The organism is Polaribacter irgensii 23-P (assembly GCF_000153225.1).
Classification (GTDB): Bacteria; Bacteroidota; Bacteroidia; order Flavobacteriales; family Flavobacteriaceae; genus Polaribacter; species Polaribacter irgensii.
The window spans coordinates 2310611-2368281 of the sequence record NZ_CH724148.1 but is presented as its reverse complement, the minus strand read 5'-3'; the positions used below and the strand labels follow the sequence as shown (position 1 = coordinate 2368281).

The following is a 57671-nucleotide window of genomic DNA, read 5'->3' as shown; positions in this document are numbered from 1 at the left end:
CTTCTGTGTGTGTGTAAAACAGTAAACAAATAAAATAGTTAGGATAATTTTTACTTTTAAATTAAAACTTATAAGCGTTAAGTATTTATATACCATAGTATTATTGGGTAATAAACAATAATTTTTTTGATTAATTATCAATTCAAAAATATAATAAAATAGACTAGTAAGTTCTTTTTTTCTGATTGGCTTCCCTCTTGTGATTTACTAATATGTTACGAATTACATATTGAAATTAATCTTTATGACAAATTATCCTAAAACTTTTAAATTATTTTTTCACACAACAACACTTTAAAATATTTTGGTAATTCGGAATATATATTAAACGTTTTTTTACCAGCTTATTTGTAATTAAATTAGAGATTTTTCATAAATTTTAAGAACACTTTTTTATGAAGATTAAGATCTAAGTTTGGAGAAAGTGAAGCACGAACAATATAATCTTTGTCGCCTTCCTTGGTAGTTCCTTGGGTTGAAGTTGCCGGAATGGTCCAATAACAACCTTTAATTTGACCATAACTCACACAAAACTTACTTTCATCTGGAATTTCTTGAATCATTAAGTTGATGAGTTTATAATTTAGCACTCTCTTGTGTGCTTCTTTTTCAACTTCTGTAGTTCCTTTTGTAGGAAGATCTAACGAAAATACAGACGGTGTAAATCCTGCAGCGGCCAAAGCTGTCGAAACAAAATTAATTTTAGCAGTAGGCAAAGCTTCGTGAATGAAGTTTACAAATTCACGCGTATTTTCATACGCAGCTGTTATTCTTTGATTCATTGAAGGCAATTGTTCGGCCAATATTTGCATTTGAAGTATCGTCCCTTCATTATCACAAAGTTTGAGATGTGTAGCTATCTTCTCCATCAATGTTTCTGCTTTTTCGTTTCCTACGCAGTATCCGGCAGTACATTTTCCTCCACTTGGAAATTTAGATCCACTCGCATATGAAATAGCGCGAATGGTCTCAAGTATTTGACCAGTTCCTAAAAAGAGGACATTCGGACAAAAAGTTTGGTCTAAAATAAAAACAGGATCTATAGCCGTTTCACCAGACGCGGTGTTCCGTACTTTATTTAATACAGCCTTTAATGCGAGCAGCTCTGGGACTTCTACTCTCGGATTTGTTGGAATTTCAGCAATGATATAAGGCACGCCATCCTCATTTGCAATTTTATCTAAAACAATGTCGACACTTTTTACCATATCATCTGCACCATCCACAGGTAAATCTACTATTTCTACATTCTTAGTAGCAGCAGCGACCCTTCTTGCTTGGTCATTGGTCCCGCCGTAACAGTTGGGAGGAACAATAATTTTGATGCTTTTACCAGGATGTTTTTCCAGTGCATCGTCTATAAGTCCCATCATAATTGCGTACTGAATAGACAGTCCGCTAGAACCCACTAAAGGAGTCGTTTCTACTCCCGTAATATTTGTAATCGAATTGAGAACACTCTCTTTTATAACGGTGTTCAGCGGTTGAATCTCCAATGGGGTAGAGGCGATTATTGCTTGCAATGCAATGCATGCATTTGCAGGAGTCATGGCAATAGATTCCCTTCTTCTTACATGCTGTATGTCTTTAATATAGTGCTCATTTCCAGCGCCATTTATGAGCAATATACTTCCTAAGTTGGTGTGCATATTCACAAAAAAATCAACGGGTAAGCTTGGGTCAAAAACACCTATTTTATCTTGTTGAGAAATGAAAATACTACTGCCTTCAAATGGAGTAATTTCAGTGTTGCTTTTAATGTGCTTTAATTCAAATTGATAGCCATATACTTTTTTGAGTACTTCAACATCAAAAAATGTTGGAAGTTCTCCACTGTATATGATTTGAGTGTTTTTATTTTCTAATAGATTCTTTCTTAAAATAGCTAAAACAGGCATTGTTTTCGAAGAAAAACTAATAACGTTTTCCGATTTTGTGCTGTTTAATTTGCCGATTGACCACTCTAAGACGCAGGATAAGGGATGTCCTAAACGGATATAGTCGTATGCAGTTGGCAACTCATTTAATGCTGTAACGTTAGAATTTTGCTGCTGAAATAAAACTTCAAACTGATCTAAAAACTCAGTTTTTGCCAGCTTCTCATCATAAATATCTAAGCGGTGCGTTGTAAGATTCAACCAATCTATTGGCATGCTTTTGAGAATCTCTTTAATATATTTTAGTATCGTGGTATCTTGCATAAGTTTACTTTTATAGGGAGTTCAAAGGTACAATAATTAGATTTTTTTAAAGTATTCTCGTTGGATTTGTTCCGCTTTCGTGCATTCCTTGCGGCTAGCTGTGTTTGGTATTTAAGATCTGTATTTAAATGCGCGACGTATACTTATCTTAGGAACTTTAAAAACAATCTAAGGGTCTCCTTTTTTTGTGGCAAATAAAAACTATTTGGAAGGTCTTTTTATTATTCATATTGCGGAATCGACTATTCTCTATTCCTTTCATATTGTTCGCTTGCTTCTAGACGCTTTGACCTCATAAAAAGCAAACTGGAATCTTTCCCTAAGGTTTGAGATTAATTTTCTAATGCAAAGAGTATTTTTTCTTCAATCCGTTGACTTCTTATTTCTGAGGAAATATACAGGTGTTTGATTTCCGTTGCTGCAGACCTGCATGTCTTTATCGCACTGGATTCGATTGGTTTAACATCTTTAAAAACGAAAACAGCATATCTTAATTTAAAATAGCAATGCATTTAGCCGGTAAATGCCCAATCCCATTTTTTTTACGAGAATTAAATTTAAGCCTATTACTAGGTATTTAAATTCGTAATTCTTTGAATCTATTCTTTTGATTTCAAGCATTATTTTTTCATTTTTGTTTTGACGTTTTTTTAAAAATGAGTGACTCTTTGTGTTTTGTTTTAAGTCGTTCACAACAGCTTCATTCTTCTAATTCTTTAGCGCCATGTTGTATTGCTGTCGCGATCCAATGTTCTGAAATTCCTCTGGTATCTGCTCCCAATCCTCTCGACAAGTGCAACGCAATGGCAAACATTAAAACAGCGGCTTCATGAAGCTCTTGTAGCGTTTGTATATTCTCAAATTGTTCTTTTGCTTTGATCAATAACAGATCGTTGTGTTTTTGAATAAAAACTTCTGGATTTTCAAAGGTATTGTTAATTTTTGGTATCATCAGGCAGTCCATCCATTCTTGTCCGATTCTGACTGCTAACATTTCGGGAGATTCGATGCCTAATATGCGCCACAGGCCTATTGTTTTTGTGTCTCCTGAAGCAGCTAATCCGGAATCTAAAAGAAGTTCAAAAGCGATGTCAGCGATGTTTTGCATGACAGTTAAATAGTGGTCTTGTGACTTTTCGAAGGGCGCAGCAGCTTGGCCTTTAAGATAATCACCAACACTGAGCTTGGGCAGTTCTAAAACTTCAGCACAATCAGTTAGGCAAGGAAATATTTCCCCTTCGAACATATACGTTGCTTTTTCAAATTGGATTTGCCTCCCTAAGGGGTACAAGCGACAAGCTGATGGGCGCCCGAGGTGCACGCTGCAGCCGCTACTTTCGTCGTATTGACTGCACGCTTTTTGCCCTTTTTTATCTGCTGCTCCGTCAAAACGCAATTGTATGCCTCCAAATTCGCAGTAAAGATCACGAAAGACTTTTGCCGTTATTTTTTTTTCTCGACCCAATCGCATGAGTTCCCAGGGATTTAGCAGCACCGCTTTACCAAAACAGCAGGTTCCAGAGCGGGAACAGGTAAGGGGTAAAATACTTTCTGCACTAAGTTTTGTTATTTGCATTTTTTATAGTTTGTTGTTTTGGTATGCATCCTTTTATGAAAGCGAGATCACTAATTCTTTTGGCTTTTCAAGCTATCTCTAATTTTAGAAACTTTATCAGCGCTACTCTTTCTTTTTTGTAAACTAATTATTTTGTGATACGCTCTTGAACATGATTTTTTTTAGATAAGTGCACAAAGATATGGTTTCTTATCTACCGCCATTTTTTAGATAGTATAATCAAGTTTTGAATTTAAAAATGAAATACGAATGCACCTTTACTGTTTATAATTTCACCAATAGGGTTAAAAGATTAGGATGTATTAGTTGCTGTTAAATGTTTTGTTTCTTTCACATCTCTAATTTTAGAACTTATTTTTTTTAGCAAAAGTCAGCTATTTTAAATGCTGCACTTATTCTTGAGAACACGAATGCGGGTGCGGAAAGGAGTGGGGTTTAAATTACTCAAAAACGAATAATTAATTTTAGTAGTACATCTGCTTCTTTTGCTGTACTTAAAAGAGCGGTGTCTTTTTTACTGCAGAGGAATACCAATTAAAGAATGTTAATTGCTCAAGAGGAGTTTCGAAAGTAGTTTACAATTGGTTTAATCAAGTTTCGTTTTTATTTTAGTTCTCCTTTTTGTTTCAAGAATGAGAATATTTTTTTGTCCACTTCAGAAATAATTTCAAGGTCGTTATAATCTAACCATCTTATCTCTTCAATTTCATTATTTGCTTTTAAATTGCCAGAATATTTCGCTCTGTAGCAGGTCATAAGTACATGTATTCCTTCTGTTGATCCGTCAGATTGAGCAGAAAAAGTTCCAACATATGTTGCAGTGTTAGGCACTATGTCTACGCTCAGCTCTTCAGATATTTCCCGGATTAGCGTTCGTTCGTCACTTTCTCCAAGTTCACGTTTTCCTCCAGGGATATAATATTTATTTTTTCCTTTGGATTTTGTGCTTAAGATTTTCCCTTCTTTGATTTCAATAAATGCTATTTTATCAATCTCTTTCATGTTTTTTATAGGACATGCTCACGTTTATGAGCACTTTTTTAGGATGCTTGTTTTTCCTGTTGTTTCGGAGTTCGATTTATAAGAATACTGTAAAATACAAAAACCGAATAGACAATGGATGCATGCTTTTTCCAGTGCATCATAATTTGAAAAGTGGTTTTTCAAGTAAATATCAGTTTGTACTTGAGTACATTAATTAAGGGTTACAAAAATCACAATACATGGGTTCTTCAAATATTTTTTTATGTGGATATAATTCTTCTTTTTCGAAATGGCATTTTTGACAACTATATATATAACACAAGGTGGAATTTGTGGGGGCACCACACAAACTACATTCCAAACCCTTTTTTGCACCGGTAACTCCAAAACCAGGAATATTGCATTGTGGGCAGTGTGTGTTTATTTTAGTGGCTAACTTTTTAGTCGCATTTTTGATTACGGCCATTCTGCTCGGGTTGAACATGGCTCTCATATCCGTTTCTACATATACCATGTTGAATTTCTTAAGCATTACATTGAATGCTTTTTTTAATTCTTCTAAGCTTGCAATACCCTTAATAATATGTTGATTATTTGTTTTTGATGGACGCAGTATTATTCCGTGCGAAGGGAATTTTATAGCGTCGGCAAAGTTTAAAAGTTCTTGCTCGTTTAGAATGTCACCTCCGTTAAAATTAGTTGCTGTGCTGAGTTCTCTTACAATAATCTCCAAGTTATTTTTTGCATCAATAAAGATTAAAAATTCATCGTCAGCGCTTGCAAAAAAGAGGGAGGGATGGGGACCAAAAGATCCTTCGCTTGCGATTCCTAAATCACAGTTACTCGCTTCCATTGCCATTAAACATTTTTTTCTTACGGCGGCTATTGGGTCTAGCTCTCTTTCAATTTCTCCTGTAAAAGTTCCAAGAATATCTGTATCAAAACCTTTTTTCACAAAACAAACAACGCCTAACTCCTGCTCTAAAATAGGTGCAATCACCTTTTCTTTTTCGTGTTTTGTAGCAATTACTAAGTTTCTACCTTTAAACATAACGCGCTAATGTATGGTGTCTTCTGAATTAAAATCGATGGCCAGTCCTTTTTTCTCTTCATTCCAGTGGCCAGCGTCGAAGACTAAATTCCCGTTTACGAAGGTTTGTTTTATTTCTGTTTGAAAAAGTGTTCCTTCCAAGGGAGACCAACCACATTTGTATAAAAGATTCTCTTTGGTTACAGTCCATGTACTGTTCAAGTCCACCAAAGTTAAATCTGCGTAGTATCCTTCTCTGATGAATCCTCTACTGACCATTCCGTAGAGAATGGCAGGATTGTGACACATTTTTTCAATTATTTTTTCTAGTGAGATAAGACCCTGTTTGTAAAACTCTAACATGCAATTGAGTGAATGTTGCACCATGGGAGCTCCTGACATTGATTGAAAGTAGGGTTGTTCCTTTTCCTCTAAAGTGTGCGGTGCGTGGTCTGTAGTGATCAGATCTATTCTGTCGTCAAGTAAGGCCTTTAATAAGCCCGCTTTGTCTTGTTCTGTTTTTATGGCAGGATTCCATTTAATTCGCATGCCTAATCGTTCATAGTCTTTGTCTGAGAACCACAGGTGATGTACTGATACTTCCGTAGTTATTTTTTTTTCTTGCAGTGGAATATCATTTCGGAATAAGTGTGTTTCGGCAGCTGTTGTTAAATGCAAAATATGCAGTCGAGCGTCGTGTTTTTTGGCAATTTCAATTGCACGCTTCGTGGCCTGATAACAGCCTTCAGTACTTCTAATCATTGGATGGAACTTTGCGGGAATCGCATCGCCATATTTTTCTCTAAAGGCTTCCTCGTTTTTTTCAACGATCTCCTCTTTTTCAGAATGAATAGCAATAATAGATTTACAGTTTGAAAATAGTTTTTCCATTTTTTCTGGACTGTCAGCTAGCAAGTTTCCTTTTTTGGTAAAGTACAATCCGTCGTCGGAAACTCCAATAAATTTGCTTGTATCCATGGCGATAACTGCGTCAATATTGTCTCCATTCACACCAAGAAAAAACGAATAGTTGGCTAAAGATTTTTTGGAAGCAATTTCATACTTTTCTTTCAGGCTCTCAACAGTTAGTATATTGGGGACGGTATTCGGCATGTCAATGAAAGAAGTAGTACCTCCTGCAATAGCAGCTTTACTTTCGGTATATAGATCTCCTTTGTGTGTAAGTCCTGGATCTCTAAAATGCACTTGTCCGTCAATAATCCCTGGGAATAGATGTTTGCCTTTACCATCAATTACTTTGTAATTTGATTCAGTGGCAATAGTTCCTATTTTCGCAATGCGTCCGTCCGCTAAAAGTACGTCTGCAGTAAAGGATTTCCCTTCATTGACAATCGTTGCGTTTTTTATTAAAATTTTTTCGTTCATGGTTTCCTTTTCTATCGATATTCGCGAGCTCTCGAATTGCTGTGAGCAGTATTTTTTTAAATTAGTTACCGGTTTTCAGAGAACAATTTACTAAATAAAACCCTAAATAAAAAGGCTGTGAGCATTTTAGTGCATGGTTAAAATTAGCGGTAAAATATATTCATGTTACGCAGTATTGGTCTCTCCTAGTTTTTTGAAAATTTAGTTTTTCCTTTGGATAAATCTCATTTTTAAATTTATTATTAACGTAGTTTTTCTTGCAGTTACAATTCCTTTTTGATGTTAAAACAGTTTCCTGCTCTTTTGCAATGTGCTCAAATTTTTTTAGATGAACTGGTAATAACAAATGATGTATTTAATTTATATTTTGATTTTGCTTGAGCTTTTTTACATTTTGATCTGCGCTTTGGACAATGCTCAGGTCATAATTTATTCTCGATGGAGCGCATGCACAGGTTTTATTACCAATACCCTTTTTATTATTTTTTGTAGCAAGCAATAAACGAGATTCTATCAGTGCTGTTATGGCGCTTTAGATAACGATGCAAGGTGCTAAACTGCGCTCTGAAACTGGAAGGATGCATAATTCCGAAAGTGAAACCTTACAATAGAACTTGAACTAAAATAGAAAAACCGCGTGTGTAGATCATCCACACTCTATATTTTATAAATTACTTCTTCCATGATTTCTACAAATACAGCTGTAAATATCATGGCTATTTTTAGCAGCTCTTTTTTAATATATCTTTGTTCAGCAACAGACTTGAAAGATCGAATCCAATAGGTACTCAAATTTTTAATTTTTAAAATTTCATCTGTAAAGTAGCACGCAGCTCAATTTTTGTTAAAATTCACATATTCTTTAAAGTTTTGGTTTCGCATAATAGGAAAGTAGGTTGCTTGCAAACTCCTTAAAGCAAGTCAAATAATAGCGAATTTCTTTTCTGATGATGCTTCATAGTCGCATTTAAACATCTTAAAAATGACAAAGGCGACTTCTTTCAGCAGGGTTGTTTGCTTTGATAAAATAGTCCCTTTTTTGATTTTTTCTTATGAATTATGTAGCCTTCGAATACCTCCATCTCTTCTTTGGCAAGCACGAATCTTGACTCTAAATAGCCCTTTATTTTTCTAATTAATGGGAGTGTCTTTATTTCTTGTTTTCAATACTTAAAAAATTAATTTAGTAGTTGAAAAGATCAGGAAGGTACATGGGACCGAGCTTTACGAGAGCACTCTTTACTGGTCATTAAGAATACACAGGCATAGAGAATGTTTTTTGTATTTGTCTTTTATTTATATTTGATTCCTATTAACTTTAAATACAACTCTTATGAAAAATAACATTTTAAATTCAGTCTTACTATTTTTTATTACCGCTTTTATGTATTCTCAAAGTGCTGCATCAAATTTTAATGTGGGTGATGTTTTTTTAATTGGTACAGTTAAGTATAATAAGTACAAGTATATTAATTTTCCAAGAGCGAATTTTATCATAAAAAAAGGAGGTATTGCCAACTATAAAAATATTAGAGGTGAAAAAGTTGTGATAATTGCGATCGAAGAGAAAAATAATGGAAAACATGTGGCAACCATAAAACTGAGCAAACCGAAGAAATTTTTTAATAGCTATAAATATGTTACTGTGGATGTTCATCAAGCAATAAAAAACAAAGAATTGTTAAGGATTCAAGAGTAGCTTAGAGGGCACTTAGAAAAGAAGATCTTAAAAACCGCAAGTCAAATAGTTTTGTTATTTTCTTAAAAATACACATCGATTTTTCGAGTTTTAGAATTGGCATTGAACTAAAGCGATAGCGGTAACACAGAAAGGGTTTGTGACTTTTTTTATCACTCTTCTAACATATGTCGTGCACAAATGCTAGTTTTTTTTGGGTAGGAAGTATTATCTATAATTTCAGTTTGTATTTACTATTTATTTAATAGGTCATTTGTAAACAATTGCTGTAACATGATTTTTTGGTTTTCAAGCTTGTGGTCAACAAGCCATTTTAAAAAGGCAGTAATTCTCTCGGGTTTCATAAACCCACATGTTGTCTCGTTGCCAAAATAGGGAGTGGTGAAGTCAATCGAAGCCTGAATGTCAATATTTTCTTTGTCAGAATCTGTTAGATATTTTTTTAGGATGCTTAAAGATTTAGATTTATTTCCTGCAATATAGAGATACCCTTTTTGAGTCGCCTTGATAAAAAGAGCATATTCTTTTTGATTGGTGATTCGTAAATTTTTTCTTGCAATGATCACAGGGGAGTAACAATAGGGAATTCCAAATTCAGCCATAGAAAATTTGTTTAAAGCAATTTTTTTAGTTTCCGCTTCCACTCCTTCCCAATTGTCAAAGATCCATGTTGCATCTGCCGTACCTTCAAGCAGTGTGTTCCAGATCCCTAGCTTTTCGGGGTATACTATTTTCATATTGCCAGTCCCACCGTCATTTTTAACCATTTCTTTGACAATGTGATCTTCGTATCTCGCATTGTATGAAGCATATATTTTTTTATCTAAGAGATTTGGAGAATCTAAATTTGACGATTTTAGTGAGGCAATACTACTAATGTCCTCTTGTAAAATGGTGTATACAGCGATTGCGTCTACAACATTTGTTTTGTTATTTAGGCTAATGACAGTCTCAAAAGGTGCAATGGCAAAATCGGCAAAACCCAATTCTAGTTTTTTTCCTGGAGTTCTTTTATACGCATCTTCAAGCGGGTTTAAAATTTCAATGTCAATTCCATTCTCTTTATAAAATCCCAATTCTTTCGCTACAAATATTCCAATATGATTAATATTTGGGGTCCAGTCCAATGCTATTTTTAATGTTTTCATGTGTACACTTGTTTTATTAAATGATTGTCAACGTCTTTGTAAAGCATTCGCTTTCTGAGGAACTTAGGAATTCTATCTAAAAATTCCAATAGATATTGAAATTGTAACTTTGAAAATATTTAAAAATTTATCTTTTAGTTCGCCTCGGAGTATGCTATGACTTTTCTAAACCCACTCTATGCTTAGACTTTCTAGTGCTATATTTAACTCAATGAGTGCTTTTTTTTCAATAATATGTGTATCGATAGATATCTTTTTTCCATTCGTTTTCAGAATATATTTTCCTGCATATTTTTCAATCTGATTGATTTCAGATATTTTTACTTGTTTTCCAACGATATCATTAATTTTTAGGTGGTCTTTATCAACCGTCAAATATTTATAGTGCTTCATTAAAAAATATTTTGCTACAGAAAGTAGCGGCAATATAATAGAAAAGAGAGCATGCCATAAATGTTGTTCGCTATTAAATGTTAATGATCCAGTTAAGGTAAATAGGACTGCATAAAATAACTGTTTGTTTAAATGGCTTTTTCTGAATGCGATTTTCATTTTTAAATATACGGTACAAGAGTAGATACTCTTATTAGTTTTTAAATTTAGTCAATAAATTACAGACAGAAGAATTAAAAAGACGATTGTATGTAAGTCAGCATAAAGCGATTAATTTTGTGCTGCCTTGGTCGTTATTTTAGTTCAAATATGCTTCTGTAAAAATTTTTAAAGTGCTAGCTGTCAATCTTTCGATAGCCCTTCTAATTGTCTTGTTTGTTTTGGGGTGCGATGCATCCCACTATTTACGTAAGCAACTAAAAGTTAATTTGTTTCGACTCTAAGGAACAATGGGATAGCAGGGTTTTCTTTCTCTTCAGTCAAATGAAGGCCGCAAAACGGATTGAGATTTATAATGCACCAATATAGATGCGCGTTAAGTTTAAATTTAAAATGCAATGGTTTGTTGGAAAACGGAAAGTAGTGAGTCGTATTAAAAGTAAAGTTAGGCATTGCGCAGAATTTTTTTGTTTGTGTTTCACTCTTGTTTTAAGCAGTGAATTGTATCAAGTAGCACGTATCGACATTCTGCAATATGCCGTGCAAGGGCGTTTGAAATAAGATATTAAAGTGGTACTTTATTTTATCTCAAACTTTTTACGTTCGAATTGATTGGAGTGGCTTTTACTTTCTCTTTTTGTAGTAAAAAGAGGATGTCTTTGGTTTTTCCAATGAGGACTCTATTTATATGTTTATTGTCAGAATATATTATGTTTGTCTTTGAATTTCCAAGAATTTCATTTTTTGTAAATTTTACGTAAAAATTAGTAGAAAAGTACAGATAGTAAATAAACGTAAAGGCAATTAAAAAATAGCGATAGATACGGAACCAGTTTTTTTATCAAAACTGAAATTTATTTTTGAATATGTTTTTGGATATTTTCTTCTCCACGCATCGTCAAGTTTACATAAAAGTAAAACGGCTGTTATGGTAATTGTGGAAAATAACAATATTTTAAAATCCGAAAAAGGAGCAATTAAAAACTCAAAAATAGCTGCATACTCAAAAATATTTATTCCGAATTCTGAGTATTTTTGCTGCGTAAAAAGCATACCAATTCCAACAATAAGTAGATATGAAATAGTAAGAACTGTTTGTATCTCTTTTAAAATAAGCTCATACGTATCTTTAATTAATCTCTCTTTTATATTTTTTGTATTTCTGCAAACATTTCTGTATTTGCTGGGGTACTCTAGATACTAAAGTTAATAAATAATAATTGAATAGAAAGTTTACAAACATTTTAGCGAAAAGACATTTGTTAAATAGGAGGGTACTAATCAATATATTAAAAGTGATCGTTGTATTTGTTATAGTATGGTTTATCATACTAAATGTAAAGTAAATTTGTCTTGTAATTTAATTTGATTTACATTTGATTCAAATTAAAATAGTATAATATGAAAATAAATTATTTATTCCCGAACAAGTTTAAAAAAATAGGTTGGTTTATACTTTTTCCCTCATTGATTTTAGGATTGGCTGTGCTTATACTTGAATATGAGCCAATCTTCTTAGATGTTAATCTTCCCACTGTATTTATAGACGACTTTGAATTTTCAAGTAGTAAAGGATTGTTTGGATTTGTCAATAACAATATACTTAACGAGATCTTCGGAATTTTAATTATTATCAGTTCATTATTTGTTGCGTTTTCTAAAGAAAAATTAGAAGACGAATATATTTCTAAGATCAGATTAGAGTCTTTAGTTTGGGCTGTGTATGTAAATTATGGAATTCTTTTATTTTCGTTTTTATTTATTTTTGATTTTTCCTTCCTATGGGTAATGATATTTAATATGTTCACCGTTTTATTGTTTTTTATTATTAGATTTAATTGGCAAATTTCTAAACTTTAAAAGGAACCTATTATGAAGAATACGATTAAAGTAGAAAGAGCAAAAAAAAATATTACGCAGGCTGAACTCGCTGTTTTGGCGAAAGTGAGTAGGCAAACAATTAATGCCATGGAATTGGGAAAATATGTTCCGTCAACAGTTTTAGCGTTGAGATTAGCTCAAATTTTCACAGTTGAAATCAGTGAAATTTTCACATTAGAAGACTCCGATTGGGGCTAGGATGATTGCTTTGATATATGTGTTTCGTTCAATTGAGTGGTCCATTGGCTATTATAGCAATGAGACAAGAGGTGTACAATTTAAAGTTATTTTTAGGAGTACGTTGAGGGCTGTGCTAGCTCAAGTGCTTGCAGGAGGTTCAGATTTTTCTGCAGTCATATTTTAAAATATTTTTTTCAGAACGCAATTTTATTTTTAAGAGTATCTACACACTAATAAAAAAAGTTTCGAAAATTTATCTTTCTTAATTTTCAAAGAGCATGCACGTTCTGTTGAATTCTTAAATTCAGTATTGCTTTTGGTCAATAAAATAGCAATTAAAGTATTTATAGCAGCTCGAATAGGTTGATTTTGCAATACAGAAGTCATCTCATTCATTTTAAGATATACCATTTTAGGTTATGATTGCAGTGCCGTGCTGATTTTAAGAGCAGTGCTTTCTTGGTTGAGATTTTTTATTGTTACAGGTGCACGTGAGTGGGCAGTATAAAGCTTTAGGTGTTTCGATTGCTGAACACTGTTATTCAGCATTTTCTGTTAACTTTTGAAGTTCTGCCCATTCAGACCAAGAACCATCGTAAATATGCAAGCCTTTTTTATTTAGTATTTCACCAGCAAGCATTACAATACACGCTGTTAGCCCAGAACCACAGCTGTATATTATGTTTTTATTGTCAGGGCAGGGGGTCTTAAAGATTTCTTTCAGCTCTGATGTTGTTCTGAACTTTCCTTCATCAAGAACCAAAGGGTACGGAATGTTGACTGAATTTGGAATATGCCCACTTTTTAAATGTTTTCTTGGTTCTTTTTCAGTTCCGTTAAATCGCCCTTCTGATCGAGCATCAATTACAGTGAAGGATCTGGTATTTACATTATTGATAATATCTTGATAGCTTTTTATAAAATCATCATTGGGTAAAGCTTTAAAATTTCCAAGCGCGTAATTTTCAAGGGCCCGAGGTACCAGTGAAAACCCTTTTTTTATCCATTCAGGAAGCCCTCCATCTAATACTGAAACTGTGTGGTATCCCATCATTCTAAACAACCACCAAGCTCTTGGGCTCGAATAGATTCCATTCGCATCAAATATAACGATCTTTGATGTTTGATTGATTCCTAGCTTTTGACATTCAATTTCAAATTGTTCTTTTGAGGGCGCTGTGTTTGGAAAGGAAGCATTTTTATTAGAAAACTTTCCATTTATGTCAAAATATCGAGCACCAGGAATTGTCTGATTTTTTTGAATGGCATGTTTTTCTTGGATATTTATTTCCAAGGTCGCGTCCAATAAAATTAAATTGTCGTCTCTTAAATGAGTGCGTAGCCAATTTACGGAAACTAATTCAGTCATATTATTTTATGTTGTTTTGCAAGTTGAGTGGCTCCAGTTATTCTTAATGCTTTAAATTTTGTGGGCGATTGCAGCGCATTACTTTTTCGTTCTGTTTATCCATCTATTTTTCTTGTTTATGAACAGAGTCAACTGTTTCTCCGTCCTTTTTTTTTAATAGAATTCCGTTGTTTCTTAATTTTGCTGTTTTCCTTTTTATCATTCCGGAGATACCATCGTAAAAATGTTAGTTTGGCCTTTTTGGATGGTTATTCCGTGAGGCTGAAAAACTTTTTTTTTATTCGTTAAGAGAATTTTTTGCTCACTTCTTACATTCCGCGAAACAAATTTATTGAACCTTCCATTTCAATGTTTTCGAATGGAGCTAATTGAGGTTTACTTTTTTCCAATTCTTGATGTCAACCGAATACTAAATTTCTTTGACACATAGGGGAATGCTAATCCCATAAAAACTCCAAAAAAAACACCTTAAAAAATGCAACTTTGGAGGCTGTTTATTTTCTCGCTAAAGAAATAATCAAGTGCTACTAATAAACCAACATATAAAAGTCCAATCATAATGATTGATATAATTTGATATTTCCACTTCAATTTTATCATTGTTGCTGCGATTGTTGCAATTTTGGTTTGATGCACGAAATGCGTAGTTGCCTCTTTTTACTACTAAAGTAATAAATAAATTAGAGGTAGAAAATCTGAAAGACTTTTAGAAGTCGAGAAGAAATAGTATTATTCACATTACACTTGTTGTAGTGCATTATTTGTAGTTCTTTTTTAATTTATTTACAAGTGTATATATAGCGAATCAGTGAAGTGCGTACACCGTCTGCTTCTTTTACTTTTAAGGTTTCATTTTTTATTGTTTTAACTATTGTCTTTTTTGACAATTGTCACTGTTTTGCGATATCAAATGAGCTCATTTAAAGGAGATAAATATTTTAGGCAGTATTTAAACCTTCCTTTCATCGCAATAAGGAATATGTTTAAGAATCAGAGACAATAAAAGAGGGCCTCAATACTAAATTACTTTGATTGTAAATAATTGAAATAACACTTTTAAACTTTTGACACTCGTCATTATAAAATGACGAGTGTCAAAAGTAAGTGCCTTTTAGGTTGTGACGAGAAAGCGGTAAACAAAAACGGTTCGAATAGGTATCCAAACCGTTGACATTGTGTTGTCTATTGACACAGGATTTTATGAAGATTAAGCCAGTGTATTTAAAATAAATGTTTTTATATTGCTTCGATTACTTTGGTAATAGCTCTTCTATATTTTGGATTCTTGCTTGGTTGGTTTACATCTGTTTCGTCTCTAAAACCAATAGCAACAGCCATCAGGGTTGCGTAGTCCGTCTGTTTTAATATTTTATCATAATTTTTTGGCTCAACTCCTTCCATCGGTGTGGCGTCTATACCCATTTCAGCACAAGCACTTAAAAAAACACCTAAAGCGAGATAAACTTGTTTATCAAACCAAAATTTTATTTGTTCTTCTGTTTGCGGTTTTATAAATTCTTGATAGTAATTAACTGCACCTTTTGCCAGTTCATTCTCAATTTGTTGTTCGAATAAGGGGATCTTGTCAATTCGACTAAACACGACAACAGTGTCACTGTCAAGAATTCTCTGGGTGTTTAACCAGGATACTTCTGAAAGCTGCTGCTTTGTGTCATGATCGGAAACAAAAGTAAATTTCCAAGGTTGACTGTTTATAGATGATGGACTTAAATGTAAAATTTCTTTTAACTCCTCAATTTTTTTGTTTTCTATTTTCTTGCTAGCATCATATGTTTTTGTTGTATATCGCTGCTGCATCAATTCTTTAAAGCTCATGTTTTTAATTTTTATTAAACTATCCTTTTTATAGTTGCAAAAGTAAGTATCGTATTTTATATTTGCAATAGCGGTCAATAAGGATAGTTTAAATTTAATTGAGTAATGCATACTTTTAATGGAAAAGAATACCCCTGCTGTACAAGTTTAACCATGGGGGTGATTGGTGGGAAATGGAAAACGGTAATCTTATTTCATCTTATCGGAAGAACATTGCGATACAATGAATTAAGAAAAGAAATACCAATGGTAACCGAACGAACTCTAAGTTTGCAACTGAAGACCTTAGAAGAGGATGGCATTATTAAAAGAAAAGTATACACTTCAAAGCCTCCTTTAAAAGTAGAGTATTCCTTAACAAATTTTGGTGAAACTTTAATTCCGTTAATCCATTCTATTTCGGATTGGGGCGCCTCTGTGGTGGAAAATTCTACAAATTAGAACGCCTTTAGCTGCTTGCTAGTTGTTATTTATTACAATTATTTCGCACGTATATTTTCTTAAGAACTATAAAATTATGTAGCCACGCAGCTGCAGTTTAAAGTGGTGTCTGTAAAAAAAAACAAAGGGATTTCTTTAAGCTATCCTCTGGTATTTGAACAAAGTTTCTTAACTTTTTGTGTGTTTTTAAATGCGGTGTATCACTCGAAAAATTTTGGTTCTTTCCTGTATTTCCTTTTCTCTCTTCTTGAAAACTCCTGCAATTTAATGTTCTCATTCAATAATACCTGATACGTTTCTCTGGACTTAATTTTCTTATTCGCGTTTTCTATAAAGAAGACTGGGTCTAGAAATTGAACTTTGTGATCTCTATCTTTTAGCGTACTTTTTTCAGTATCCAATAAATTTTTTAGATAATAAAAAACACTAAAATCTAATCGATAATTCGGAGTATTAAATTTCTCTAACTTTCCTAAGAACGAATGAGGATAGACTTCTTGGCCTAATTTTACAAATATTTTATTTTTATCAAATCCTTTATAAGAGGCGATAGAGCCATCAATATGCTCTATTAAAATACTATTTCTTTCGCTAGTGTAAACTTTTTTGAAGGTAGCATTATTATTGTAAGTAGCTGAAATTGCAACCACGATCCCTTTGCGCATCGCGTAAATAGTGTCAGATTTAGTTGAATACACAATAAAAGATTTCCAATCAATTGGTTTTTTACTTCCAAAATATTTTTCTCCAACATTTGACGCTTCAAATATTTTTACGGATTTTTCTGTTTTAAAAGGAAGCAGATAGACAATGTCTTCGTCTATTTTTGGGTTTGGGTTGCCAGCAGTATAAATAAATTTATAAGAGAAGGAAATTCCTTGATTTTTATTAGATGGTTTTAATGTGAATAATGATCCAGCACTGTGTTTTATTATTTTTTCGTATGCCCTACGGTCATTACAATTTGTAAGATTATCAAATTCAAGTTTTAAATAATAACTTCCAGGGATATTTTTTTTGTAATAAAATTCAATGCTATTGTCATTTTTTATTTTGTGTGTTACTTCAATTTTTTTGTGCTGACCACAAATAATATGAGAACAGAAGAATGCAATTATTACAAAAGCGCTAATTTTCATGGTTTTTATTTTTGTTGAACGTAATAGTTACGTATGTATGCGATTCGTTTGGCTATTTTTTTGTCAAGTTCGTTTGATTTCAATTCAGTAAGCACTTTTAGGATGTATTAAGATTGCTGAAAATCTAAGTATTCGATAGTGAAAATAAGATAAAAATCTGATATTTAAAATCTGAATGAGTATTTTGTTTGTTTTTCTATTTTTTAAAAGTGAATGTAAAACTAGTAATTATGAATACTTCGATAACAAATAAATAATGAGTGAGATTGTTTAGGGAGGCATGAGACAGGTCATTGCACATTCTTTTTGTAAAAAATCAATCAGTACTCTTTGTGAATTTATAAGTGTAAAGATTAAATCCCTAATTTTTAAACTTCTTAATTATATGTTATAGATTTGCCACAATATTGTTTGGTTAAAATACTGAGAACTAATTTTAAATTCATATTGTTTTAAATACAGGACTCTACTCTAAATTGAACATTTCTTTAAACAATGCAATCTCGTATCATCTAGATCGCTTAAGTGTAATTGCTATTAAAAATTGCGCTCAGTGTTCTGAGATTAAGATCTCATGCTCAAATTGTTTTGAATTAAGCAAGTCATGCTTGTACAAATGAATGCTTGTGAATACCTACAAATGAGTTTTTTGAATTGCTATTTGTAAAGGTGTAATTGATAATCGCATCTGCTTTGAGCAGTATTTAAAGTTTGTGAAATTTTATAGCGTTTACCATGGTTGTGACGCAGGTAAGTATTCTTTATGAGTGTAAGATGCCCTAGCAGTTATACTTTAGTCAATTTAAAGAGGTTATTGGCTGTTGGTTTAATTTTTTAATGAGCATAATATCAATTTGGAAACTCTTTTTAGAGCGTCTACTTTTTTGAAATAAAAAGTTATAATGGGTATTGTATTTAAATTTTTTGGTACGCGATGTCCCTTCTTTTTAGCGACCGGCGTTTAATACTTAGTGGAATTGTTATGGCCACTTGAAAAGCCAGAACCCCTGCTATGTTCGCTCTCATATCTCCCCAAGAAGCTTCGTTATTTGGCGAAAGACTGTCAATTGTTTCTTTTAAAGTACCAATAATTAATGCTGTGGAAAGTGAAATTAATCGCTTCTGTACCTCGTTTAAATTTTTATGTTTGGTGTGATCTGACAAGTACGCATAGGTGACACTGCTGATACCAAAAGACCCTACACTGTGTTTAATTTTATTCGCTTTCCAATAGTCTTTACTGCCCATGTGTTGCCCATTTGTGCTTAAAAATGGTATCAATAAAATAAAAAGGACTATTTTTTTTATAAGGGTGTAGCTTTAAATGGTGCACTATCAAATATTAGAATACCGCTGCATAAAAAGGAGTACTAATTATTTCATGTTATTGTGTAGATTCCATTTTCTCAGTAGTGCAAATACCTTTTAAGAACGATGAATCGCAATGTGCCTTTACTGTTGTATTAAGTAGATTACTACCCATAATTATAATGATATAGAGATCATTAAATTGAAGGCTGTAAAATCAAAAGCTATAAATCGATCCAGATTAGTTTGAAATAAATACACTCATAATCCCGAACACCGCCAAAGGAAAGGGTCTATGTTATCTTAAAGATAAAGAGGTGAAGAAGTATAGCGGTGAAAAGGTAAATAGGTGAAGAGAAATCACAACAAAAACGATCACTAATAATCGTTTAAATGCGGCAAGTTTTGGCGTTTATAATACTATTATTATAAAGTGAGTGGTTTGTCTTAGCACAAATATTAGCGTACATAAAAAGATAGCGATGCTCAATGGTATGTAATTTCAAAGTACAACGTGGAATGAACCGCTGCAAGGTACAAATGCAATAAAAATTTGATAATTAATGTATTCATTGTAAATCGAATGGAACACATGCAAGACCGGTTTAGATTAAAATCTAAACCGGTCTTATTTTTTATATTAGTAGGTGGCTATTGTTCTTTGCTCTTTTGATAATAGGTTACAATACTAGCCTTAGCGAGTGTGTTATTCCATAAATAATATCCAACTACAGCGGGGTTCGTGCTTTCATTTAATCCGAGTTTGTCCGTTTTTAAAGCATAAACTGTAATTATATATTGGTGTAAACCGTGTCCTTTTGGTGGGCAAGGTCCACCATAACCGTGGATACCATAATCAGTGATACTCTGAATAACGCCTTCTGGTGTTAAGTTTAGTTTTGTGTTTCCAGCTCCAGAGATTAATTCGCTTGTGCTTGCTGGAATGTCAAATACAACCCAGTGCCACCATCCACTGCCAGTAGGAGCGTCTAAGTCGTACATAGTTACAGCAAAACTTTTAGTTCCTTCTGGGGCATTTTTCCAAGATAATTGCGGAGATTGATTTTTACCAGTGCAGCCAAAACTATTAAACTCTTCATTTGTAGTAGCTTGCCCCCCTAAATCAGTACTGGACAAGGTAAAAGTTTGCTGTCCCAAAACCGCGCTTGAAAAAGTTATTAAGACTGCTAATATGGATATCGATTTTATCATAGTATTTGTTTTAATTATTAATTTATTTTACAAATTTAAGCAGATTTAATAAGTATCAAGGTACTAAAATAGCTCAAAAAACATTGATACTGGTTCAACTTGATTGATAGTGCTTTGGTGTTGGGACATACTTTCGTATTACAGCTTTAATAAAGTTTGATATTCAATTCTCTCAAATATGTTAGAAGATCTTCTTCGTTGATTTTTTAACAGAAAAGCAGTATATTCAAGTCTTTAGTTTTGAACTCATTTCTTTAGAGAATTTTTAAAATATTTCTTAAACTCTCTTTTGAAGGCTGATACAGGGGTATTTGATAGGAAGGAAAGCACTTTGATATTTAATGTATTGAACCGATTGTTTTCAACGGTTTGAATAAACCTTTGACTTTGATAGTTCCTTTTATGAAGTATCGCGCACAAAAAATGAACACTTTTCAGCATATTAGGCATCCTATGATTTTTTTAAACTTTGTTTTTAGAATCTTTTCTTGAAAAGATTTATAAAGTTTAGAAATATCTAAAAGACTGTGAGCAAAGCCACTAATAAAGCCGTTATTTTTAAAGAAGTGCGTTGAGTGTCATATTTTGTCTGTGGATATTTTGAGTCCAAACTTTCTAATTAATTTTAAATTCTCTTCGTGAGAAAAGAAAAAGAGAAGCCTTCTATAGTGACGTGATTCTTTGGAAATTTTTCTTAGTCACCAAACAGTTTCTAGATTTTAGGAATGGAAACTTTGAATTGTCTATTGCGTGTGCAGAATTATCAAAATAAACCTCTTCGGCTCCATTGTGAAGAAAACTAAACGTGTTTTGTTTAGTGCAATTTGTTGCTTATAAATTTCATGTGAATTTTTATAATCGGATACATGGATAGAGCGTGAAGCATCTAGATTTAGTGCGTCAGGTTCCGTAATTGTCTTCATCGCACGCCAATAGTATCCCGCAATATTTTATGTGGTTTGATGTGTAACTGAGATTTTTAAAAAAAAAGGCAGCAATTAATTGGATTCTTTTTGGCAGATACTTTTTTTAAAAACACGCTTCAAGAGGATTCTTTTAAGGATAGTGCTATTTTATTCTTAAAAAGAATTCCCATGTTGTAATATGAATTATCTTTAAGAAATCTTGCTGTAATATTTGTTACATGTCTTCAATCAATTTTATCGTTTTTTCCTCAGTTCAAAATTTTCACTTTTCCAAATAGATTTGATAGTGCAAATAACATTTCGAGTTTGTTAGAATATATGATTTAAATAGAAAAAGTATCTAAATGATGACATCGTATCTCTTAACGAATATCAAAATTAAATAAAATAATCCTCGAAAACAGTTCGTGGGTCATTCCCTAAGCGCCAAAATTTTTATTTGCTAAATTCATTGTTTTTCAAATTAACTTTAGCATTTTTATAACATTTTTTTACACAGCACTTTTTTGAATTTGAAGTTGTGTTGAAGCGTGTGCTAGTTTAAATTTAATTGTGGAAGAGTTCTATCTATTTATAAATAAATAATAACTCGAAAAGCGTCTTTCTTATAGAGCGAGGCAAATAACAGCTGTTAACTTGTTCGATATCGGTTTTAGTTAATTATGATGAAAGGCTAAAAACGACCCTATTTTGACGGCATTTTTCGTTAAGTCACAATAAAGTTCATAATTATTTCATAATACTGTCTAAACAAATAGTTAATTTGTTAAACAAAATAAATATTTTTCGTATATTTATGTAGTATTTAAAAAAAGACACAAATCATGAAATATTTAAACAAAAATTTATTGGCATTATTAATAATGATTCCTTTTCTTTTTGCTAGCTGCAGTAGCGAAGATGAAGTAATACCACAAATATCTGAACTCAATTCTAAAGTCTATACTTTAGAAACAAAGGGTGATTTTGGAATTTCTGGTACCGCCAAACTTATTAGCTACAGCGATGCTACATTAGCAGTTGAATTAGATTTACAAAATACACCTATGGGTGGAATGCACCCTGCACATATTCATTTTAATACGGCTGCAGAAGGCGGTGGTATTGCGATATCTCTTGAAGCAGTAAACGGTGATACAGGGAAAAGCACAACGACCTTCACAGCCCTGGATGATGGCACATCCATTTCGTATCAAGGATTACTTGCTTTTAATGGTTATATAAATGTGCATTTAAGTGCACAGGAATTGTCTACTATTGTTGCTCAGGGAAATATTGGCGTGAATGTAAACACAGGTGTGGAATCACCGACATATAAGGTAACTAACACGGGAGCTTCAGCGTATATCTTTAATGGAGAAGGACTTTCTAACGCTAGCAATCCAAATTTTACGCTTAAACGGGGAAATTCATATACGTTCGAATTGAATGTATCGGGACATCCATTTTATATCAATACAACGCCAGGAACTGGTACGGCAAGAGCATACAATAAAGGCGTGGAAAACAACGGGGCTCAATCTGGGAAAATTACATTTACTGTACCTGCTGACGCACCGAACACATTGTATTACAATTGTGAGTTTCATGGCTCGATGTATGGCACAATTACGATTATAGATTAAAACGTTACATATCATAAAGAATAGGTAATAAAATAAGTGGGGTGCTTAAGCTTTCCACTTATTTTATTTTATACCATTTTTCTTTTGATTATTTAATTCTTAAAAGCCGAATCAAATGCTCTTCTTACGTTTGGTTTGGGTTTGTTGTTATATTTTATTTTGATTTGTGAATGCACAGCGATTTTAGTGTATTAAAAATTTATTTTCCGCCTATTCAATAAGTAGATTTTCTGAGAAACTTTTTTATATCAGGTTCGTTGACTGTTTTAAAAAAGTTGATTTAATGAAAAAAAACAATTGAGAAAGTCTGTTGTACTTTGGTGAACGGTTTAAAAATTAGTAGCTAATTTTATATTGTACTGTAGCTTTTTTTTTATCACAATCGGCATCACAAGATTTTTAATAAAACTATTTAAGGAACTACTACAATACTGTTATTAGATTATGTTTAATAGTTTAAAGTATACATTCTAATTGTGGCATCATTTCACTACATATTAATTTTACTTGAGCATTGTTGACGCTGTTTTTTCTGTTTGATGCGTTTGAACGCGCCTTATTGTCCAAGGAAAACAAAATTATTATTAAGTTTAAGTATCATTTGATTTCGTTTTAAAATTAGAAAATCACTGTTTTAATATTTTTGTTATCAACAAAATGCTAAAGCTTAACTCGTTTTTTTCTTTTGAAAAAGAGATTTGTACTCCTTTACTAGGGTTGATGCGATAGTCCCAAGAAGTTCTGCAGTATTGTTGCGTCAGTTTTTTTTCAATTTTAGAGTCAAAAAGGATTGTATTTAATTTCAGGATATTTGGAAGTTCAAAGGCACTTGAGGTATCAAAATTTACTACAGAGCTTTCAATTTAAGAATGGTTGTTAAGATTGAATTCAATTTTTTTTTATTTACATTGATATTTATACCACACAACACAAACACCATTACTATTTCTAAAATATACTTTAAGGTTTCTATTCTTATAATTTTTAACGTTGAATTATATAGGTAATTTGTGAATTATAATATTACTTTGGATTAAGTGTGCGCTAATTTTTGGCGTTTTTTACTTTGAATAAATTTTAAATTGATTTTCCGACAATTATATTTAATCATTTTGGACTACCCAAATAATTGATAATTAATCTAAAATATAATTTTTGAATAGCTGATTTTTTATTCTTGAATTATTTTGTCCGTGTTTGTTTCTAAGACTGGAAGTAGCAAGTGTAAAGAAACTTTAACAATGTAATTTTTTGTTCTCGCGAGAATTTAGTTTTGATTATACGAAAAAACTTGGACTGAAAGCACCACTAATAAATTGATTTTCTTAAAGTGGATACCCCGCTGTTTTGTCAAGTTAGTTGTGTGTTTTAACTGGTTATTTTTTAGGTCTAAGATAAGATCTTCGAAAGTATGTTAGGACTTTCGAAAAAAGGCAGTTAAGGCAGCAATAAATTATAAATGGCCTAAGTGAGCATTTTAATATTAACACTATATCGGGATATTTAAATCAAAAATAAAATTGGGAGAAAGCAGTTTTACACTAACAAAATTGCAAGTATTAACTGCAGTAAAAGCGGTGTGCGATTTTTCAGCAAAACACTTTTTCAAAATGCAACAGGAGTACATGTTTAAAATAGTGAAATGGTTAATCGCTGTCAAAGAAACAGACTTACACCAGCACAATTATTATTTAAGTATTTGTAAACCTATTTGAATTTAGTATATAGTTCAAACCTTCCAAATCATTTCAGTTAGCTTGCGCATTTTTCAGAAGTTCTGTTTTAAATAAAGGAATAAATACACGATTTTCCTAAGTACATATAGAGTAGTATAAAAATAACTTAATTATGTTACAACTTGATAGGTAATATTGTAACACCTCTTAAATTTAGTAATCACTTATATTTTTATATGTTCATAGCAGTTTAAAAGAGCTTATTTAAGGTAGGCTTACATGTAGGTTAGGTATTGAAAACCAGTTAAAAAATTCAGGTAGGCAACCCTCAGAATACACCAATATATCAAAATACTCATTATTTAAAACTATGTATTTCAATTAGTAAATAAAGAATAAGTTCGATTTTAGGCTTAAAATAATTAATATTAAAATAGTGGATATATCATTTTTGTTACAGTTGTTTTAACTTCTGTTGGGTATTCAGATAAAGATGGTAATTTGTATTAAATTAGTTTCTATTTAGCTTATTAAATCAACACCGATCTTTAAAATATAAATGCTGTTAAGTAAAATAGCAGATAATCAAGGAATTTATTACTTTAGCCGAAAAAAATGAAAAATTTAATATTACCAATATTTTTTATATTGTTTACAAAGAGTATTTTGGCGCAAGTAGAATTAAAAACAAATATTGCAACTTTAGTTGCTGGAATTCCCAATGTTGGTTTAGAGTTTCAAGTAGGAAAAAATGCAAGTATACAATTAGATGTACTCGGCTCTTTTTGGGATAGTGTAGACGGTGCTCCATTTCAAATAAATCAAACTTTTTTAGAGTACCGACTTTATAGTAATTCAAATATTAGTGAGTGGTTTATTGGAGCGCATCTGGGGTATGGGATGTTTACCATTCAAAAACCTTATGATCTTATAATTTCTCCAAGATATTCTACGACAGAAGATCCAGATGGGGCATTTCGGTCGGGACGTTCTGTTTTTCATGGATTAACTGTTGGTTATAAAAAACTTCTTAACAAGCGATTTTCTTTAGAATTGTTTATTGGTGGAGGATATGCAATGTCTCATTATAAGGGATACAACGGATTGAATCGAACTGATATAGGATCAGAAAACTATAGACCATTTAATGGCAGTGGAGAAGTTTTAATCTATAGAGGCGGGTTAATGATTATTTATAAAATAGGACCCTATAAGAAGAAAGATTAATTAATTATTAGTTTTAAATAAATAAAATTTTTTTGAGATTGAAAATAAGTAGAATATGCTAAACGGAAAGCATTTCTTTTTCATATCATGCAACCATTTTTAAGTGCGTAAATGAACTGTTTTTTTTTATTAATATATTATCGCCTTTCACAACTCGTTTAATAAAGCAATTCTTTCAGTATTCTTAAATAGTTTTAAACTAAATGGTGGAAATATTTTTTAAATTAACCTAAAAAATTTCTTTGTTTTCATTTAATTACAGATAAATTATCCTGGGACCAATAATTGAAAACACGATTTTGTCATTTTTTAAATGCCCTACAACGTTTGGTGTAGGAATAGTAGACGTTTCGGAAGTAGAAAAATTCAAATTACTTCTAAATGTTATGCGGGCTACAATGTTGATATTTACTACTGTTTAGGCTATTATTTTTATATATTGTTACAGCCTTTTTATTCATTTATTGATACAGGGATTACTTTATTGATAATAAAGTCTGAAAGGTTTCTTTCATTTTCTGTAGTACCAACCATGGAATTAGCATTTGCTGTTGTTATAATGATTAACTCATGCTTGGGAAGGATAATTAAAAATTGACCTCCAACACCTGACGCTTGATACGTGCTGTGTTTTCCAAACGGTCTTGGATACCATAAATAGCCATACGTCTCATACCATTTTATATTCTCCTTTTTTACATAGTTTTTCATAGATTCTTTAATCCAATCTTCAGTAATAATTTGTTGTCCATTATATTTTCCGTTGTTTAAATAGAGCAGCCCGAATTTTGCTAAATCAATGGATGTTAGATGCATCTCTGAACCTCCGAAATGAATACCGTTTGGATCCTTTGACCAATAGGCTCCTTCAATACCTAGTGGTTTGAAGAGGTATTTGTTGGCAAACTCTAGCGTACTCATTTTAGTCCGTTTGGTTAATATTGCCGATAACAAATGTGTATTTGGCGTGGCGTAATTTTTAATGGTTCCTGGTTTATTCTTTAATGGTAGATTTAAAGTAGCCTCTACCCAATTGTCGCTATTAAATACGGGATCACTTCCAAAAGGGTACCTGTTTTCAGAATAATCAAGACCAGATTGCATTGTAAGTAGGTGTTTGATTGTGAGTTCTTTTTTAGCTGTGACATCATTTTTAATTGTCACATCATTTAAAATATCTAAAACGAGTTCATTTACATTTTTTATAAAACCTTCTTTAATAGCAATTCCAATAAGAGCAGAGAGAATGCTTTTATTGATTGATTTAATATTGAACATTGTATTTTGGTCTAGGTCTCCAAAATAGTTTTCCGAAATAAGTTTCCCGTTTTTTACAATTAAAAGACTGTGCAAATATTGATATCTACGAGCCTCATCAATAACTACTTTTAAATCCGTTGGATCAATATTGGTTTCCTCAAAAGAAGCCTTTTTTATCGGTTGATTATCACTACTTTCTTTTTGTTTGAATACAGATTTCGGAATTCTGGGAATACTTGAAACACGTTCAATATCAAGCTTAAATTCCTTGCCTTGATAGTTGAAAGTTCCCTCGATTTTTTTTTCGTCAACAAATTTCCCTTTGTAGCTCGCACTTATATGTGGTAATTCCATACTAAATGAATCCGAGTCTTTTGTAAGGTTGCTTATTGGAAAATTCATCCATCCCTCATCTGGTGTATCCAAAAATGAGGTTTCATTTGTAAAGCGAAATACATATCTTTTATCATCAGATATTCCCTGCCAATTGCCATTAAGGTTCTGTTGAGAAAAAGAAATGCTTGAAATAATTAATAGATTAAGGAAGAGTAAAATTTTTTTCATTTGATTTATCTGTATTTAATTGTCTGTAACGTGTTTATACTCTTACCTATTATCCGTATTAGTTTCTATATTGGGGCGGATATGCGGAACTTTATGCGTTTTGATGTTTTTCTTTTCAGCGTTAAATTATTAAAAGAAAAACTCCTAACTTTAAAAGTTTTTACAGACTGAACGGCTCCTTTTATCTATCGGATAACGATATAAAAGCAAACTTTTTCAATAGTTTCTTTTGAAACAAAACTACATTAAAATAGCATTCGTGTCAATCCCTGAAAATGGTAGGATTTGGGTATCCCTGTAAATAGGATATACCTTTGCAGTTGTTCTATCGTGGCGTGTTTTTTTTATTTTAGAATAGATTGGGAGGGAAGTGATCTTGTTTTCTACTTTGAGACAACTATACAAGTGATTAATTTATTAAATAAACCACGAACCAAGAAAGTCCGTTTGGACTTTTGTAAATAAGCGATTTGCCAGCAATTAATTTTATACGGTGTTGTGTCTAGTTAATTAACTTCCGAATATTTTCAATCCATTCCATTTTTGGTTCATTTTCGAAAAGGTAGTTTTTTATTAAATATTTTAATTGAGAAATAAGCTTCTATAATTTTTGAAACTAAATCAGGCGCAGTTAAACTATTCTTGAAATTACTTGATTTTATATTTTAGAAGAGTTTCTTTTATCTTTTTGCTAGTTGGACCAGGAGCATTATCCTCTACCAACTTGCCATTTGTATCAAAAATCATATATCTTGGAATTTCCTTAACCTTTAAATCGTGCATAAATTTAGATTCATCTGGATTAAGAATTAAATAACTATGCTTATGCGATTCTATACCTTCAACTCTAGATGCATTTCTCCAAGCTTCATTATCCTTATCTATAGATAAATAAATAAATGCAACTTTCTCTTTCCCATGCAATTCATTCAGTGTTTTTTTTGAAGCTGGCATAGCTTTTCTACAAGGTGCACACCAACTAGCCCAAAAATCTACATAAATCACATTACCTTTTAAATTATTTTTCAAATCATTGAAACTTATTGTTTGTCCATTAGAATCTAATAAATTTAACTCGGTAGATGAGTTATACTTTTTCTTTAAGCCAATTAAATGTTTTGTTTGAAAATAATTTTGAAAATCTGAATCTGAATACTCCAAATTGAACTTATCAAATAACTGAACTACTTCGTCTAAAGGATTTCCTTGTTCAATCATTTCTTCTAAACAAATTATTCTAGACTTTTTTACCAAATCGTTTCTTGAGATTTTATTTGGAAGATCTTCATATATTTCTGAAATATTATAAACCGTTTTTGAACGTGATTTATCGGCCTTATTTAAATATATGATATCAAATAAAATTGTCTTTAATATACTGTACTGTTCTGTCGAATTTGATAGACTGTTTAAAAAATTATCAGACGATAAATAATCTTTTAATTTAGTTTTTTTTGTTAATCTATAAACCATAGATATATCTATAAACCTTTTTTTTAAAAACAAATCCTGATATACATTTTTCCTAGAATCACCAAAGATTCTATTTGTTTCCATTTTATATTCAACCAAGAGACTGTCATATTTTGTTATAAAGTTAGCAACTTGATTTTCATTTTTGATTATGTCTTTATTTGCTCTTGCTCTATAGAATCTTATTTTTGAAAAATTCATTTTAAATTCTACTGAGTTTTTGTGGTCAAAAGAATAATAATTATTTATAAAAGCGTCTAAATAATTTGAGAAAGATGTATCAATTACTGTTCTATAATCAAGCTTTTCTGCAAAACTTTTTGACTTGTTTTGAATTTCTTTTATTAATGTGTCCTTTGCAAAGCTTAATAATAATGTGTCCCCTTGTTTCACAATCAAACTATCAACGTATTCATATTTATTATGAACTTTGATAAACTGGTAAGGTTGAATTTTGATTCTTAAGGTATCGGATTTATTGTGCAATATATTTTTGTAACCTTTTAAATGATTAAAGTTTTTTTCAGTTGTAATTAAAATAGGAGATTTAATTTCTGTTTTAGGAATCACAGTAAGAAAATCAATTTTTTCATTTTTTTTACTTTCAAGGTTTGCAGCACTAGCCTTTTTTTCTGAATTGTTACATGAGACAGCTAATATGAGTAGGACAAGTAAATAATAAATAAATTTCAAAATAGTTTTGGTTTAAATAAAAGTTATAGTTTCCTCGTAATACTTTTTAATTCCATTTTACAAATCTATAATTTTAGATTTGTTACGTTAAGTTATTGAATGGAAGTTCTGTTTGTCACAATTAGGCACAACGTTTGGTATAAGGTTAGTTGCGTGTTTTAAGCACTAAATTTCGTAAATAATCTAAAAGCCAGCAATTAATTTTATACGGTGTTGGGCATAGTTTTTTAAATTACTAAATTCATATCAATATCATATCCGCTATTTCTAAGTTCCTTTGCTAAACTCAGTCTCCATTCTTCTTGAGTTGAAACATAAACAACTCCTGAAATATCATTTGGCTTTTCAACATTTCCTTTTACCAATGCACAAACGTTTCTTCTTCCAATTTTACCAATTAGATAACCGTGTTCAAAAACTACGTTTTGTCTTGCTCTTGGTTGCATATTAGGATTTTCTTCTTTCTTTGTTCCAATATCGCAAGGAGTGTAAAGAACTATTCCAAATCCAACATTTGAATTTTCTTCAATTTTTTCAATTATAGTATTCCCAGAACTTGCTTGTTCGTGAAGGATAATTGCTTTTAAACCAAGTTTTTCAATAAATCTTGCTACTTCATTTTTTAGTAAATCATCGTGTCCGTGAACAATAAAAACTTTAGTCAAATCAAGTTCTTGTGTCGCAATTTGTTTTTTCTTTTCTTTAGGTGTAATTCTTAAACAAGCTGTTAACGCACTTACTAATTTGGTTTTTTCCAATTCAAACTCGTGAGCATGATAATCGTTCAGATGTCTTATGTCAAATCTTTCGAAAATTCTCCAAGGCGCACTGTTTTTTCCATAATTACTTAGAATAAAGTCTTCACATTCAGCAACCCAAGATTGCATTTCAACTCCAGCTCTACTAAAAGTCCCAAGTCCAGATTCGGAATAGCTATTTTTCTCAAAATTGTGTTCTGTTGCTTCTTGAATTAGAGACTCTATTTTTTCTTTCATAGGTGTTTGTTCAAATTATGCCCAACGTGTTTGTATAAGGTTAGTTGCGTGTTTTAACCACTAAAGTTAGTAGACATATTATACAGATAGAAAGTCCGTTTGGACTTTCGTAAATAGGCTAAAACCAGCAATAAATTATATACGGTGTTAGCTTTAGTTTTTGTTTTTTCCATCTAATTCAGATAGCTTTTCAAAAGTTCTTCTTAATTTTGAAGTCAGGTTCTTTAAATTAGATGTTTTCCCAGTCACTTTAAATTCAAAATTATCTACTCTAACTTTCGTTTTGTCAATTTCAGATTTATTAACATATGAAAAACCTAAAGTTATTTCTTGATTCTCGTCATTTTCTTGGAACATTTCCGCGACCATACTCCAATCAAAACTCTTCAATTCTTCAATATTGTTAGTTTCTATTAAAAATTCCGTTATTGCACTTTTAGTTTCAGTTATATTTTTCTTCACTGTTTGTGCATAAGAAGCGAAAGTTAACAGAGATAAAATTCCAATTAAAATGTTTTTTGTTTTCATAATTCCTATTTTCATGTTTTTTTTAATTAAATCTAACGTTTGGTATATGGTTTGTTGCGTGGTTAAGCAACTAATTTAGCAAATACAAACCAAATAGAAAATCCGCAAGGATTTTCGTAAGTAGGCGAGGACTAGCAATAAATTATATACGATGTTATATGCAGGCTTTTTCTAATTGTTCTATAATTCTAATTCTTTTTCCTAATAATTTGTTTTCGACTTTTCCAATATGATTGTCAGCTATATTTTTATAATTTTTAAAACCAATAGCTTTCGCTATATATGATTCATTAGCAAGATTTAATCTATCGACTACATTTATTAAATTCTTAAGTACGCTTTCTCCATCGAAGTAAGGACAGTTATAAGTTTCAATATCTTGATAATTTCCTTTAATTCTTTTGCGATAAAGAAAGTCCATTAAGCTTGTCGCTCCAATTGAATTAGAGACTTGTGTCCAATTATTTTGATTTAAACTTTTTCTTTTTGTACCACTTTTAGTTTTGAAATTCATTTTTGGTGCTTTTTCTTTTAGTCTTAATTTTCGTGTTGCCCTTAAAAACTGGCAAATATGATGATCAATTGTTTCAGGGTTGGTAGTATCTAATTCCATATGACTTTCAATATTTTGAGGTAAAACTATATTGTGATAATCAAAGTTTTTTTCAATTCCAACACAACATATGCTTATGGATTCAGGAAGCTTATTTTCAGTCATTATGGTTGCATATTTTTTCAAAACTGCTGTATGGGACGTTTCTGTATAACCTATAGCTTTAACATAGCTATTATATTACCGAAAACTGCATAATATGCTTGCGGAAATGCCCATTGCATACAAAATGCTTGTTGAGTATTAGCAATAATATCTAAATTCTGAAATAAAATTCTTTCAGTATTCCAAGAATTTTTTAGCCATTGAACAACTTCTATATTTGAATAATTCGCAGATTTAGAAATTTTAAGGTAATATTGATTATTTATAATTTCGTTTTCTATGTCAGAATTAATTAGACGATATCCAATTGCTTCAAATTGTCTTTTATTCATTTCCGCTCGAAACCATAATTCCTTTTCTTTTTCAGTTATTGGTTGATGGTTGTAACTCATAGGTGGTTTTAGTGGTAGCTTGCATATAACGTTTTTGTGTATGGTTAGTTGCGTGTTTTAAGACACTAATTTAGTAAATAATACACGAACCAAGAAAGTCCGTTTGGACTTTCGTAAGTAAGCGATTTGCCAGCAATTAATTATACACGGTGTTACCCAACGTTTTTTGTTTTCAGCTTAATTTAATTCCTGCTTTCGTAAAAATATTTTTCAACTCTTTTTCAATCGGAAATGGTTTTAAAGGCGGAACATTTGCTCCTCCAGGATTTCCAACTGGAATTTTTCCAACAAAAGATTTCACACCTCCAAAAATCAGACGTGGAATTTGTCCCATAACTTCTTTTCCGTTTTTGATTTTAATTCCGAATTGTAACATTTTCCAATGTACAAAAGTATGAGCGTAAGGATATTTTTGTCCGATTATGTGTGCTCTTTCCAGATGATTCCAAGCAATATTTAAATTTCCATTTGAGCATTCAGTTCGGTATTTATCCAATTCCACTTTATAAAATGGTTTCAAGCTTTCAGGTATCGAAGTGTAAAATTTCATATCTGTTTTTTAAGTTTTCTGTTCGGTTTAAATTCTAATGATTTACTTTTTTTAATGTTGGGTAACGTTGTTGTATATAGTTTGTTGCGTGTTTTAAGCAACTAATTTAGTAAATAATTACCGACCAAGAAAGTACGCGAGAACTTTCATAAATAGGCTAGAATTAGCGATAAATTATATACGGTGTTATGTGCAGTTCTTTAGAATATACTATCAATATTTTTCTTTAAGTTTTGAAGTGAATATTCAATATTTTTTATTTCAGATAAGGCATTTTCAATCTCTACATTATATTCTGTTTTCAGAAACTCAATTAGTGATATGTTTTCGTTTTCAATAAGTTCTGTTGTTAATTTTATATTTTCTTTCACTTTCTCTTGATTCATAGACAAAAAGATAGAAACAACAATAACCATAATAAATATACCAATAATAAAAAAAGAAAAAATTTCGCTTATTCTTGCGATTATTGATATTGGTTTAATTATCTCAATGTCTCCAAAAGTAATAGTTTTTAAGGTGTAATAAAAGAAATCAAATTGTGGATGAGTTCCAGTATATTCAAAGTTATTTGCATCGATGAAATGTAATTGAAAGTTTAGTAAACTAAAAAAAATAAGGGAGTAAACAAGAAATACAAAAGATCCATAAATCCAAGATACAATATATGCTTGCTTTCCTTGATAACTGTTTAATTTACTGGCAAATAATTCAGAAGCATATTTTGTCATTATTGCTCTTTTTATTTGTTTATTCCTTCTTAATTCTATACCTAGTTTAGAGTCATCTTTTTGAATAACTAATGAATTTATTATAACCGAATTATTAGATTTTCTACTACTATTTAGTGCTTCAAAAGTTGATTCAAGATTGTGACAAAAAATTGTAGGTTGTTTAAACGATTTTTTGATAAAGCGAAAAGCAAAGACTAGATAGAAATAAGAAATACAACATATAAATATCCATCTCGCCCATATTTCTTGATTTGAGAATAGTATTATTAATGATATTAGAAAAAAGAAAAAATTGAAAGCAAAAACTTTTAGGTTTGATAATTTGCTATAAATGGATTCGATATAATTTCCCAAAAGATAAATCTTACCAATACTTAGAACTGTTTTTGGAATAAACCAAAATATTAATAATATTGGATAAAATAATAAGGCAATAAAATAATACCATTTTGTATAGAAAAAATAAATAGTTAGACTGATGAAGTATGTTAACATTATGTTCTTCCCAATCCATTTCAAATTTTCTTCGAAAAAACCTAAAAAATATGTGTCCACTCTAAATATAGTAATTGATATTCCAATAACCCAGAATAATCCAAAAATTATATGCTTGCTTAATAAATTAAATTTTATGTTTTTATCAAGGTCTAAGTTAAGAAAACTACTCATTTATTTATTTTTTTTCTTATTGCACATAACGTGTTTGTGTATGATTAGTTGCGTGTTTTAAGCACTAAAGTAAGTAAATAAATCACAGATAGAAAGTCCGCGAGGACTTTCGTAAGTAGACCCAAACCAAGCAATTAATTATACACGGTGTTGCCAGTAGTTTTTTATTCAAAATCAAATAATGTACTTGAATCAAAAAACTCAATTTCAGTATTCTTGAACAGAGAACGAACTCTACTCAATTCAGCTTTTATTTCGTTCATTTTTTTACTTTCAGTAATTCTTATTCCGTATGCTATTTTTTCATAATTATTGTCAATTGCTTGAACAATATGTAAATCTTGATTACTCAGAGATTGTCCAAAAATGACCATTTTTTTACTTTTATTTTCTTTTAAATGTCTAAAACAATAAGACAGGTAATTATTAGATTGAATAGCTTTCAATTTCATTTTGTAAGTTCCTTCACTTATAAATAAGGGATAATTATCGCTTGTTATTTCTTTTGTTATAACTTCTATTAACCAATTTTCATCTCTTTTAATCTTTAAAGTATTTATTGATTTATCAAAAAGAAAAAGAGCTCCGTGTAAATAATATATGTGATTATTATTTTGCTCATCTCCAGAATTAAAAAGTTTGAAACGATTATCGTCATAATTTTCGTAATAAAAATAGTCTCCGAATTTTTTACTTTCTAAAATTAGATAATATGAGAATAGGTCGTAATTAGTCGTAAAAATCTGGTCAAATTCTTTTATTTGTTCTGCAACTTTTTGAATTTGTTCGAGTTTGATTTGGTCAGGTGTCGGATGAATTCTATTTATAGAATCTATTAGACCTTGCTTAATTAAGTTCTTGTTTTTCGAGATTCTATCGTGATTAATATTTAAAGCTTTACAGACTCTTTCGGTTGATTCAAGATGTTCTAAAATTATCTCAAAATTATAAGAAACAAATTCTTTAAATAAGCTTGTTATTTCGCCTGGGCAGTTTTTTATATAGTTTTCATATAGATTCCTATATAGTAGTTTTGAGCTAAAATTCAGACTGAATCCGTTACCTAAAAGAAGAGGGCTTTTAATGAAGTCTTTTTTAATTAAATTCCATTGCCGAATTCCTTCTGCATTTAATATTTCCGGAGTGTGTTTCATAAATTACTGGCAACGTGTTTGTATATGGTTTGTTGCGTATAAATAAACACTAATTTTTCGGATTAAACACAAAACTAACAAATAATAAATTATCTCTGGTAAAGCAAGTAATAGCAATAAACTATATACGGTGTTGGTAGCCGTTTTTTATTCCTTTCTTTTGTTCATAGTGGAAATCTCACATTAAATAATATTTGTGTTGGTCTTAAATTAAAATTGGTTTCAATGTAACTAAAATTATTAATGTTTACAGTTCGGTAATTGTTGGTGTTTAAAATGTTACTCCATTGCAATTCAAAATCTATATTTTTCTTTTTCCATGTATAGCGATACACTAAATCTGCAAATAAATTTTCGGTATTTTCTGCAAATAAATTATTCTTTATATATTCAGTTTTTAATCCTAAATATTGATTCTCTTTTGGGTAAATGTTTATGTTGAATTTATGAAATTGTTGTGTAATTTTCTGATTGTTTTGTCCTTGGGTTTCATTGTTTGAAAACTGAAAAACAGATTCTAATTCTGTATTTAACCAATCTGTAATATCTGTATCAATTTTACCGCTAAAACGCCAATTATGATTTGAAATATCTGTGGTTTCACTATTTAATATTTGTTGAAAATCTTGTAAACTATAATTGGCACTTAATGTAAGATTGGTATCAAAATCACTAAAGTATTTACTTGCTCTAGTCATTATATTATGACTAAAACGGTTATTGTCTTGAACAATGGCTTGTAATTCCGTTGCGCCATTGTCCAAAATTTGATTATTGTAGAGCAAATTATTGTAGGTTTTTGTATTACTATATATTAAACTAAAAAAGAGAGATTTTATAGGATTTCGATAACCTAATGATGCCGAATAACCAATATTTTGCATTTCGGGTAATGGTGCATCTATACGTTGTAAACTTCTATAATTTTGTAGAATATAATTGTAATGCACTTGATTTATAGTCCCAAATTGGTTGCTAAGGTTTGCAGATGAGCCAATACGCCAAAAGGATGTGAGGTCGTAATTTAAAGACAATCTAGGTTCAAAAGTTACACAATTTAAATTTTGTCCTTTCTGTAAAAGTTTGTCTTCTAATTGGTAATTATGCAAATTAACTGGTGTTGTTAATTCTATGCGCCATTTATCCTTTTTGTATTGCGTTTGTAGGTTGAAATACAGTTTTGAACGTGTCCAATCTAAATTGTTTTTAAAGTTATTAGTTGTATTTTCAGAAGTTAAAATAGCACTTTTTAAATTCTGTTTTTCAAACTGAATACCCAACTTTGGACTAAAACTAAATTGTTTCCAACCTTTTGTAAACGCTACTGAATTGTTGGTGTAAAATGTTTGTAACTCTATATTTTGCCTTACTTGGTCATAATCATTAGTGTCATTTAGTAAATCGTTAAATTGGCCAGGATTTACAACTAATGATTGTGGTGTTTTATTAAAACCAATGTAGGAATTAAGAGTTACTATTTGTTTACCTAACGGAAATAAGGTTTTAAGATTATTTGATAATTTAAAATAACGGTTACTTAAATTTTGATTAATAGTATTTGTATTCAATTGAATATTACCACGTTGACTATCCCAAAAACCTTGAAATTGTAAACTGTTTTTTAGGAAGTTTTTATAGGTATTTTTTTGAAGTGTTAGGTTGGTTTCTAAAGTGTTTGTATTGAGTTGATTGTATTTGTTTTCAAATAGAGCAATCGTATCGTTTGCGGTAAAAAACTGCGTGTCTGTAAAACCATTTTGTTGTTGACAATCGTTTAGATAAGATACATTTAAACGCAATTCGTAATCGTTTTTAAGTTTTTGTAAATAGTTTGTTGTGATTAAATGAATGTTATTATCTAACCATCGCTGTTCCGAAAAATTGGGTACTGCTAATTGCTGAATACCGAGCCAATCTTGTTTTTCATCGTTGCGCTCAAACTGTTCTAACAGCTCATCAATAGTTAATGTTTTTAATTGTTTTACAACATTATTACCAGTATTGTTGGTTTGATACGAAGTTAGCATTTGCCTTTTTTTAGAAAAAAGCATTGGTGTAACATTAGTATCCCAAAGTAATGGACTTAAACCTGCGCCAACTTCGGCTTGTCCAGTAAACGTATAACTATTTTTAAGTTTAATATTTATAGCTGCTTGGTCAGAATACACTAAACTATCCAATAATCGTATAGGTTGATGATTTTCTAAGACTTGTACTTTTACAACCTCTTTGTGTGGTAAGTTGCTGTTTGCAAGGTTGTATTTACCTTCTAACAAATCTAAGCCTTCAATATAATATTTGTTTATGGGTTTGCCTTGGTATAATATCTTACCATCATCTAACACCTCAATTCCTGGCATATTTTTAAGCACATCTGCAATAGTTCTATCCTCTTGTTTTGTAAACACATTAACAGAATAATTAATAGTATCACCTTTGCGAGTTATTGGACTGTTTTTAATAACAATTTCTTTAAGTTCGGTTATTTGTTCTTCTAAGACAAAATTTGAGGTTTGGGTTTTGTTATCAATTATTTTTACAATTGATTTAAAACCCATTGACCTAATATTGAGTTGTAGTTGTTCTACTTTACTATTTACTGAAATTGAAAAATAACCTTTGTTATCTGAAATAGCATAATTTAAGATGTCGTTTGTTTTTACAACGGTTATAGTTACACTTGCTCCAGAAATAGGTTTGTTTTTTTTGGTTTTTAAATTACCAATAATATTAGTTTGACAAAAGCTATTTATTGAAAAGATGCAAACCGAAAACATTAATAAAATTTGTTTCATTCATCGTTTTCTTTTAGCTCGATTGGGTTGTTTGTTTTTTCATTCCTTTTTCTAAATTTTTCACGAATAATCCTTTTGGTTTCTTCTGAAAAAACAGCACCTTGACTTTCCATATATGGAATAGGGTTTTGTTTAAAGTTTTTTTTAATTTTTGTATACTCACTTTTTGATACTGATAATGCTTCATTATCGTAGTTATTGTTTAATGATTTACTTTTTTTATATTTTTCCAAACCTATTAATGAATAGTTAATTTCTTTCTTAGAGTCATATATTTTAATTATCAAACCAGGAAGCCCTCTAAATTTATATGGCCCATCAGATATTGGTATCTCAGAAGTATACCAAGCTATATAATTTCTACCCCTAAATTTCGTTTCAGCTCTTCTTACCTTCATATTATTTAGTGTATCATAAATGTTAGTAATTTTCCACTTCATATTTACAGTATCATTATACATATAAATATTATCATAAAACTCATCATAAATGGTGATTTTTTTAGAACTAGTACTTTTGAAAATTCTTTTATTCGAAGAGGGCTTAGGTAATGACCTTAATTTATCTAAATCACTAAAATTTGCATTGTTTAAAATTGTGTCCAACCTTATTCTATTATCACTTACAAATAAGGAATTATCTTCATTTAAGTAGAGACTGTAATTTTCTAGATTTATTTTAGATTTTTCATCAGTCGAGTCAATTTGTTTCTGATAGTTATATTTTGCAATTAATTTATAGTTGAGATTATTTTGTGCATAAGTAGTAATACTTATTAAAGTTGTAAAAATTAATAATATTTTTTTCATTTTTTTTGAAATTTAAACAGAGGGACATTAAATGCCCCTCTGTAATTAATATTAGTCAGCGCATACTGCGTCATCATTAACTAAAACAGATTTAATTAATTGTTTTGTAGTTCCTTTGAAGTTACAAACATCATATTCACCACCACAAGAAAGTGTTACGTGAATACATCCTGCATCTTCTTCAGCTACAACATTACTTCCTGCAAAACTTGTCGCAGTTCCTAATACAAATACTAATGTTAAAAATAAATTCTTCATAATTTTTTAGTTATTTATGAAATTACTCAACTTTTAAAAAGTTGGTTTGGGAATTATTCCCCTTTTTGGTATTCATTCAATTCTACTATTTTGTTTACTCTTAATGTTCAAATCTCTTTAAGCGAGTGACTATTGTTGTTTCAATGTACAACTTTTCTTATTTATGAACATCTAACTTTAACGCAATATTGTCGTCAAATGGCTACCAACTTGTATATAGGCTTACCTTTTATCCGCATAAGACTCCATATTGGGGGGATATGCGGAACTTTATGCGTTTTTATGTTTTTCTTTTCAGCTTCAAATTATTAAAAGAAAAACTCCTAACTTTAAAAGTTTTTACAGAACGAGCTGCTCCTTTTATCTATTGGATAATGATTTAAAAGCAAACTGTTTCAATAATCGCTTTTAAAACAAAACTACATTAAAATAGTATTCGTGTCAATCCCTGAAAATGGTATGATTTGGGTATCCCTGTAAATACGGTATACCTTTGCAGTTGCTTTAAAGTGGCGTGTTTTTTTTATTTTAGAGTGGATGGGGAGGGAAGTGTTCTTGTTTTCTACTTTGAGACAACTATACAGGTGATTAATTCGTTAAATAAAATACGAACCAATAAAGTCTGTTTGGACTTTCGTAAGTAAGCTTAAACCATCAATTATTTTATAAGGTGTTGCCTTTTAGTTGTTTTTGGTTTATTCTTTATTCAACGTTTTGATTTTCAATTGCACCGGTTAATTATCATTCTTTATTTGTTTTCCTTTGATAATAAATTTTTCTTTTAATGATTCAATTACGAAAACTAATATTATTCCTAATGCCATTCCAATTGCATAATTATATTCAATTATTTCTTTTCCATTGAAATACCTTAAAATAAGTTCAATAATTATATACCCAAACATGAACATAGAAAAAATAGGAGCTTTGATGTTTTCTCTGGAGAAAAATATAATTAATAGAAAGACTAATTGTGGTTGTAAACTTTGCTTAATAATCTTATAAAAATCAATATTATTTAGATTTTCTGTTATATCTTGTTCTGTATAATTACTTAAAATATAGTTTATTGATATTAAAATAATAAACCCGGTTAAGCTGAAGTAGGTTTTTTTCATAAATCCTTTTCTTTTTTATTCAATTTTTATTCTTCTTTCTGTTTTTTACAATTAAAGGCAACGTTGACTGTATGGTTAGTGGCGTGTTAAAATGCTATTACTTTCGGTAAGCAATAAATTTTATAAAAAGAACTTAACTTTAAGGCTTACTCTTTGTAGCCATTAATTATACAGATTGTTGGTAGCCGTTTTTTATTCCGTTCTAATGTCAAAATCTGTATTCCAATTTTAATAGCACAAATCTTGGCAATAATCTATATTCCGTTGCCGATGTTCCGATGTCGCTTATTGAGAAATTTCTAAATCTTTCAGTATTGAATAGGTTTTTTCCAGTAATACCCAAAGTCAATTTGTTTTCAATGAGTTTATATCTCGCATCAAAATCTAAGAAGTAATAAGTATTATCAGATTGTAAATTTCCAAAATAATAGCGTTCTGATTGTAATTGAAAATCAATTTTCTTATTAAACACAAAGGATAAATCTACAAAACTAACATTATTTGTAAATGAATTATTTATGGTAGTTTCTATCTCTGTTGTTGTCCATTTTGTGCCAATATGGTAGTTGAAGAAACCTTTAAAACCAGAACGCAGTTCAAGACCGTAACTATTGTTATTAGATGTTATTTGTCTTAAAGCTGAGTTGTTTACTATATTCTTAAATTCGCTTTTAGTATAACCCAATTTTAACTTTAAATTAGAGGAAATAAATTTAATATAATAATCGAGTTTAGAATTTATACTTATAAACTCACGGTCTTTAATCAATATTTTTTCAGCCAAAGTAAAGTTTTGATTTATCGTTGAGTTTGTAGAAAAGAAATCGTGATTTTTACTATATAGAATAAATGTGTTTGCAAAAAAGCGATCGTTCCAATTACCAAGCTGGTAGTTAAAAACCAAACTAGAAGCATTTAATTGATTAAAATTTCCTGTTCCTTTTAAAAATGAACGGAATCCTGTTAATACAAAATTACTAAATACATCTATAGTTCTTGCATTGGTGGTGTTGTACGAATAGGAAGATATAATTTTGTTATTATCATTAATTTCCCAGTCAAAACCTAAACTTGGGTTTATAAAAAAGGGGCTTTGATTATTAGATAAGTCATTATTTTCTAAGCGATTAAATAGTTGATGAATATTTAGTTTTCCTACAATACTAAAACCATTAATTTTTAAGTGGTATTTAGTTTTAAGATACAAATCGTTTACTTGGTAAGCTGTTTGGTTTTGATAATCATTTGGATTGTCTAACACTAAATCATCTTGTAAAAGTGAAAATGTAGTTGATAATTTATCTTTTCTGAATTCATTACCAATTTGAAGTTCTAATAAATTACCGTTTGACTTACGGTCTAGTAAATGTGCATTAATACCTGAAAATTGCATTTGATTTGTGCTTTGTTGCGATACATTATTTGCATTACTAAAAGAAGGAAATAAATCTTGATAAAAGAATTGATTTATAGTATAATTTTGGGGTGATTTTTCATCTATATAACGACCTGTGAGTATAAACACTTTTTTGTCCTTAAACTTATTGGTATAGCTTATTTTTTGGTCAAAAAGTGTGTTTTGGTGTTGTAGGTTTTCAATGGTGGAATTACCATTAAAAATTAAATTAGAAATGTCGTTAAAATCTCCATTGTTATATTTTGTTGTAGCCTCTAACATTTTGGTATTAGAAATGTTATAAATAAAATCTACTTTACCAAAAGCAACTCTATTTTTATTGTGCAACTCAAAATCTTGGGTATTGGTGAAATTTGTGCCATTTACGTTTGTAACATCAATGCTGTTTCTAAAAAAGTCAATTTCATCCCAATTAAAAAAACCTAGTGTTTTTATTTTTATTTTTTCGGTTGGGTTAAATATAGCGTTTAGCGATACTAGCTCAGCGTTGTTGAAATTTGTTCTACTTTTTTTGAAACTTAGTTGGTTAGGGGATAGGTTCATAATAGAGTTCATACTTTGATTGTCTCCAATGTTTGCATTCTCATCAAATCTTAAAGGTTTTATGAGATGATTGATGTCGCCTGTAGCATCATAACCAATATTATTAAAATTAGATAAAAGAATATATTTATTCTTTTTTCCGAAATTCATCATGTAAGTTTTTAGATGGTATCTGTTTGCTGAAAGCAAATCAAGTCCAAGAGATACATTGCCAAACCATTGTCTTTTTGCATCGTCTTTTAAAACCAAATTTAAAGCAACTTTGTCACTTTCTTCAATATTGTTTAATAGCCTATTATTAGAATATTTTTGTAAAATTTGTATTTTTTCTAATTGATCTGGTGGCATGTTTTTAGACAATATTTTATATCCACGCTCAAAAAAATCATCACCATCTATCATTAGCTTTTCAATTTCTTGATTTCCTATTTTAATAGTTCCTTCGCTGTCAACAGTAATGCCTGGTATTTTTTTTAGCAAATCTTCTACTGTAGCATCATTACTACTTAAAAACTTACTAACCTTTACTTCTACAGTATCTTTTTTTATTTTTATAATCCTTTCTGAATTAATGATGATTTCATCTAATTCAAATGATTCCATTTCTAAAGAAATATTTAAAAAAAAGTCTTCTTCATCAATATTAAAAATTAAAGGAATTGTTTTAGCTTTAAAACCCATTGAAGAAAATAGTATTTTATATTTCCCACTTTTGTTAAGTTTTAAAAAAAAACTTCCGTTTTCGTTAGAATAAGTATATGTAATGTTATTATTTAAAGCATCTTTGACTGTAATACTAACAAATGGAATAGGCTTTTTTGTTAAATCGCTTGTCAATCCTTTTATAACATTTTGCGCTAAAATAGAATTACATAAAAATACTAAGATAATTAATAGTCTAATTTTTATCATCAAATACCTCTATATCTTTATTACAATCATCACAATTTTTATCTCTTTTAAATGGCTTAGACCCTTTTGGTCTTCTTGCTGACATTTCAGCAAACATATTATCAATCAACTCTTCTTTTTTAATCAAGTAAGCGTCTAAACTAATAGCTTTTTCTAACTCCTTTTCATCAAACTTAAATAAACAATTATCTTTACCTACTTTAATTTTATTTGCAACAACATGAAACACTTTTTCAGTATCATAAAATTCTAAAATTATTCCAGGTAGATTTCTTAATTTCCATGGGCCGTATGGTACAGGAATTTCTTCTGTATACCATGCTATGTAATCTCTACCTCTAAAGCGTATTGTTGCTTTTTTGCATAAAAAATTAGATAATTTTTTGGTTTCTGAATGTAATTTCCAAGATTTTGTAAGTTTTTCTTCTTTTACTAATATCACTTCATCAAAGAAGTTCTCTCTAAAATAAAAAGACTTTATTGAATTATAATAAAACTTGCTAATTGTATTTTTTCTGCCAACAACTATATTTACTTGAGTGCCCATCTGTTTATCCTCTTGATATTTTTCATTTGCACTACTTGTTATATCTATTTCTTTTGAGTAAGAGAATTTTCTATTAAAATATAACTCATATTTTTCTTGATTTACATAATCCAAATTCGTTGTGTATGTATATTCAATTTTTCCACATATATTATTTTCTTGCCCATTCACACTTGAGAATATTGCAAAGAAGATAATAAATAAAATATTTTTTTCCATTTTTTTATGTTTAAGTAATAATCTAAGTGGTCTTAATTAAGACCACCTAGAAAATAATAAAAAATTTAAGTATTAGTTAGCCGTATATTACTACTTCTTCAAGCTCAATAACGTATTCCCATTCAGTACAATATTTTCTACCGTTTCTGTAAATACAGTATCTTACCCAATAATCAAAAACTTCAACTTCAATATTATCTGCTTGAAATATGTTCATCGAGGTTAAGTCATTTACTACTTCATCCGAAGAAGTAAAACTAAGTAAATCAATATTTAATGACTTGAAATTAAAATCATTAAAAATAGCATCATCAATTGATACTAATTTTTCAACATTCTCAGATGTTGCTTCTAAATTGTTGTTTGCAAAAGCAAACGTTCCTACTAGCATAAAGGCTAGTGCAAAAAATACATTTTTCATCGTTATTGTTTTTAACGGTTAAGTTGTCAAACTATACATCTTTTAGGTCTTCGTAATTCGACAAGCGGACTATTCCGCACTTTTTAGACCTGTTGGTTTTCATTATTCACTTTTTTAAGAGTCAATTTATAATTTTATTTTCTCTTCTTCGAGATTCCGTAAATTGGATGGTTTTTAAATTGCTCTTTCTGTGGTCAAATGGCTACCAACGTGTTTGTATAAGATTTTTTGCGTTGATTAAGCAACTAATTTAGTAAATACAAAGTGAATAGAAAATCCGTGAGGATTTTCGTAAGTAAGCAAGAACTAGCAATTAATTTTATACGGTGTTAGCAAACGTATTTAATTAAATTCTGGAGGATTAATCCATATTTTCTTTTCAACATGATTAATTGTAAACCCCTTTTCAACATGAAAGTGTACAAGTTGTTTTTGACTATTTCGAATTATTACAGCAACTTTTCCCCATTTCATGTAAACAGTTTCTTTTCGTAAACCATTAGTAAGAATTTCGGGAACAACTTTGAGAATTAAGTCTGGCTGAATTATTAATTCATATTGTTCAAGTGGAAAAGGCCATTTATGCTCAACAATATTACCTGCTTCGTCCATAACGTAATATGCGATAATTCCTGCAGCCTGTTCATGTTCAACGTGAAGAAATTTGCCATCTAAGAAATATTTTACTTTTTGTCCATTAAATTCTTTTTCATAGTAGCCATTCGGTTTAATACTTTCCATATCTTTATTATCAACAAACATAGCCCCTTTACCCAACTGTGTGTTTAATCTTTCTGAGGCTTTTTTTTCTGCATTGTCTCTCCATTTTTTCAATAATTCTATCGAAAATTTTCCAGTATCTCTGTCAATTAAAACAGAACAGCTTTGACAAAGCCAGACACCATTGGTAATTCCTTGTCTTTCTTTCGAAGATAAATTTTCATCATATCGGGGGCCTTTTTTTGATGCTGCTGTTATATGTGCAGCTACTCCAATACTCGTGTTTTTGTTTTCATCACTATTAGGTCCAACTGTGAGCATTTGGCATTCTGGATTGCTACAAGTGAAACCCACTCGTTTTGCCATTATATCTTTTGTTTTTGTGGTAAAATCATCTCTCATAAAGTAAAAGTTCGTTTAGTTTCTATGTTTGCTAACGTTTTGGTATATGAAAAGTAGCAGATTAAAAATGCTATTACTTTCAGTTTAACAATAAAGATAGCAGGAAAGCACAAACTTTGTAGTTTGCACTTTACTGCTATTTTTTATATACCGTGTTGTGGGCAGTTATTTGTTCTCTAATTCTTTTAAATTATCATAAAAAGTTTTTTCAAGGTTTCCAGAAATCACTTTATTATTTATCCAAAATTTTGTTCTGTAATTAGATTTATCTCTTTTAAGCTTTACATCATCTTTTTGAAATGGCTCTTTTTGGGATTCTATTAAGAATATTTCTGAATGTGATTCATAAGTACTAAACTCTTTTTCTTTTTTTCTTTTAAAAATTGCTTTCTTAATTATCTTTCTATAAGATATAGAATTATAATCATCAAAAGGGTTGTAATGCTCTTCTTCTGATTTGAATAAAATTTTTCCAGATGCGCCTAACCTTTTCCCTATTTTTCCTAACTCATTTTTTTCGATTATAGTTGCTCTTTTTTCTTTTGTCCAATCATCATTAACAAAAATAGTTCCTATTTTATTCATAGCATTATAAACGGTATAACCATTTTCTTCTTTAGATATATCGTAATCTTTAAATTTTTCAATCATTTCTAAAATTGATAATAACTTAAAAGATGGAATAGAGGTTCCTTCGTATTGTAACCTTACAATACCTTTTTTTTCGCTTTTCAATATTTTTTGATTAGCAAAAGAACGATATTCTAATATTTTAGGCTCAACTTTATTTTTTTTCTTATTGAATTCAAACTGAACAATTCCATCAATATATCTTCTTTTTTTATCATTTTTAAAATCAAAGGTTCTAAAGTAAAACTTATAATAAGTTGAACTATTTTTTTTAGGACTACTTAAAACAATTTCGTCTAAAACAATAACTTTAGGGTCTAAAAAAATTGTATCTTTTATTTCATTTATTAATTTGTTTTTTTCAAAATATCCATATTTAAAGAATTTTAAATTTTTATTATATTGTTTTTTAAATTTGAAAAAACCAAACTCATCAGTTATAGATACAACTTTATTCAAACTATCTAATACATAAACGTAATCAATAGGTTTATTGGTCTTTGCATCAATTACTTTTCCAGATACTATACTTTCTTGTGAATTAACTATAGCACTAATAAATAGTGCCATAGTTAATAATTTAAATCTAAATCTCATATTTCTAATGTGAATAAGGATTTGCATCTTTTATGCTTATTCCGAGAATAGTTATACTTGTAGATGCCCATTGACAACTAAGCCATGAATGTCCATATCTCGCTTTGTGTCCAGCTTTGACTTCTTGCGGAAACATTGAGGTTAAAAATAGAGCTGTCATTAATACTACTGACGTTTTTTTTAAAGATTTCATTTTAATCATATTTAGTTATTTTACACTTCAATATTTTTCAAGGAGTATTGAAATGATTTGCATTATTGCCATAAAAAAGTATTTTCTTTTTTAATTCTCCTTCTAATGGACATTTCAAATTTTCAATTCTTTTATTTTTTTCTTCCAAGCAGAATTTGTTCTTGGATATGGTTTAACTTCGGTTTTTAATTGCCCACAACTTGTTTATAGGCTTACCTTTTATCCGTATTAGTGTCTATATTGGGGGGATATACGGAACTTTATACGTTTTTGCATTTTTCTTTACAGCGTCAAATTATTGAAAAAAAAAGACTTTTAGCTTTTAAAGTTTTACAGAACGAACGGCTCCTTTTATCTATCGGATAATGACATTAAAGCAAAATTTTTCAATAATTACTTATAAAATAAAACTACATTAAAATTGCATTCGTGTCAATCCCTTAAAATGGTATAAATTTAGTATCCCTGAATTCAGGGTTATTTCCTCGCTTCTTATTAAAGCAAGGGAAACAACACATCTTTTTCTCAATGCATAGGTCTTTTTCCTATATTTTTAAATTGTACCAAAACTATAATTCAGGAACAGCACAAAAATTTCATATAATTAATTTTAAAATAGATTTAAAATTAAAGCAATTATGGCGAGTACAAATTGTATCATTCTTTTTTTAATTTATGTATTGTTCGCTGATCCATGATTATTGAAAAAAAAAAGACTTTTAGCTTTAAAAGTTTTTACAGAACGAGCTGCTCCTTTTATCTATCGGATAATAATATAAAAGCAAACTGTTTCAATAATCGCTTTTAAAACAAAACTACATTAAAATAGTATTCGTGTCAATCCCTGAAAATGGTATGATTTGGGTATTCCTGTAAATAGGGTATACCTTTGCAGTTGCTTTAAAGTGGCGTGTTTTTTTTATTTTAGAGTAGATGGGGAGGGAAGTGTTCTTGTTTTCTGCGCTTAGCAACTATTTGAATGATTAACTCGTTCAATAAAACATCAACCAAGAAAGTCCGTTTGGACTTTTGTAAATACCCAAGAAATAGCAATTAATGCAGCGGGTGTAACCATTGTTGTTTGTCTTTATAATGTAGTTTGCTATTTTTAGTTTCTAACATTGTATGTATAAAGACAGCAATAAGTTCTTCTAATATAGCTAAGGACACAGCGCTATTATGCAAAATAACGTTGTAAAATTCTTTTAAATCAAATTGATTGACTAGTTCATTTTTTGCTTTTTCTCTGAGTTCTAGATTTGAACAGCAAACAATAGTCAGGTTTTAATAGTGTTAAAATCCCCCTTTTTTTAATTTAAATTTTAAAAAAATCCAATTAGATTTATCTGTTATTGATATCAAATGGAGGGAATAGTTTTAAATTCTTGTTGAATACGGTGTACTATTTTTTGATAACCATTAGCTTCTAAATTATTGCGGTTTGCAAAATCGATGTAAGTAAAAAGAGCTCTTTTTAATTCTTTTTGAATGATAGAATTATTTCCTTGATTTTCTTTTGTTAAAAATAAAAAATAATAGACAACCCTTTGTAACATTTTTTCGCCTTTTTTAATTTCACCTATTTCTTCATACGTGTAAGCAATATTGTTACATGATATGGCAAATATTTGCTTGTGTGGAACTCCTAAACGATCCGTTTTTAATTTATTAGAACACAAAACTTCTGCTCTAAACAAAGCTTCTTCATAAACAAGAAGTGCTTTTTTAAAATTACCTTCATTAAAAAATTGATTTGCTGCATTTGTTTTTTCTTTCCAAACAGATGCGATGTGTTGTATGCAAGATTCATTCATGATTTTTTTGTTTAATTTTTAAAATAACTTTTCCTTTAATCATACTGGGTGTGACGATTCCGATAGTTTGACTATCTGTACTCATAGGGTGTATGCCTTTTACACGGTATCCAGTCTTCTTCTTTTACTAAATTTTTTTAATCAAATATCCATAGCTGGCATGTTGAAATGTGATTACATCTTCTATCCTTAAGTGTATCAATCTCGGAGTTATTGATACAATATAATCACCTTCCAAATAGGAAGGAGACATGCTGTATCCTTTTATTATGGATAGTTTTAACATTATAATTCTGGATAGATTACAGCGAGCGCAGGAGGATAAGGATAAACAGATTTTTTAGTAGTAATGCCTTTTATTTCCCAAAATAGCTCTGCAAAACGATTTACTTTTTCAAGCAACTCTAAAGCAGCATCTGTGTTTACCTCTTGTCTTGCTTTAGAGCCAAGTAGCATGATACGGTGCGTCAAATCGTGTAATTCGGGATACTTTTCAAATTGTGGTGGCTTAAAAAAATCTCCCCAAATGATGCGTATTTCGTGTTTAACAATGGCGGCGTGCCGTTCTTTTTCGGCAATATATCTGCTGACTTCATTCTGGCAATCCACGGAGTGTTTTACAGTACTGTGGTCGTTCATTAAATCAGTCATGCGAATGATTGTTAAACACCCTATAATTGCGTGACCAGGATCATAGATACCACAAGGGATGTCGCAGTGCGCATGCACTTCTTGTACCGGTGTAATTTTTTTTACCAGGTTTAAGATGTTAGATAGCATGATTTTTGTTTTTTTTGAGTTGTTTTTTAATGAATATTATGGAAATTATAATAAGAGTGCTTGTCAAGATTGAAGTAATTCCAAAACTTATAGACTCAGTTATGTGAAGATGAGATATTGATTTAATATCAGTGTGACCAGTATGAGCCAAAGCAGCTTCAATCCCTAAGAGGGAAAAGTAAGTGTAAATAGTATTTTTTTCATAACTTTTTATTTGTTTTATAGTACAAATATAATAAGTTAGATGAGACTAACAAATATGTTTGGTAATATTTATTATATTTGCGTTTTAATTTATAATATGCCAACACAAGCAAAAGAGAATTATTTGAAAGCTATTTATCTTCTGAGTAGAGAAAGTATTGATGTTTCTATTACAGAATTGTCCAAAAAGATGAATGTGAGTAAACCTACGTCCAATAATATGGTAAAGAAAATGGAAGAGAGAGGTTGGTTATTATATGAAAAATACAAGCCTATAAAATTAACCTCCAAAGGAGAAAAACTAGGTGCCTTAATTGTTAGGAAACACAGATTGACAGAAATGTTTTTATCTAAAGTAATGGGGTTCGGATGGGAAGAGGTACATGATATTGCAGAAGAAGTGGAACATATTAGTTCAATTATTTTTTTTGATAGGATGGATAAAATATTAGGATTTCCTACTTTAGACCCCCACGGTTCACCGATTCCAGATAGGGAAGGGGAAGTATTGAAAGTTAATTATTTGAAATTAGGGAGCATTAAAGAAGGACAGAAAGTGAAATTGCGAGGATTAGAAAATAGTTCTAAAGATTTATTACTCTATTTAAATAAGAAAAGAATTAAGCTGGGAACCGTCTTATTAATTCGGCATATAGAAACATTTGACAATAGTTTTGAAGTTTTGCTTGAAGACAATGCTACGATCGTTTTAACGTTTGATGTTTGTCAATCTCTTTTGGTTGAAGAAGTTTGATTTTTTCATGAGCCACACCGTTTTTGCATCGGGTGATTTTCGTGCTGTAAACAATCAATTACTCAATAAAACACTGACTAAATACGTCTGTTTGATTTTCTTAAATAAGCTATACGTCAGCAATTAATTCGAGACCACTTACGTATACAATCGCTAACTTTGTAGATAAATCAGAAATAACAAAAGAGAGAATGAAGGTCAATTTATATGGCATTAGCAATAGTATCTTTTTTCTTCATTTCTTTATAATCACAAACCAAATAACAACGGAACCCCTAAAATCATGATTTTTCAGTACCATGAATGCTGTCTTTAAAAATTCTAATACGGATAGTCATATGAAAACAGGCACTTGCAATAATAGATTTTGAAGTTTCCGCCACCTGTCCGATTCTCCAACTTTTAAGACACATCATTCCTAAAAAGAAACGATTGTCGCCAAGACGTGCCTTTGTTAAAATTGTCAAATGGCATAAATGGCAAATACATCCAACCATTCACTGTTTTTCCCTAAGATTTTAATCTTTTCAATTCATTTGTCAAGTATCCTATCCATCCGTATTCTTCGATCATACAATAAAGAGAAGTCCCAATGGAGGCAATGAGGCCACAGAGATGACAGTTACTTTTAAAGTCACTTTTTACTTCAATTATTATTAGAAGTGTGATTGGAATAGACATCATTGTAAGACTTTTTGTTTTTGAAATACAAATCAAACTAAAAAAGCGGCACGGATTTTTAGAAGTAGGTCGGCACAAGCAATTGTAGATAGTCATTCTTGTGCTTCGTTATTATTCCAATTTGTCTCGTATATTTTTAATATCTGTGGGATGCATTTGATCTTTATTTAAGTCGGGATTTACGGCAGTTCACCTCTAAAAACTGTAGAACTCAACGCCAACTTAATCCCCACAATTAGCAACAATACGGCGAAGGCTTTTTTCAACGCTGCTGCTGGCAATTTATGTGCAAGTCTTGCACCGATACGTGCGGTGAAAAAGCTAGCGAAACTCACACAAATAAATGCATACATATGTACAAAGCCGAATACACCGTTAGGCAATGCATCTTTTACACTGGGATCAAGAAATTGCCCAAAGACAAAAAAACCAAAAGCGCCAGAGGCAGCGATCGGTAAGCCACAGGCGGCAGATGTACCTACTGCATGCTGAATTTTTAAACCATAATAACTCAATATCGGAACGGTTAGTGTACCTCCGCCAATACCAAAAATAGCAGAAACAATACCGATAAAACCACCCAAGCTAGTCTGCCCCATAGGCGAGGGTAGTTTGCTTAGGTTGTTTTCTTCCAAAGATTTATTTTTCATAAACAACATTTTTAATCCTACCAAGAAGGCACCAATACCAATTATTGCCTGAAGAGAATTACCCTGAATGACAGAGGCAACACCAGCACCCATCAGTGAACCGATTACCAATCCTGGTGCCATGCGTTTCCATACATTCCAATTTACAGCTCCTTTCCTATCATGTGCACGAAGTGAACTAATGGACGTAACAATAATGGTTGTAAGGGATGTACCAATACCAACATGTGTAAGTGCGGCTTCTGGGACGCCTTGTGCTTTAAAAATGTAAATTAATACCGGTACAATTATCATACCGCCACCAATACCAAACAAACCTGCAAGTACTCCAGAGATGGCACCTGCAGCGAGGTAATAGAGAATATATAGATCCATAGACAAATTAAATTTTTAATGGGTTTATTAGTTATTAGGTTTTCATTTGATGAAATAAAACGATTAAATATAGCGTCAAATGCGGAAACTATTTTTGAGTCAATGCACTGGAGTTAAATTCCAAGTTCTTTGCGTATAATTTTTGCTCCTGCGCTTAAAGCACTTAACTTTCCTCCTGCTACGTCCCGGGATAACGGGGCCATACCGCAGTTTGTACTAGGGTAAAGATTTTCAACATCTACAAACTCGAGAGCTTTGCGTATTGTGTTGGCCACTTCTTCAGGTGTTTCGATTTTATTGGTTGCCACATCAATTGCGCCGATCATTACTTTTTTCCCGCGAAGGAGTTCAATTAAATTGAAAGGTACGTGTGAGTTATGACATTCTAATGAGACCATATCAATACTAGAATTTTGAATTTTTGGAAAAATATCTTCGTACTGACGCCATTCTGAACCTAATGTCTTTTTCCAATCCGTATTCGCTTTTATTCCATATCCGTAACAAATATGTAGGGCAGTTTCGCAGTTTAAACCTTCAATGGCTCTTTCCAATACAGCCATTCCCCAATCGTTTACTTCGTCAAAGAACACATTAAATGCGGGCTCATCAAATTGAATAATATCTACTCCCGCATCTTGGAGTTCTCTTGCTTCTTCATTGAGTGCTTTTGCAAATTCCCAAGCTAATTTTTCTCGACTTTTGTAATGGTTATCGTACAGCGTATCTACCATGGTCATCGGTCCCGGTAATGCCCATTTTATAGGCTTGTTCGTCTGTTTACGCAAAAATTTAGCATCGTCGACAAACACTGCTTTTTGACGTGAAACCTCGGATACAACAACTGGAACGCTTGCATCATAGCGGTTGCGAATTTTTACAGTTTTACGATTTTTAAAATCGACACCACTCAAATGCTCAATAAAAGTCGTTACAAAATGTTGACGTGTTTGTTCACCATCACTTATGATGTCAATTCCAGCCAATTGTTGCTCGTGAAAAGAAACGCGCAAAGCATCTTGTTTCCCTTCAAGTAACTGATCGCCTTCTAATTTCCAAGGTGACCAGAGTTTTTCGGGAGGTGCAAGCCAAGCGGGTTTGGGTAAACTTCCAACAGTTGAGGTTGGTAATAATTTTTTCATAATAGTTTAATTTTAATGTTTCGTATTAATTAAAGAGTAAAATTAGCAGACCACTGTTCTAGGGCACTTTTGTAAGGCGTAATGAAATGCTTTTCTGCAAATTTACCTTGCTCAATTCCTAATTGGGTGCGCTCTTCTCGGTTGTATATAATTTTCGTTATTGAATGGTCTTGATTATTTAAACTAGGTTTATAGCAAGCTCCTGCTATAGAATTGGCATTGTAAATTTCAGGTCTATAAATCTTTTGGAACGTATCCATGGTGCTAATGGTGCTTATTAATTCAAGGTTTGTATAGTCAGCTAGTAAATCGCCAAAGAAATAAAACGCAAAAGGTGCAACGCTATTAGTGGGCATAAAATAACGAACTTGTAAGCCCATTTTTTTGAAGTATTGCACTGTTAAAGAAGATTTATCCGATTCGTATTCAAACCCTAATATCGGATGCTGGTTTCCGGTACGATGATACGTTCTATTTTCTGACACACTCAAACACATCACAGGTGGTTTCATAAAGTGTTCTTTGTAGCGCTCTGATTGTACAAAGGACTTAAATAAATTGCCGTGTAATTCACCAAAACTTTTCGGAATACTAAAGAGGTCCTTACCTTTGTTGTGCTCTAAAAGCTGTATGCTAAAATCATAATCGCGCACGTAAGAAGAAAAGTTATTTCCTGCAATACCTTCAATGTGTTTGCCTGTTTTATGATCGATAATATGCGTTTTTAAAATCTCAATTAATGGAAACGTTGTCGCGCTAGCATCAATGTCTAAATCAACAGAAACAATTTCTAATTCCAACGAATAGCGATTGTTGTTAGGGTTATCCCAGCTTGCCAAAGTGTTAAAACGATGGTTCATCATATTAATCGCATTGCGCAAGTTTTCTTGACGATTTGCTCCTATTGCCAAGTTGGCAAAATTGGTTGTTCTACGCGTACTACTGGAGGGTGTATAGTGCTCATCGAAACAGATACTCTTTAGTCTGAATGTTAAATCATTCTCGATGGTATGCTGAATGTTTTCCATACTGTTCTTATCGTTTAATATGATCGCTTTCATTTGATGATAATTGTTGTTTTTTACCTTACAAATCTCAAATAAAAAGATTAATTATCATAATTTTCATTTAAAATTGGATAATATATCTGTTTATCTTATTTTTGAAGGTAATTAATCTTTTTAAAAGAGTAAAAATGAAAAAAACAGATAATTTCTCTTCAGAAAACTTAGACACAATTGATTTTGAGTTGCTTAGAATGCTTCAAAAAGACGCTAAATTAACAATTAAAGAAATAGCGATACGAGTAAATTTATCTCCAACACCAGTTTATGAAAGAATTAAACGAATGGAAAAAGAGGGTTTGATAGAAAGGTACATCGCTATTGTGAATGCTGAAAAAGCAGGTAAAAATTTAACTGTATTTTGTAACATCATTTTAAAGGAACATACCAAAGAGATCGTAAATAAGTTTGTAAGAGACATCGTTTCGCTTAAAGAAGTGGTGGAATGTTACAATATTTCGGGCGACTATGATTTTTTATTAAAAATTGTGATAAAAGATATGAAGCATTATCAATTTTTTGTGATCAATGAGTTGGGCTCGGTGAAAAATATTGGAAGTGCACACAGTACATTTGTTATTGGGGTTATAAAACACAACTATGCGGTTCCAGTGTAGTGATGGTCTATAGAATAATGATTGGGTTAAAATTTAAGAATTCCATACTATGGCTTTTCGATGTTTTCTTTTGAATTCAATTAGGAAAGCTATAAAATCTTGCTTTTTCTCCAAGATGCTGTCTTTTGAATCTGGACATTTGAGTACAACGTTTGTATGTGGTTTGTTGCTATTTTTGGGTGATAGGATTTTCTAATGGACACTTACCAGTAGATAAAGATACAACCAACTTTTAGTTTAGCAGTCATTCCGCAATTTTGCATGCTTGGTGTTGGTAATCGTTTTTTGTTTTCAGGATAATGTGTTTTCTATCTTAATTATAATAACGGACTCCTTTTTCGGTGACTTTTCCAATCGCTTCAATTTTCACAACTACTTCCAAAATCATAAATTTGGTATGCGTTCATTTTATTTTCGTTAATTGTGTCAAGTATTTTTTATAAGGTCTAAAACTAGGTGTATTTTAATTTATTTTCCGCTTTTGGAGATGTAAAAATAGGTCGAAGAATAATATTAGGGCTGCAGATTGAATCTCTTTTAAAATTCCGTTTTTAGGCTTTTATGTGCTCTTTTATTTCTTTTGTGTTTTTTTCAATTTCGTTTTTTGACTCCGCCATTTTATGATGCCTCCAATATAATTTTCTGGAATTAAAGTTGCAGTATTTTCAGTCTTAAGCAACGTTTAGAGAGTAATCGTCCTAAAATAAGTACGATAATTGTACCGTTTATAATATCGTTTTTTATTACTGCCACGGTCTTGGCTGAAGCTATCAAGGGAATTGGAAAGAATTGCTAGTGAAGCACCAAATCCCGTTTAACCATTCCCGTTATTGGTAATAGTGTATAGACCATTCATTTACTTTTTATTCATTTTCATAATCATGAACAAATTTTAGATGAGGACTACTGGCCATTAAATTAGGATTTGTTCCTTCAATTCCTTCAGGAATTGGTTGGTTGCGTGTTTCGTAGTACCTGTCCCAACTAGGCATTAGGTTTCCTGTGCTGTCTTTAAAGGTCATAGGATGTGTAAGAAAAGGAATTGATTCTTTTGGTAAATCTTGAGAAGAAAACATTTTGTAAACTAATTCAGAGCAATAATAAGAATCGTCATCCCATAAAAAAATTTCATCATAAGGGGTATTTATTCTTGCCATTCCGTACGCTATTGCTTCAGAAATATATGCTTGGTAATAGCGTTCCAGTCTTGCTACTGTGGTTTTAGATTTGTTGATTTTATTTTTATTCCTATTCAGAAACGCAAGTAAAGGAGTTTTGCAAATTCCTTTTTTTGGAATTGCTTCCAGTACAAACCATTGGTCATCTTCTTGCATTGCCATTCCAATATGCGAATAGTTTTTAGAAAATGAAGTTGCCGATACATCTTTAATTGCAGTAGCTGTTTCGCCTGTTCCTGTGTTTTGGAAAAGTAAATCCCCTTCTTCTATTTGAAAATTATTATTGCTATTGCAACTGATTACAATAAGGTGGAAGGTAAGAAGGATAAAAGTTTGCTTTAGGATTTTGTTCATGATCGTTTGGTTTTTCATTTTAGAACGGGTCAAAATTATTGCCAACGTATTTGGATAAGTTCAGTTACGCAATTTAGGGGCGAAAGTAGCAAATAAATTACAGCCAGAATGTCTATTAGGGCTTTTTTAGATAAGCTAAAACTAGCAATTAATCTTATACGGTGTTTGCTGTAGTTTTATTTCTTTTCAAGTTTAGTTTCTTGTCATACTTTTTCAAATCTCTGAATGCAATTGTACATAGCTAATTCCATTCTCTCAAATAAATTAATAAAAATATTTTTTTTGTTCCGTTTAATATTTTTTCTTCGGTGCTATTTTCAAATCTTATAGGTACTGGATAACGAGTCCAATAAGAATCTCCTTTAGTAAGAGTTTTTAATAAGTTAATTTCAGTAAGAGTAAATTCAAAAATGCAGATTTTTTTTTGATAACTCATAGCGGTTGCGATTATTTGAAATAGATTTTTAATTTTGCACCTTTTACAGTATCTGGATTTCTGGAAATACTGAAGGCTTTCATTAAATTCTCAATAGCAAAACCTATTAGTAAAAAATAAGAACGTGAAATTCCAGGTTTTTTTAAAATTTGATTTTTTGATGCATCAATTTGTATTACAATACTATTATTTTTTTCTTAATAAATAATTTCACTGGAGTCAAATAATTCATTTGCATATTGCATCCATTCTGTAGAATGTCCTAATTGTTCTTGTTTTTCAGCATTGTTCTTCATTTTTTTATGCACACCTTTAGTGTTTCTATGTGCTTATTTAAGTTGTTTAAGAGACTAAATTATTAAATAAAACACGAACCAAGAAAGTCCGTTCTGATTTTTGTAAAGACCCTAAAACCAGCAATTAATTTTTTACATTGTTACCAGCAGGCTCTCCGTTTTTCAGTCTGAAAATATTCTGTTAAATTGCTTTTTTGAGTTTTCTTTGTTTTCAATGTTTGAGTACAATAGAGCGTGTTTCTTCCGCAATATTTTTAATTCTGCTTACTATTATTTTTTTTATTTCATTCTTTTAATCAGCTATCACAGGCTATCTGCGGATTGGAGGTATTGCTATCCTCCGCATTTGTTTACAAAACGAACGAAAGTTCTTTTTTATGTTGCAGAAATACAGCCTCTTTAATGCAGTGTTTCAATCCCTTCAAATGGTATAATCTGAAAATCCCTGAATTTAGTACCCAGAGACATGGGTTTTTATTGTTGTTCTCTGTTTTAGAAACACGAGACCGTCTAGGTGTTTTGATGTTTTTTTGGGACATTTACCACGGAAGGCGAAGAAGATTTTTTCTTGTATTTCGCTGCAGTTTTTGGGTGCAAAAAAGATAAATAAAAAAGCCCT

At 30.9% G+C, this 57671-nt stretch carries 46 protein-coding genes; 8 read left to right on the top strand and 38 right to left on the bottom strand.

Annotation, left to right across the window (positions count from 1 at the left end; genetic code table 11):
• Window positions 1-359: 359 nt before the first annotated feature.
• The 6 genes from PI23P_RS10545 to PI23P_RS12855 form a co-directional block, all read right to left on the bottom strand.
• A complete protein-coding gene (locus tag PI23P_RS10545) occupies window positions 360-2201 on the bottom strand; it encodes a PLP-dependent aminotransferase family protein (protein WP_004570838.1) in 1842 nt (613 codons plus the stop codon).
• 700 nt (window positions 2202-2901) lie between these two features.
• Window positions 2902-3777: a YkgJ family cysteine cluster protein gene (locus PI23P_RS10540; protein ID WP_004570837.1), complete on the bottom strand. Its 876-nt coding sequence runs from the start codon at window positions 3775-3777 to the stop codon at window positions 2902-2904.
• Between the two features lie 603 nt (window positions 3778-4380).
• Window positions 4381-4779: an NUDIX hydrolase gene (locus tag PI23P_RS10535; RefSeq protein ID WP_004570836.1), complete on the bottom strand. Its 399-nt coding sequence runs from the start codon at window positions 4777-4779 to the stop codon at window positions 4381-4383.
• A gap of 196 nt (window positions 4780-4975) precedes the next feature.
• Complete coding sequence (locus PI23P_RS10530; protein WP_004570835.1) at window positions 4976-5812, bottom strand: DUF6671 family protein; 837 nt, start codon at window positions 5810-5812, stop codon at window positions 4976-4978.
• 6 nt (window positions 5813-5818) lie between these two features.
• Window positions 5819-7177 carry a dihydroorotase gene (locus tag PI23P_RS10525; protein WP_004570834.1) on the bottom strand — a complete coding sequence of 453 codons (1359 nt, stop codon included), beginning with the start codon at window positions 7175-7177 and terminating at the stop codon, window positions 5819-5821.
• A 657-nt stretch (window positions 7178-7834) separates the two neighbouring features.
• Window positions 7835-7969, bottom strand: a complete 135-nt coding sequence (locus PI23P_RS12855; protein WP_018942521.1) for a hypothetical protein — start codon at window positions 7967-7969, stop codon at window positions 7835-7837.
• 541 nt (window positions 7970-8510) lie between these two features.
• On the opposite strand from PI23P_RS12855, the gene PI23P_RS10520 reads away from it, so the two are divergent.
• Window positions 8511-8876 carry a hypothetical protein gene (locus PI23P_RS10520; protein ID WP_004570832.1) on the top strand — a complete coding sequence of 122 codons (366 nt, stop codon included), beginning with the start codon at window positions 8511-8513 and terminating at the stop codon, window positions 8874-8876.
• A 233-nt stretch (window positions 8877-9109) separates the two neighbouring features.
• On the opposite strand, the gene PI23P_RS10515 is transcribed toward PI23P_RS10520, so the two are convergent.
• Window positions 9110-10024, bottom strand: coding sequence for an ABC transporter substrate-binding protein (locus PI23P_RS10515; protein ID WP_004570831.1), 915 nt, complete (start codon window positions 10022-10024; stop codon window positions 9110-9112).
• 165 nt (window positions 10025-10189) lie between these two features.
• Window positions 10190-10576 carry a hypothetical protein gene (locus tag PI23P_RS10510; protein WP_004570830.1) on the bottom strand — a complete coding sequence of 129 codons (387 nt, stop codon included), beginning with the start codon at window positions 10574-10576 and terminating at the stop codon, window positions 10190-10192.
• Window positions 10577-11977: 1401 nt separating this feature from the next.
• Here PI23P_RS10510 and PI23P_RS10495 point away from each other — a divergent pair.
• Entirely contained in the window at window positions 11978-12436 is a 459-nt protein-coding gene (locus tag PI23P_RS10495) for a hypothetical protein (RefSeq protein WP_004570828.1), read from the top strand.
• Between the two features lie 12 nt (window positions 12437-12448).
• Window positions 12449-12655 carry a helix-turn-helix transcriptional regulator gene (locus PI23P_RS10490; RefSeq protein WP_004570827.1) on the top strand — a complete coding sequence of 69 codons (207 nt, stop codon included), beginning with the start codon at window positions 12449-12451 and terminating at the stop codon, window positions 12653-12655.
• A 520-nt stretch (window positions 12656-13175) separates the two neighbouring features.
• Here PI23P_RS10490 and PI23P_RS10485 read toward each other — a convergent pair.
• Together PI23P_RS10485 and PI23P_RS10480 are read right to left on the bottom strand one after the other, a co-directional pair.
• A complete protein-coding gene (locus tag PI23P_RS10485) occupies window positions 13176-14006 on the bottom strand; it encodes a sulfurtransferase (protein WP_004570825.1) in 831 nt (276 codons plus the stop codon).
• 1236 nt (window positions 14007-15242) lie between these two features.
• Window positions 15243-15953 (bottom strand): nitroreductase family protein, encoded by a 711-nt coding sequence (locus PI23P_RS10480; RefSeq protein WP_004570822.1) that lies wholly within the window; start codon window positions 15951-15953, stop codon window positions 15243-15245.
• Between PI23P_RS10480 and PI23P_RS10475 the strand changes: the two genes are divergently transcribed.
• Entirely contained in the window at window positions 15948-16283 is a 336-nt protein-coding gene (locus PI23P_RS10475) for a winged helix-turn-helix transcriptional regulator (protein ID WP_004570821.1), read from the top strand. The two genes, PI23P_RS10480 and PI23P_RS10475, sit on opposite strands and share 6 nt — an antisense overlap.
• 200 nt (window positions 16284-16483) lie before the next feature.
• Here PI23P_RS10475 and PI23P_RS10470 read toward each other — a convergent pair whose 3' ends face one another.
• The 3 genes from PI23P_RS10470 to PI23P_RS10460 all read right to left on the bottom strand — a co-directional run bounded on the left by PI23P_RS10470 (window position 16484) and on the right by PI23P_RS10460 (window position 19942).
• Window positions 16484-17422 carry a hypothetical protein gene (locus PI23P_RS10470; protein WP_004570820.1) on the bottom strand — a complete coding sequence of 313 codons (939 nt, stop codon included), beginning with the start codon at window positions 17420-17422 and terminating at the stop codon, window positions 16484-16486.
• Window positions 17423-18337: 915 nt separating this feature from the next.
• Complete coding sequence (locus tag PI23P_RS10465; protein ID WP_004570819.1) at window positions 18338-18670, bottom strand: YfiM family lipoprotein; 333 nt, start codon at window positions 18668-18670, stop codon at window positions 18338-18340.
• Between the two features lie 711 nt (window positions 18671-19381).
• Window positions 19382-19942 (bottom strand): YbhB/YbcL family Raf kinase inhibitor-like protein, encoded by a 561-nt coding sequence (locus PI23P_RS10460; protein WP_004570818.1) that lies wholly within the window; start codon window positions 19940-19942, stop codon window positions 19382-19384.
• Window positions 19943-21692: 1750 nt separating this feature from the next.
• On the opposite strand from PI23P_RS10460, the gene PI23P_RS10455 reads away from it, so the two are divergent.
• Together PI23P_RS10455 and PI23P_RS10445 are read left to right on the top strand one after the other, a co-directional pair.
• On the top strand, window positions 21693-22493 hold the full coding sequence (locus PI23P_RS10455; protein ID WP_004570817.1) for a CHRD domain-containing protein: 801 nt from the start codon (window positions 21693-21695) through the stop codon (window positions 22491-22493).
• Between the two features lie 2291 nt (window positions 22494-24784).
• On the top strand, window positions 24785-25396 hold the full coding sequence (locus PI23P_RS10445; protein WP_004570815.1) for a DUF3575 domain-containing protein: 612 nt from the start codon (window positions 24785-24787) through the stop codon (window positions 25394-25396).
• A gap of 453 nt (window positions 25397-25849) precedes the next feature.
• Here the strand turns inward: PI23P_RS10445 and PI23P_RS10440 are convergent, their stop codons facing one another.
• From PI23P_RS10440 to sodN, 20 genes are all read right to left on the bottom strand, one after another.
• The gene (locus tag PI23P_RS10440) at window positions 25850-27220 is read right to left on the bottom strand and encodes a serine hydrolase domain-containing protein (protein WP_004570814.1); all 1371 of its coding nucleotides are present in this window, start codon (window positions 27218-27220) and stop codon (window positions 25850-25852) included.
• Window positions 27221-27868: 648 nt separating this feature from the next.
• On the bottom strand, window positions 27869-29386 hold the full coding sequence (locus tag PI23P_RS10435; RefSeq protein ID WP_004570813.1) for a TlpA family protein disulfide reductase: 1518 nt from the start codon (window positions 29384-29386) through the stop codon (window positions 27869-27871).
• Between the two features lie 227 nt (window positions 29387-29613).
• Window positions 29614-30381 carry a TIR domain-containing protein gene (locus tag PI23P_RS10430; RefSeq protein WP_004570812.1) on the bottom strand — a complete coding sequence of 256 codons (768 nt, stop codon included), beginning with the start codon at window positions 30379-30381 and terminating at the stop codon, window positions 29614-29616.
• 153 nt (window positions 30382-30534) lie between these two features.
• A complete protein-coding gene (locus PI23P_RS10425) occupies window positions 30535-30909 on the bottom strand; it encodes a hypothetical protein (protein WP_238300022.1) in 375 nt (124 codons plus the stop codon).
• Between the two features lie 154 nt (window positions 30910-31063).
• Window positions 31064-31627: a hypothetical protein gene (locus PI23P_RS10420; protein WP_004570810.1), complete on the bottom strand. Its 564-nt coding sequence runs from the start codon at window positions 31625-31627 to the stop codon at window positions 31064-31066.
• A gap of 50 nt (window positions 31628-31677) precedes the next feature.
• Window positions 31678-32019, bottom strand: a complete 342-nt coding sequence (locus PI23P_RS10415; protein ID WP_004570809.1) for a hypothetical protein — start codon at window positions 32017-32019, stop codon at window positions 31678-31680.
• 172 nt (window positions 32020-32191) lie between these two features.
• Window positions 32192-32569 carry a DUF3703 domain-containing protein gene (locus PI23P_RS10410; RefSeq protein WP_004570808.1) on the bottom strand — a complete coding sequence of 126 codons (378 nt, stop codon included), beginning with the start codon at window positions 32567-32569 and terminating at the stop codon, window positions 32192-32194.
• A 200-nt stretch (window positions 32570-32769) separates the two neighbouring features.
• On the bottom strand, window positions 32770-33972 hold the full coding sequence (locus PI23P_RS10405; protein WP_004570807.1) for a hypothetical protein: 1203 nt from the start codon (window positions 33970-33972) through the stop codon (window positions 32770-32772).
• A gap of 164 nt (window positions 33973-34136) precedes the next feature.
• Entirely contained in the window at window positions 34137-35126 is a 990-nt protein-coding gene (locus PI23P_RS10400; RefSeq protein WP_004570806.1) for a DUF4917 family protein, read from the bottom strand.
• A gap of 164 nt (window positions 35127-35290) precedes the next feature.
• Entirely contained in the window at window positions 35291-37921 is a 2631-nt protein-coding gene (locus PI23P_RS10395; RefSeq protein ID WP_004570805.1) for a carboxypeptidase-like regulatory domain-containing protein, read from the bottom strand.
• The gene (locus PI23P_RS10390; RefSeq protein WP_004570804.1) at window positions 37918-38730 is read right to left on the bottom strand and encodes a GLPGLI family protein; all 813 of its coding nucleotides are present in this window, start codon (window positions 38728-38730) and stop codon (window positions 37918-37920) included. Before PI23P_RS10390 ends, PI23P_RS10395 begins: the two co-directional genes overlap by 4 nt.
• Window positions 38731-38781: 51 nt before the next feature.
• Window positions 38782-38988: a hypothetical protein gene (locus tag PI23P_RS10385; protein ID WP_004570803.1), complete on the bottom strand. Its 207-nt coding sequence runs from the start codon at window positions 38986-38988 to the stop codon at window positions 38782-38784.
• Window positions 38989-39722: 734 nt separating this feature from the next.
• Complete coding sequence (locus PI23P_RS10380) at window positions 39723-40106, bottom strand: hypothetical protein (protein WP_004570802.1); 384 nt, start codon at window positions 40104-40106, stop codon at window positions 39723-39725.
• A 208-nt stretch (window positions 40107-40314) separates the two neighbouring features.
• Entirely contained in the window at window positions 40315-42978 is a 2664-nt protein-coding gene (locus tag PI23P_RS10375) for a carboxypeptidase-like regulatory domain-containing protein (RefSeq protein ID WP_004570801.1), read from the bottom strand.
• Window positions 42965-43744, bottom strand: coding sequence for a GLPGLI family protein (locus PI23P_RS10370; RefSeq protein ID WP_004570800.1), 780 nt, complete (start codon window positions 43742-43744; stop codon window positions 42965-42967). The genes PI23P_RS10375 and PI23P_RS10370 overlap by 14 nt, the downstream gene beginning before the upstream one ends.
• A gap of 76 nt (window positions 43745-43820) precedes the next feature.
• Entirely contained in the window at window positions 43821-44165 is a 345-nt protein-coding gene (locus PI23P_RS10365) for a hypothetical protein (protein ID WP_004570799.1), read from the bottom strand.
• Window positions 44166-44507: 342 nt separating this feature from the next.
• The gene (locus PI23P_RS10360; RefSeq protein WP_004570798.1) at window positions 44508-45287 is read right to left on the bottom strand and encodes a hypothetical protein; all 780 of its coding nucleotides are present in this window, start codon (window positions 45285-45287) and stop codon (window positions 44508-44510) included.
• Window positions 45288-45452: 165 nt separating this feature from the next.
• Window positions 45453-46487, bottom strand: coding sequence for a peptidase associated/transthyretin-like domain-containing protein (locus PI23P_RS10355; RefSeq protein WP_004570797.1), 1035 nt, complete (start codon window positions 46485-46487; stop codon window positions 45453-45455).
• Window positions 46488-48065: 1578 nt separating this feature from the next.
• A complete protein-coding gene (locus PI23P_RS10345; RefSeq protein WP_004570795.1) occupies window positions 48066-48521 on the bottom strand; it encodes a DUF2753 family protein in 456 nt (151 codons plus the stop codon).
• 285 nt (window positions 48522-48806) lie between these two features.
• A complete protein-coding gene (gene sodN / locus PI23P_RS10340) occupies window positions 48807-49301 on the bottom strand; it encodes a superoxide dismutase, Ni (protein ID WP_004570794.1) in 495 nt (164 codons plus the stop codon).
• Window positions 49302-49602: 301 nt separating this feature from the next.
• On the opposite strand from sodN, the gene PI23P_RS10335 reads away from it, so the two are divergent.
• The gene (locus PI23P_RS10335) at window positions 49603-50259 is read left to right on the top strand and encodes a metal-dependent transcriptional regulator (protein ID WP_018941866.1); all 657 of its coding nucleotides are present in this window, start codon (window positions 49603-49605) and stop codon (window positions 50257-50259) included.
• Window positions 50260-50769: 510 nt separating this feature from the next.
• On the opposite strand, the gene PI23P_RS12540 is transcribed toward PI23P_RS10335, so the two are convergent.
• The 4 genes from PI23P_RS12540 to PI23P_RS10320 all read right to left on the bottom strand — a co-directional run bounded on the left by PI23P_RS12540 (window position 50770) and on the right by PI23P_RS10320 (window position 54168).
• Window positions 50770-50943 carry a hypothetical protein gene (locus PI23P_RS12540; RefSeq protein WP_155811767.1) on the bottom strand — a complete coding sequence of 58 codons (174 nt, stop codon included), beginning with the start codon at window positions 50941-50943 and terminating at the stop codon, window positions 50770-50772.
• A 176-nt stretch (window positions 50944-51119) separates the two neighbouring features.
• Window positions 51120-51965, bottom strand: a complete 846-nt coding sequence (locus tag PI23P_RS10330) for a sulfite exporter TauE/SafE family protein (RefSeq protein WP_004570791.1) — start codon at window positions 51963-51965, stop codon at window positions 51120-51122.
• Window positions 51966-52078: 113 nt separating this feature from the next.
• Window positions 52079-53107, bottom strand: a complete 1029-nt coding sequence (locus tag PI23P_RS10325; protein WP_004570790.1) for a methionine synthase — start codon at window positions 53105-53107, stop codon at window positions 52079-52081.
• A 29-nt stretch (window positions 53108-53136) separates the two neighbouring features.
• Window positions 53137-54168 (bottom strand): DUF1852 domain-containing protein, encoded by a 1032-nt coding sequence (locus PI23P_RS10320; protein ID WP_004570789.1) that lies wholly within the window; start codon window positions 54166-54168, stop codon window positions 53137-53139.
• A 134-nt stretch (window positions 54169-54302) separates the two neighbouring features.
• Between PI23P_RS10320 and PI23P_RS10315 the strand changes: the two genes are divergently transcribed.
• On the top strand, window positions 54303-54788 hold the full coding sequence (locus tag PI23P_RS10315; RefSeq protein WP_004570788.1) for an Lrp/AsnC family transcriptional regulator: 486 nt from the start codon (window positions 54303-54305) through the stop codon (window positions 54786-54788).
• 863 nt (window positions 54789-55651) lie between these two features.
• On the opposite strand, the gene PI23P_RS10310 is transcribed toward PI23P_RS10315, so the two are convergent.
• A complete protein-coding gene (locus PI23P_RS10310; RefSeq protein WP_238300021.1) occupies window positions 55652-56320 on the bottom strand; it encodes a YiiX/YebB-like N1pC/P60 family cysteine hydrolase in 669 nt (222 codons plus the stop codon).
• Window positions 56321-57671: the final 1351 nt, after the last annotated feature.

Coding starts and splice junctions, on each gene's coding strand:
- PI23P_RS10455 (WP_004570817.1), top strand. CDS start 21,693: ATGAAATATTTAAACAAAAATTTATTGGCATTATTAATAATGATTCCT.
- PI23P_RS10410 (WP_004570808.1), bottom strand. CDS start 32,569: ATGAAATTTTACACTTCGATACCTGAAAGCTTGAAACCATTTTATAAA.
- PI23P_RS10420 (WP_004570810.1), bottom strand. CDS start 31,627: ATGACTGAAAATAAGCTTCCTGAATCCATAAGCATATGTTGTGTTGGA.
- PI23P_RS10310 (WP_238300021.1), bottom strand. CDS start 56,320: ATGAACAAAATCCTAAAGCAAACTTTTATCCTTCTTACCTTCCACCTT.
- PI23P_RS10425 (WP_238300022.1), bottom strand. CDS start 30,909: ATGAAAACAAAAAACATTTTAATTGGAATTTTATCTCTGTTAACTTTC.
- PI23P_RS10330 (WP_004570791.1), bottom strand. CDS start 51,965: ATGGATCTATATATTCTCTATTACCTCGCTGCAGGTGCCATCTCTGGA.
- PI23P_RS10520 (WP_004570832.1), top strand. CDS start 8,511: ATGAAAAATAACATTTTAAATTCAGTCTTACTATTTTTTATTACCGCT.
- PI23P_RS10485 (WP_004570825.1), bottom strand. CDS start 14,006: ATGACTGAATTAGTTTCCGTAAATTGGCTACGCACTCATTTAAGAGAC.
- PI23P_RS10470 (WP_004570820.1), bottom strand. CDS start 17,422: ATGAAAATTAGCGCTTTTGTAATAATTGCATTCTTCTGTTCTCATATT.
- PI23P_RS10495 (WP_004570828.1), top strand. CDS start 11,978: ATGAAAATAAATTATTTATTCCCGAACAAGTTTAAAAAAATAGGTTGG.
- PI23P_RS10320 (WP_004570789.1), bottom strand. CDS start 54,168: ATGAAAGCGATCATATTAAACGATAAGAACAGTATGGAAAACATTCAG.
- PI23P_RS10405 (WP_004570807.1), bottom strand. CDS start 33,972: ATGAGTAGTTTTCTTAACTTAGACCTTGATAAAAACATAAAATTTAAT.
- PI23P_RS10385 (WP_004570803.1), bottom strand. CDS start 38,988: ATGAAGAATTTATTTTTAACATTAGTATTTGTATTAGGAACTGCGACA.
- PI23P_RS10475 (WP_004570821.1), top strand. CDS start 15,948: ATGCATACTTTTAATGGAAAAGAATACCCCTGCTGTACAAGTTTAACC.
- PI23P_RS10490 (WP_004570827.1), top strand. CDS start 12,449: ATGAAGAATACGATTAAAGTAGAAAGAGCAAAAAAAAATATTACGCAG.
- PI23P_RS10510 (WP_004570830.1), bottom strand. CDS start 10,576: ATGAAAATCGCATTCAGAAAAAGCCATTTAAACAAACAGTTATTTTAT.
- PI23P_RS10315 (WP_004570788.1), top strand. CDS start 54,303: ATGAAAAAAACAGATAATTTCTCTTCAGAAAACTTAGACACAATTGAT.
- PI23P_RS10325 (WP_004570790.1), bottom strand. CDS start 53,107: ATGAAAAAATTATTACCAACCTCAACTGTTGGAAGTTTACCCAAACCC.
- PI23P_RS10345 (WP_004570795.1), bottom strand. CDS start 48,521: ATGAATGAATCTTGCATACAACACATCGCATCTGTTTGGAAAGAAAAA.
- PI23P_RS10365 (WP_004570799.1), bottom strand. CDS start 44,165: ATGAAAAATGTATTTTTTGCACTAGCCTTTATGCTAGTAGGAACGTTT.
- PI23P_RS10400 (WP_004570806.1), bottom strand. CDS start 35,126: ATGAAACACACTCCGGAAATATTAAATGCAGAAGGAATTCGGCAATGG.
- sodN (WP_004570794.1), bottom strand. CDS start 49,301: ATGCTATCTAACATCTTAAACCTGGTAAAAAAAATTACACCGGTACAA.
- PI23P_RS10465 (WP_004570819.1), bottom strand. CDS start 18,670: ATGGGCAGTAAAGACTATTGGAAAGCGAATAAAATTAAACACAGTGTA.
- PI23P_RS10390 (WP_004570804.1), bottom strand. CDS start 38,730: ATGAAAAAAATATTATTAATTTTTACAACTTTAATAAGTATTACTACT.
- PI23P_RS10540 (WP_004570837.1), bottom strand. CDS start 3,777: ATGCAAATAACAAAACTTAGTGCAGAAAGTATTTTACCCCTTACCTGT.
- PI23P_RS10335 (WP_018941866.1), top strand. CDS start 49,603: ATGCCAACACAAGCAAAAGAGAATTATTTGAAAGCTATTTATCTTCTG.
- PI23P_RS10545 (WP_004570838.1), bottom strand. CDS start 2,201: ATGCAAGATACCACGATACTAAAATATATTAAAGAGATTCTCAAAAGC.
- PI23P_RS10480 (WP_004570822.1), bottom strand. CDS start 15,953: ATGCATTACTCAATTAAATTTAAACTATCCTTATTGACCGCTATTGCA.
- PI23P_RS10460 (WP_004570818.1), bottom strand. CDS start 19,942: ATGATAAAATCGATATCCATATTAGCAGTCTTAATAACTTTTTCAAGC.
- PI23P_RS10395 (WP_004570805.1), bottom strand. CDS start 37,921: ATGAAACAAATTTTATTAATGTTTTCGGTTTGCATCTTTTCAATAAAT.
- PI23P_RS10380 (WP_004570802.1), bottom strand. CDS start 40,106: ATGAAAAAAACCTACTTCAGCTTAACCGGGTTTATTATTTTAATATCA.
- PI23P_RS10370 (WP_004570800.1), bottom strand. CDS start 43,744: ATGGAAAAAAATATTTTATTTATTATCTTCTTTGCAATATTCTCAAGT.
- PI23P_RS10535 (WP_004570836.1), bottom strand. CDS start 4,779: ATGAAAGAGATTGATAAAATAGCATTTATTGAAATCAAAGAAGGGAAA.
- PI23P_RS10375 (WP_004570801.1), bottom strand. CDS start 42,978: ATGATAAAAATTAGACTATTAATTATCTTAGTATTTTTATGTAATTCT.
- PI23P_RS12540 (WP_155811767.1), bottom strand. CDS start 50,943: ATGATGTCTATTCCAATCACACTTCTAATAATAATTGAAGTAAAAAGT.
- PI23P_RS10515 (WP_004570831.1), bottom strand. CDS start 10,024: ATGAAAACATTAAAAATAGCATTGGACTGGACCCCAAATATTAATCAT.
- PI23P_RS10525 (WP_004570834.1), bottom strand. CDS start 7,177: ATGAACGAAAAAATTTTAATAAAAAACGCAACGATTGTCAATGAAGGG.
- PI23P_RS10445 (WP_004570815.1), top strand. CDS start 24,785: ATGAAAAATTTAATATTACCAATATTTTTTATATTGTTTACAAAGAGT.
- PI23P_RS10440 (WP_004570814.1), bottom strand. CDS start 27,220: ATGAAAAAAATTTTACTCTTCCTTAATCTATTAATTATTTCAAGCATT.
- PI23P_RS10355 (WP_004570797.1), bottom strand. CDS start 46,487: ATGGCACTATTTATTAGTGCTATAGTTAATTCACAAGAAAGTATAGTA.
- PI23P_RS10430 (WP_004570812.1), bottom strand. CDS start 30,381: ATGAAAGAAAAAATAGAGTCTCTAATTCAAGAAGCAACAGAACACAAT.
- PI23P_RS10360 (WP_004570798.1), bottom strand. CDS start 45,287: ATGAGAGATGATTTTACCACAAAAACAAAAGATATAATGGCAAAACGA.
- PI23P_RS10415 (WP_004570809.1), bottom strand. CDS start 32,019: ATGAGTTACAACCATCAACCAATAACTGAAAAAGAAAAGGAATTATGG.
- PI23P_RS10530 (WP_004570835.1), bottom strand. CDS start 5,812: ATGTTTAAAGGTAGAAACTTAGTAATTGCTACAAAACACGAAAAAGAA.